The organism is Streptomyces sp. 3N207, from assembly GCF_052246355.1.
In the GTDB taxonomy this organism is placed as follows: Bacteria; Actinomycetota; Actinomycetes; order Streptomycetales; family Streptomycetaceae; genus Streptomyces.
Map to the genome: position 1 here is coordinate 170,262 of NZ_JBQQBV010000001.1, position 55,785 is coordinate 226,046.

51 protein-coding genes and 3 pseudogenes (1 of these 54 cut by a window edge) are annotated in these 55,785 nt (G+C 70.6%); 24 read left to right on the forward strand and 30 right to left on the reverse strand.

Annotated elements, in window-relative coordinates; all coding sequences use genetic code 11:
• Positions 1-99 precede the first annotated feature (99 nt).
• From ACTWP9_RS00760 to ACTWP9_RS00770, 3 genes are all read left to right on the forward strand, one after another.
• On the forward strand, positions 100-243 hold the full coding sequence (locus ACTWP9_RS00760) for a hypothetical protein (protein ID WP_443243943.1): 144 nt from the start codon (positions 100-102) through the stop codon (positions 241-243).
• A gap of 329 nt (positions 244-572) precedes the next feature.
• Positions 573-1,133 (forward strand): serine/arginine repetitive matrix protein 2, encoded by a 561-nt coding sequence (locus tag ACTWP9_RS00765; protein WP_443243944.1) that lies wholly within the window; start codon positions 573-575, stop codon positions 1,131-1,133.
• Positions 1,134-1,670: 537 nt separating this feature from the next.
• The gene (locus ACTWP9_RS00770) at positions 1,671-2,297 is read left to right on the forward strand and encodes a hypothetical protein (RefSeq protein ID WP_443244402.1); all 627 of its coding nucleotides are present in this window, start codon (positions 1,671-1,673) and stop codon (positions 2,295-2,297) included.
• 10 nt (positions 2,298-2,307) lie between these two features.
• Here ACTWP9_RS00770 and ACTWP9_RS00775 read toward each other — a convergent pair.
• Together ACTWP9_RS00775 and ACTWP9_RS00780 are read right to left on the reverse strand one after the other, a co-directional pair.
• Positions 2,308-2,424, reverse strand: a pseudogene (locus ACTWP9_RS00775) (IS5/IS1182 family transposase); the annotation flags it as partial.
• Positions 2,425-2,427: 3 nt separating this feature from the next.
• Positions 2,428-2,517 (reverse strand): annotated as a pseudogene (locus tag ACTWP9_RS00780) (IS5/IS1182 family transposase); the annotation flags it as partial.
• Between the two features lie 104 nt (positions 2,518-2,621).
• Here ACTWP9_RS00780 and ACTWP9_RS00785 point away from each other — a divergent pair.
• Complete coding sequence (locus tag ACTWP9_RS00785; protein ID WP_443243945.1) at positions 2,622-2,819, forward strand: hypothetical protein; 198 nt, start codon at positions 2,622-2,624, stop codon at positions 2,817-2,819.
• 70 nt (positions 2,820-2,889) lie between these two features.
• On the opposite strand, the gene ACTWP9_RS00790 is transcribed toward ACTWP9_RS00785, so the two are convergent.
• Positions 2,890-3,645 carry a DUF4190 domain-containing protein gene (locus ACTWP9_RS00790; RefSeq protein ID WP_443243946.1) on the reverse strand — a complete coding sequence of 252 codons (756 nt, stop codon included), beginning with the start codon at positions 3,643-3,645 and terminating at the stop codon, positions 2,890-2,892.
• A 349-nt stretch (positions 3,646-3,994) separates the two neighbouring features.
• On the opposite strand from ACTWP9_RS00790, the gene ACTWP9_RS00795 reads away from it, so the two are divergent.
• The 3 genes from ACTWP9_RS00795 to ACTWP9_RS00805 all read left to right on the forward strand — a co-directional run bounded on the left by ACTWP9_RS00795 (position 3,995) and on the right by ACTWP9_RS00805 (position 8,475).
• On the forward strand, positions 3,995-6,106 hold the full coding sequence (locus tag ACTWP9_RS00795) for an N-6 DNA methylase (RefSeq protein WP_443244367.1): 2,112 nt from the start codon (positions 3,995-3,997) through the stop codon (positions 6,104-6,106).
• A 177-nt stretch (positions 6,107-6,283) separates the two neighbouring features.
• Positions 6,284-6,880 carry a hypothetical protein gene (locus ACTWP9_RS00800; protein ID WP_443243947.1) on the forward strand — a complete coding sequence of 199 codons (597 nt, stop codon included), beginning with the start codon at positions 6,284-6,286 and terminating at the stop codon, positions 6,878-6,880.
• Positions 6,877-8,475 carry a protein kinase domain-containing protein gene (locus ACTWP9_RS00805; RefSeq protein ID WP_443243948.1) on the forward strand — a complete coding sequence of 533 codons (1,599 nt, stop codon included), beginning with the start codon at positions 6,877-6,879 and terminating at the stop codon, positions 8,473-8,475. The genes ACTWP9_RS00800 and ACTWP9_RS00805 overlap by 4 nt, the downstream gene beginning before the upstream one ends.
• A gap of 350 nt (positions 8,476-8,825) precedes the next feature.
• On the opposite strand, the gene ychF is transcribed toward ACTWP9_RS00805, so the two are convergent.
• A complete protein-coding gene (gene ychF, locus ACTWP9_RS00810; protein WP_443243949.1) occupies positions 8,826-9,914 on the reverse strand; it encodes a redox-regulated ATPase YchF in 1,089 nt (362 codons plus the stop codon).
• 226 nt (positions 9,915-10,140) lie between these two features.
• Between ychF and ACTWP9_RS00815 the strand changes: the two genes are divergently transcribed.
• Positions 10,141-10,962, forward strand: coding sequence for a DUF6542 domain-containing protein (locus ACTWP9_RS00815; RefSeq protein ID WP_443243950.1), 822 nt, complete (start codon positions 10,141-10,143; stop codon positions 10,960-10,962).
• Between the two features lie 39 nt (positions 10,963-11,001).
• Here the strand turns inward: ACTWP9_RS00815 and ACTWP9_RS00820 are convergent, their stop codons facing one another.
• A complete protein-coding gene (locus ACTWP9_RS00820) occupies positions 11,002-12,039 on the reverse strand; it encodes a 4-hydroxy-3-methylbut-2-enyl diphosphate reductase (protein WP_443243951.1) in 1,038 nt (345 codons plus the stop codon).
• 149 nt (positions 12,040-12,188) lie between these two features.
• On the opposite strand from ACTWP9_RS00820, the gene ACTWP9_RS00825 reads away from it, so the two are divergent.
• From ACTWP9_RS00825 to ACTWP9_RS00840, 4 genes are all read left to right on the forward strand, one after another.
• Complete coding sequence (locus tag ACTWP9_RS00825; protein ID WP_443243952.1) at positions 12,189-13,637, forward strand: APC family permease; 1,449 nt, start codon at positions 12,189-12,191, stop codon at positions 13,635-13,637.
• Between the two features lie 63 nt (positions 13,638-13,700).
• Complete coding sequence (gene xseA / locus ACTWP9_RS00830) at positions 13,701-14,915, forward strand: exodeoxyribonuclease VII large subunit (protein WP_443243953.1); 1,215 nt, start codon at positions 13,701-13,703, stop codon at positions 14,913-14,915.
• A gap of 10 nt (positions 14,916-14,925) precedes the next feature.
• Positions 14,926-15,261 (forward strand): exodeoxyribonuclease VII small subunit, encoded by a 336-nt coding sequence (locus tag ACTWP9_RS00835; protein WP_443243954.1) that lies wholly within the window; start codon positions 14,926-14,928, stop codon positions 15,259-15,261.
• A gap of 156 nt (positions 15,262-15,417) precedes the next feature.
• A complete protein-coding gene (locus ACTWP9_RS00840) occupies positions 15,418-16,011 on the forward strand; it encodes a malonic semialdehyde reductase (RefSeq protein WP_443243955.1) in 594 nt (197 codons plus the stop codon).
• A gap of 125 nt (positions 16,012-16,136) precedes the next feature.
• Here ACTWP9_RS00840 and ACTWP9_RS00845 read toward each other — a convergent pair whose 3' ends face one another.
• Entirely contained in the window at positions 16,137-16,736 is a 600-nt protein-coding gene (locus tag ACTWP9_RS00845) for a DUF4245 domain-containing protein (RefSeq protein ID WP_443243956.1), read from the reverse strand.
• Positions 16,737-16,958: 222 nt separating this feature from the next.
• Here ACTWP9_RS00845 and glpX point away from each other — a divergent pair, with 222 nt between their 5' ends.
• Entirely contained in the window at positions 16,959-17,993 is a 1,035-nt protein-coding gene (gene glpX / locus ACTWP9_RS00850) for a class II fructose-bisphosphatase (RefSeq protein WP_443243957.1), read from the forward strand.
• Positions 17,994-18,221: 228 nt separating this feature from the next.
• On the opposite strand, the gene ACTWP9_RS00855 is transcribed toward glpX, so the two are convergent.
• Complete coding sequence (locus tag ACTWP9_RS00855) at positions 18,222-18,587, reverse strand: WhiB family transcriptional regulator (RefSeq protein WP_443243958.1); 366 nt, start codon at positions 18,585-18,587, stop codon at positions 18,222-18,224.
• A 236-nt stretch (positions 18,588-18,823) separates the two neighbouring features.
• Entirely contained in the window at positions 18,824-19,609 is a 786-nt protein-coding gene (locus ACTWP9_RS00860; protein WP_443243959.1) for a DUF1707 SHOCT-like domain-containing protein, read from the reverse strand.
• Between the two features lie 147 nt (positions 19,610-19,756).
• Here ACTWP9_RS00860 and ACTWP9_RS00865 point away from each other — a divergent pair, with 147 nt between their 5' ends.
• Positions 19,757-21,457 (forward strand): fumarate hydratase, encoded by a 1,701-nt coding sequence (locus ACTWP9_RS00865; protein ID WP_443243960.1) that lies wholly within the window; start codon positions 19,757-19,759, stop codon positions 21,455-21,457.
• A gap of 94 nt (positions 21,458-21,551) precedes the next feature.
• Complete coding sequence (locus ACTWP9_RS00870; RefSeq protein ID WP_443243961.1) at positions 21,552-25,055, forward strand: NACHT domain-containing protein; 3,504 nt, start codon at positions 21,552-21,554, stop codon at positions 25,053-25,055.
• A gap of 23 nt (positions 25,056-25,078) precedes the next feature.
• Here the strand turns inward: ACTWP9_RS00870 and ACTWP9_RS00875 are convergent, their stop codons facing one another.
• Positions 25,079-25,447, reverse strand: coding sequence for a VOC family protein (locus ACTWP9_RS00875; protein WP_443243962.1), 369 nt, complete (start codon positions 25,445-25,447; stop codon positions 25,079-25,081).
• A 96-nt stretch (positions 25,448-25,543) separates the two neighbouring features.
• A complete protein-coding gene (locus ACTWP9_RS00880; RefSeq protein WP_443243963.1) occupies positions 25,544-26,740 on the reverse strand; it encodes an RNA-guided endonuclease InsQ/TnpB family protein in 1,197 nt (398 codons plus the stop codon).
• Between the two features lie 153 nt (positions 26,741-26,893).
• Between ACTWP9_RS00880 and ACTWP9_RS00885 the strand changes: the two genes are divergently transcribed.
• From ACTWP9_RS00885 to ACTWP9_RS00900, 4 genes are all read left to right on the forward strand, one after another.
• Positions 26,894-28,324 (forward strand): class II fumarate hydratase, encoded by a 1,431-nt coding sequence (locus ACTWP9_RS00885; RefSeq protein WP_443243964.1) that lies wholly within the window; start codon positions 26,894-26,896, stop codon positions 28,322-28,324.
• A gap of 88 nt (positions 28,325-28,412) precedes the next feature.
• Positions 28,413-29,105, forward strand: a complete 693-nt coding sequence (gene fomD, locus ACTWP9_RS00890; protein ID WP_443243965.1) for a cytidylyl-2-hydroxypropylphosphonate hydrolase — start codon at positions 28,413-28,415, stop codon at positions 29,103-29,105.
• A gap of 104 nt (positions 29,106-29,209) precedes the next feature.
• A complete protein-coding gene (locus ACTWP9_RS00895) occupies positions 29,210-29,920 on the forward strand; it encodes a class I SAM-dependent methyltransferase (RefSeq protein ID WP_443243966.1) in 711 nt (236 codons plus the stop codon).
• A 49-nt stretch (positions 29,921-29,969) separates the two neighbouring features.
• Positions 29,970-32,051, forward strand: coding sequence for a SpoIIE family protein phosphatase (locus ACTWP9_RS00900; protein WP_443243967.1), 2,082 nt, complete (start codon positions 29,970-29,972; stop codon positions 32,049-32,051).
• Between the two features lie 77 nt (positions 32,052-32,128).
• On the opposite strand, the gene ACTWP9_RS00905 is transcribed toward ACTWP9_RS00900, so the two are convergent.
• The 3 genes from ACTWP9_RS00905 to ACTWP9_RS00915 form a co-directional block, all read right to left on the reverse strand.
• The gene (locus ACTWP9_RS00905; protein WP_443243968.1) at positions 32,129-32,662 is read right to left on the reverse strand and encodes an alkyl hydroperoxide reductase; all 534 of its coding nucleotides are present in this window, start codon (positions 32,660-32,662) and stop codon (positions 32,129-32,131) included.
• Positions 32,663-32,667: 5 nt separating this feature from the next.
• Entirely contained in the window at positions 32,668-33,222 is a 555-nt protein-coding gene (locus tag ACTWP9_RS00910) for a peroxiredoxin (protein ID WP_443243969.1), read from the reverse strand.
• 211 nt (positions 33,223-33,433) lie between these two features.
• Positions 33,434-33,742, reverse strand: a complete 309-nt coding sequence (locus ACTWP9_RS00915) for a hypothetical protein (RefSeq protein ID WP_443243970.1) — start codon at positions 33,740-33,742, stop codon at positions 33,434-33,436.
• Between the two features lie 285 nt (positions 33,743-34,027).
• Between ACTWP9_RS00915 and ACTWP9_RS00920 the strand changes: the two genes are divergently transcribed.
• Entirely contained in the window at positions 34,028-35,002 is a 975-nt protein-coding gene (locus ACTWP9_RS00920; RefSeq protein WP_443243971.1) for a LysR substrate-binding domain-containing protein, read from the forward strand.
• Positions 35,003-35,101: 99 nt separating this feature from the next.
• Here ACTWP9_RS00920 and ACTWP9_RS00925 read toward each other — a convergent pair whose 3' ends face one another.
• The 8 genes from ACTWP9_RS00925 to ACTWP9_RS00960 all read right to left on the reverse strand — a co-directional run bounded on the left by ACTWP9_RS00925 (position 35,102) and on the right by ACTWP9_RS00960 (position 42,992).
• Positions 35,102-35,329: a hypothetical protein gene (locus tag ACTWP9_RS00925; RefSeq protein ID WP_443243972.1), complete on the reverse strand. Its 228-nt coding sequence runs from the start codon at positions 35,327-35,329 to the stop codon at positions 35,102-35,104.
• Positions 35,326-36,261 (reverse strand): SPFH domain-containing protein, encoded by a 936-nt coding sequence (locus ACTWP9_RS00930; RefSeq protein ID WP_443243973.1) that lies wholly within the window; start codon positions 36,259-36,261, stop codon positions 35,326-35,328. Before ACTWP9_RS00930 ends, ACTWP9_RS00925 begins: the two co-directional genes overlap by 4 nt.
• Before the next feature lie 116 nt (positions 36,262-36,377).
• The gene (locus tag ACTWP9_RS00935; protein WP_443243974.1) at positions 36,378-38,717 is read right to left on the reverse strand and encodes an FtsX-like permease family protein; all 2,340 of its coding nucleotides are present in this window, start codon (positions 38,715-38,717) and stop codon (positions 36,378-36,380) included.
• Positions 38,714-39,463, reverse strand: coding sequence for an ABC transporter ATP-binding protein (locus ACTWP9_RS00940; protein WP_443243975.1), 750 nt, complete (start codon positions 39,461-39,463; stop codon positions 38,714-38,716). Before ACTWP9_RS00940 ends, ACTWP9_RS00935 begins: the two co-directional genes overlap by 4 nt.
• Positions 39,460-39,984: a PadR family transcriptional regulator gene (locus ACTWP9_RS00945; RefSeq protein WP_443243976.1), complete on the reverse strand. Its 525-nt coding sequence runs from the start codon at positions 39,982-39,984 to the stop codon at positions 39,460-39,462. Before ACTWP9_RS00945 ends, ACTWP9_RS00940 begins: the two co-directional genes overlap by 4 nt.
• A gap of 198 nt (positions 39,985-40,182) precedes the next feature.
• Complete coding sequence (locus ACTWP9_RS00950; protein WP_443243977.1) at positions 40,183-40,659, reverse strand: hypothetical protein; 477 nt, start codon at positions 40,657-40,659, stop codon at positions 40,183-40,185.
• A gap of 64 nt (positions 40,660-40,723) precedes the next feature.
• Positions 40,724-42,499 carry an alpha/beta hydrolase gene (locus ACTWP9_RS00955; RefSeq protein WP_443243978.1) on the reverse strand — a complete coding sequence of 592 codons (1,776 nt, stop codon included), beginning with the start codon at positions 42,497-42,499 and terminating at the stop codon, positions 40,724-40,726.
• Positions 42,500-42,506: 7 nt separating this feature from the next.
• Positions 42,507-42,992, reverse strand: coding sequence for a hypothetical protein (locus ACTWP9_RS00960; RefSeq protein WP_443243979.1), 486 nt, complete (start codon positions 42,990-42,992; stop codon positions 42,507-42,509).
• Between the two features lie 285 nt (positions 42,993-43,277).
• On the opposite strand from ACTWP9_RS00960, the gene ACTWP9_RS00965 reads away from it, so the two are divergent.
• Positions 43,278-45,275 (forward strand): alpha/beta-hydrolase family protein, encoded by a 1,998-nt coding sequence (locus tag ACTWP9_RS00965; protein WP_443243980.1) that lies wholly within the window; start codon positions 43,278-43,280, stop codon positions 45,273-45,275.
• A gap of 19 nt (positions 45,276-45,294) precedes the next feature.
• On the opposite strand, the gene ACTWP9_RS00970 is transcribed toward ACTWP9_RS00965, so the two are convergent.
• The 4 genes from ACTWP9_RS00970 to ACTWP9_RS00985 all read right to left on the reverse strand — a co-directional run bounded on the left by ACTWP9_RS00970 (position 45,295) and on the right by ACTWP9_RS00985 (position 50,714).
• Complete coding sequence (locus ACTWP9_RS00970) at positions 45,295-46,710, reverse strand: AI-2E family transporter (RefSeq protein WP_443243981.1); 1,416 nt, start codon at positions 46,708-46,710, stop codon at positions 45,295-45,297.
• A 254-nt stretch (positions 46,711-46,964) separates the two neighbouring features.
• Positions 46,965-47,705 carry a transglycosylase SLT domain-containing protein gene (locus ACTWP9_RS00975; protein WP_443243982.1) on the reverse strand — a complete coding sequence of 247 codons (741 nt, stop codon included), beginning with the start codon at positions 47,703-47,705 and terminating at the stop codon, positions 46,965-46,967.
• 417 nt (positions 47,706-48,122) lie between these two features.
• Positions 48,123-49,448, reverse strand: coding sequence for a PhoH family protein (locus ACTWP9_RS00980; RefSeq protein WP_443243983.1), 1,326 nt, complete (start codon positions 49,446-49,448; stop codon positions 48,123-48,125).
• A gap of 504 nt (positions 49,449-49,952) precedes the next feature.
• Positions 49,953-50,714 carry an isoprenyl transferase gene (locus ACTWP9_RS00985; protein ID WP_443243984.1) on the reverse strand — a complete coding sequence of 254 codons (762 nt, stop codon included), beginning with the start codon at positions 50,712-50,714 and terminating at the stop codon, positions 49,953-49,955.
• 161 nt (positions 50,715-50,875) lie between these two features.
• Between ACTWP9_RS00985 and ACTWP9_RS00990 the strand changes: the two are divergent.
• Positions 50,876-51,030: pseudogene (locus ACTWP9_RS00990) on the forward strand (L-glyceraldehyde 3-phosphate reductase); the annotation flags it as partial.
• 249 nt (positions 51,031-51,279) lie between these two features.
• On the opposite strand, the gene ACTWP9_RS00995 reads toward ACTWP9_RS00990, so the two are convergent.
• Entirely contained in the window at positions 51,280-52,041 is a 762-nt protein-coding gene (locus tag ACTWP9_RS00995; RefSeq protein ID WP_443243985.1) for a prepilin peptidase, read from the reverse strand.
• Positions 52,042-52,239: 198 nt separating this feature from the next.
• Between ACTWP9_RS00995 and ACTWP9_RS01000 the strand changes: the two genes are divergently transcribed.
• On the forward strand, positions 52,240-52,461 hold the full coding sequence (locus tag ACTWP9_RS01000; protein WP_443243986.1) for a hypothetical protein: 222 nt from the start codon (positions 52,240-52,242) through the stop codon (positions 52,459-52,461).
• A 136-nt stretch (positions 52,462-52,597) separates the two neighbouring features.
• Complete coding sequence (locus ACTWP9_RS01005) at positions 52,598-53,551, forward strand: hypothetical protein (protein WP_443243987.1); 954 nt, start codon at positions 52,598-52,600, stop codon at positions 53,549-53,551.
• 82 nt (positions 53,552-53,633) lie between these two features.
• Here ACTWP9_RS01005 and ACTWP9_RS01010 read toward each other — a convergent pair whose 3' ends face one another.
• The 4 genes from ACTWP9_RS01010 to ACTWP9_RS01025 all read right to left on the reverse strand — a co-directional run.
• Entirely contained in the window at positions 53,634-54,209 is a 576-nt protein-coding gene (locus ACTWP9_RS01010) for a hypothetical protein (RefSeq protein WP_443243988.1), read from the reverse strand.
• Between the two features lie 72 nt (positions 54,210-54,281).
• Positions 54,282-55,034, reverse strand: coding sequence for an OmpA family protein (locus ACTWP9_RS01015; RefSeq protein WP_443243989.1), 753 nt, complete (start codon positions 55,032-55,034; stop codon positions 54,282-54,284).
• 3 nt (positions 55,035-55,037) lie between these two features.
• Positions 55,038-55,637, reverse strand: a complete 600-nt coding sequence (locus ACTWP9_RS01020; RefSeq protein WP_443243990.1) for a hypothetical protein — start codon at positions 55,635-55,637, stop codon at positions 55,038-55,040.
• Between the two features lie 32 nt (positions 55,638-55,669).
• On the reverse strand, positions 55,670-55,785 hold the end of the coding sequence (locus ACTWP9_RS01025; protein WP_443243991.1) for a hypothetical protein. The gene runs 520 nt beyond the window's last position; the window shows 116 of its 636 coding nt (coding positions 521-636); its start codon lies off the right edge, out of view — the gene reads right to left on this strand; it ends in the stop codon at positions 55,670-55,672.

Genomic DNA, 55,785 nt, shown 5'->3' on the forward strand with positions numbered 1-55,785 from the left:
GGCAGCACGACCGGCGGCAGAGCCAGTTGGGATCACGCCGTGACTACGCTTGGTCTCCGCCGGCGCTGGTGCGTCGCGTCGGTGCGTGTTGGGGGTTCGTTGCCCAGGAAGGGGGCCATCGCCGACTTCGTCGGCGATGGTTTCGCGAACTCCCGGCAGCGCGCCGACGACCGCTCGGACGTGATGTCGGTGGGGCGGTGCGGTGAGGATGTGGACGTTCGGGCCGGCGGCCACCCGCGCTGATCACGGCCGCCGGCAAACACGCCGGAGCCCAGCGCGCCCAGGGCATTGATGTCCCGGACGTGTTGGACCTGGACAAGACCAGTGGTCACCGGCAGCACGCCCCAATCCCCTGATCCAATGCCTGCCTTAGTCAGTACAGTTGTGGCTCGATTCCACTCCCGCCCTGGTGCGAGGGGCTGCGCTTCCGGCCTCGCCCGTAGCGTTACTGACCGTCGCCGGTACGATGCGGCACTGTGGCTATAGGGACCTCTGGAGGAACTCCATACGGCGGGCTGCCGCCTTTGCCGAAGATCCCGGCAAAGGATGTGAGGCCCCGGCGTGTCTGGTACGTGATCGCCGCGGTGCTGGCGCTTGTGCTGGCCGGCAGCGGTGTCACCGTCATCGTGGTGGCGGCGAAGGGGGCAGTGAACTCGGTCGACAGCGACCGAAGCTTCACCAGCGGCGGCTCTCAGAAGTTCCATTTCACCGAAGGGGAGGCCAAGGCGATCTACGTCTCCCAGTCCGGGAAGGGCCGGGTCAACTGCAGGATCCCGGGCCTGCGGTCCGGGTCGATAACCCAGCCGGACAGCACCTTTCGTATCACCGTCGGGTCCCGTACCTGGGAGCGGGTCTTTGAGGTGAGGCCCGGCAGCAGTGGCGACTACGCACTCACATGTACCTCAGAGAAGCAGGCGGATTTCGCAGTGGGCGACAAACCGCGGGTGGGTGCCACGGTGGGTGCCATTTTCGCGGCAATCGGTCTTTTCTTCGCCGCCGTGGCCGCAGGCGTGGCTATCACCGTCGTGACTGCCGTCCGTCGTGGCCGCCATCGTCGCCGACTCGCCACCGGGATGGGCTCTCCGCCGCAGTGGAGTTCGCCCCCTGGGCCACCGGCGGGCCCGCTGTTCTAGCGCTATATCCCAAGCGCTGGCCGCATACCGACCAGAGCCGTGTCCCTTTGGAGGGTAGAAGGAGCCGACACCGGCGGCAGCCCCCACCGACGCGCAAGATCGCTCGTGGATGCAGGTCTCCTTCCCCGCACTTCGCCGACCAGGTGCCGTGTTTTCCCGCTCAATCCGCCGGGTGAAGAGCCACCGAGCCCTCCGCAGGTCCCTCACCCCGGACGACCCGTCAGCCTGCCCACCTGACAACCCACGTAGAACAAGCCGAGGTTGACGGTGTGAGTGTCGGTTCCGCCGTGCGCCTCGCAGCCCGGTGGGCGATAGAGTCGTCTGTCCGAAAGGGGGCGAGTTGACCTTGGGCGACGGTTCTTCCCCGCTGATGGGCATGAGCGGCGTGGAGTGGAGCCAACATTGGGACTGCCAGGGTGAAGTCGACCGGGTTCCCTCGTTGCTGAGGCAGCTGTGGGACGGTACGGGCAGCATCTGTGCCCTGGAGAGTTGCGCGAGAGACTCGTTCCCGATCACTCGTCTCACACCTGTGTCGCCGTGCGCGACGCGACCCCTGTCTCCGTGCCGTTCTTGGTGAAGCTCGCTCAGGACAGGCGGACGCCGCAGCGCAGTGCCATCCTGAAGTTGCTGATGCGCATCGCAGGCGCGGTCGACGAGGGGCCCGTCGAAACTTGCTTCGGGATCTGGCCCGAGGCGTGGCTGACGGCGTGCGGACGCGCCCTGAGCAGGACCCGGGTGGAGGAGTGGTGCGCACTCCTCCAGGGAGGGATGCCGGACCAACGCCGAGACATGCTCCGGCTGTTGGCGATCGCCGGCCGGTTCGATGCCGGTGGGGTGGTGCTCTGGTTGTGGCAGTCGGTGCTCAACGCCTCCGACGCCGAGCACCTGGCGGAGCGGCTGATTGGTCTGGCCTACGCAACCCGCGAAGGTCCCTGGCCGTGGCCGGACTGCGACGTTGAAGACTGGGCCGTCGGGTTGAAGAGCTGGCTGGAGGAACGGCCCTACCCGTCCCCGGAGCAGACCGCCCGTGCGGTGGGCGTCGCGCTGCGGCACCTCCCCGACTGGATCGACGCCGACACCGTCGGGGCACTCTCCGGCCTCGTCCACGAACAGCTGCCGTCGAGGCGGGAAGCGGACCAGGCACAGGCCCCTGGAGGGCTCTGACACAGGTCGTTCCCAGCCCGGAGCCGTGCAGAACCGTCCGACGGGCAATGACCGGCTTGACGCCCTGGGCCCGGACCAGGCGCCGGTGCTTGTCGTGGTCGTAGCTGCGGTCGCCGAACAGACCTCGGGAGTTGCCGCCACTCGGCGTCACCGCGAGTGGGATGCCCTGCCCGTCGACGAGGATGCGGTGCTTGCTGCCCGGCCTGGCGCGGTCGACCGGATCAACCAGCGCACAACCAATTGGACGAGGGAGCGTTGCCAGCAGGGAAGGAGGGGTTCCAACCCCCGCCTGGCTGCCCGCGTACCGGGCATACCGCTGCACGTATGTCGGCACGGCAGATGGCGGTGAAGAAGAAGTACGGGCTATGGGTGACCCGCGCGGAGAAGGACGCGATGACGCGGATGCTCGATTCCTGCCCGGGGGAGCGGCTGCAGGGCGGCGGCAAATCCGACGGAGGCGCCGACCCAGTTCTCGGCGAAGTAGGTACGTGTACGCGACGTAGGTACGTGTACACGACGTAGGTACGTACACGGCTGTCGGCCCGGAACCGGGGGACGGTTTCGGGTCGACAGCCTTTTCACCGCTGGGAGGTCACAGGGGCAGTTGCCAGTTGGCCTCGTCGAGGATCACGTCCGGGGTGATCTTGATTTCGAGCTCCTTGGCGGTCGGCGGCGCGTCGAAGACCATCTCCGCGCTGTCCGACTCGCCAGGGGCAAGCCTCTTCTCCCAGTCGCGATTGAGCACGCCGTGCTTGTCGTCCGAGACCTCTTCGGCCTTCTTGCCGTCGGCCTCCGCATCGGTGGTCAGCAGGGGGTCCTTGAAGTCCTTGTCACCGGTGTTCTTGATCGTGACAGTGACCTTCCACGCCTTGTTGCCCGCGGTGTGACCGCTGACGACGGTGTTCGGGTCGACAGTGAACGGGGTCGGCTTGGAGACGGTCACCTCCAGGCCGTTGTTGTACTTCGCCGCCTCACCTGCGCCGAGGTCCGTGATGCTGTTGCTGGAGCCCGTCTGCTCATCGACGTCCTTCTTGACCTCGTTGACCACCCACAGGGTCACGACGGCGCCGATGATCGCCAGGATGAGCGACAGGATGCCCAGGACCGTGCCGGTGATCGCCACGCCCTTGTTGGTGGCCCTGCCCTTCTTGACACGGCTCAGGCCGGCGATGCCGAAGATCAGGGCGAGCAGGCCGAGGGGCCCGGCCAGCCAGAACAGGAACATCGGGATGCCGCTGAGGCATCCGATGATGCCCAGGACCAGGGCGGTGACGCCGAAGCCGTTGAGGGCCCGGACCGGTGCGCCGTGGACGGGGGGCGCCGGCTGGTACTGCATCTGATGAGACATGTGGGAGTGGCCCCTTCCGGGCGCTGAATCGAAGTTCCGCTGATGTGAAGGGGCAATCACAGCAGAGGTCGTGAACCGAGTCAACACGGTTCACAGTCCATGCAGGATTCACGCTGTGAAGTGACGCCGCGAAGTGCGATGGGTATGCTGCTGACACAGATCACGCATCGGGACAGGAGCCAGCCACGTGCCCGACAACGCAGCAACGGACAACGCGACGGACGACGGTGCCGCCGGTATCGGCGTGGCCGACGACGGCGCGGCAAGTGGCACCCCCTCCGTCGGCCACCCGGCGGACCGCCCGTCCGGTTCCCCCGCCGACCGGTCCGCCGAGGTCACCGCCGCCGGTATCGCACGGCTGGCCGGGGTCGGCCGTGCCGCCGTCAGCAACTGGCGCCGTCGGCACGCCGACTTCCCCAAGCCCATCGGCGGCACCGAGACCAGCCCCTCCTTCTCCCTCAGCGACATCGAGCGCTGGCTGCGCGAACAGGGCAAGCTCGCGGAGGTGCCGCTGAGCGAGCGGGTCTGGCAGCAGATCGTCGGCCATCCCTCCGGCGCCGTGGGTGCACTGCGGCAGGCCGGCGCCGTTCTGCTCCTGGTCCGCGACCGCCCCACGGCCTGGCGCCAGCTGCGCGGCGCTTCCGACGACACTCACCTCACCGGCGTCCTGCCCGGGATACTGGACTCCGTCCTGACCGCCCGGCTCGGCGACGGCCACCCCGTGCGGGACCTGACCCGCGAGGCGCTCGCCCCGTCCGCAGCGCTGGTGCGCGCCACCGCCGAGCTCTCCACCCTGATGGGCGCCCCCGAGGCGTACGCCTTCCTGCTGGGCCGCCACCTGGACGCCAACCCCCGCCAGTACACCCTCACCCCGCCGGGCCCGGCAGCGCTGATGGCTGAACTCGCTGCGGCGGACGCCCCGTTGGGCTCCGTACTCGACCCCGCCTGCGGCGCCGGCGCCCTGCTGACCGCCGCACAGGAACGGTCCGCCGCGTCAGCCGACGCCACCGGCCCGGACGCGGCCCCCCTCGCCCTCTACGCCCAGGAGGCCGACCCCGACCTCGCCGCGCTCACCGCGCTCCGCCTCGCACTGAGCCTCCCCGACGCCCGCGTTCGCGTACGGAGCGCCGACACCCTGCGCGCTGACGCCTTCCCGGAGTTGGCAGCCGACGCCGTCCTCGTCCACCCGCCGTTCAACGAACGCAACTGGGGCCACGACGAGCTGGCCTACGACCCCCGCTGGGAGTACGGCTTCCCGGCCCGCACCGAATCCGAACTGGCCTGGGTCCAGCACGCGCTGGCCCGGCTGCGCGCAGGCGGCACCGCCGTGCTGCTGATGCCGCCGGCCGCCGCCTCCCGCCGCTCCGGCCGCCGGATCCGCGCCGATCTGCTGCGCCGCGGCGTCCTGCGCGCCGTCATCGCGCTGCCCGCCGGCGCCGCCCCGCCCAACGCCGTCCCCCTCCACCTATGGGTGCTGCGCAAGCCCAACGGCAGCACACTGCCCGCGCCCCAGCTCCTCGTCGTGGACACCGCAGCGCCGACCGCCGTCGGCTCTTCCGGCTCCCCGGGTCGCGACAAACTCGACTGGCAGGCTGTGCACACCACCGCCGTCGAGGCATGGCGCGCCTTCGACAGAGAGGGGGACGTCGAGGAAATGCCCGGTGTGCGGCGCTCGTTGGCCGCCATCGACCTCCTCGACGACGATGTCGACCTCGCCCCCGCCCGCCATCTCCCCCCGCCCGCCGCGGCCGGCGGCTCCGCCGTACTGTCCCGGGTGCGCGACCGCCTGACCGACACCCTCGCCCTTACGACCCGGCTCGCCCCTCGCCCGACCTCCCAGGACACCGTCACCGCCGCCCCGGCCCGCTGGCCGCTGACCACCGTCGGCGAACTCGCCCGCTCCGGCGCCCTGGTGCTGCGCGCCGGTGGCCCTGGCACCGCGCTCCCTGGCGTCCCGTTCCCCGTCCTGACCGACTACGACGTCATCGCCGCCAGCAGCCCCACCGGCACCCTCCCGGAGACCGCACCCGCCACCCCCGCCGAGGAAGCGGTCCTCGTCCAGGAAGGCGATGTGGTCGTCCCCGTCCTCGGCGGCGGCGCCATCGCCCGCGTCATCGACGACACCACCGCCGGGGTCGCCCTGGGCCGTAACCTCACGCTGCTGCGCCCCGACCCCGCCGCGCTCGACCCGTGGTTCCTGGCCGGCTTCCTCCGCGGCACCGCCAACAACCGCCAGGCCAGCAGCTACGCCTCCACCGTCACCCGCCTGGACGTCCGCCGCCTCCAGCTCCCCCGCTTCCCTCTGGCCGAACAGCGCCGCTACGGCACCCGCTTCCGCGACCTGGCAGCCTTCGAGGAGGCCCTGCGCCTCGCCACCAGCCTCGGCGAACAGCTGGTGCAGGGGCTGTACGACGGGCTCACGGAAGGCTCGGTGGCCCCGGACAAGGGCCCGGCCGAGTAACCGAAGCGATAACACCGCCGCCGCCTCCGGGGTTGCAGGGCAAGGCAGTTCGCCCGACCTGTTCCGCACAACCCCGGCCGTGACGGCTCCGTCGTCTCGTATACGCTGCCGTCCCCTATGCGTCTATGCGTCACCGCGCCGCATCCGCGGCCCTGAGCCGATCCACCAGGAGCAGTAATGCACGCCCCAGCCCCGGCACCCCCGCAGTACCGCCCATCGGCGGCGGGCGTAGTCCTGCTGCGCGTGCTCTTCGTGGCCGTGACGGTGTGCAGCCTGGGCCTGCTGGCCTGGGCCGCGATGCTGCGGGCCGCGCTGGTGCAGCGGCGCCCGCTGGGCTGGTGGCTGTTCGGCGCCGATCTGGCCGTGCTGGTCACCGTCTGCGTACTGGTGCTGTCCTACCCCGAGACGGACTGGCGCACGAATCTCGCGGTGGGTGCGCTGCTGCTGCAGATGATGGCCGCCGTCGCTTACTACCTCGTCATCGACACCACCGCGGTACGGCCGGCCGCCGCCGGGCAGCCGCACGGGCCCGCCCATCCCGCCTACGGCCCGCCGACCGCCTACCCGGCCGGGCCGCCTCCCACCGCGCCGCCCTCGCCCGCGTACGGCACACCGCAGCACGCGAACTCCACCCGCCCGTACGTGAACTCGTATGCCGAGGCCCCTGCCCAGCACGACCCCCACCAGGCTCGCCCCCACCCCCAGCGCATCCACCAGGTCCGGGCCGAACTCGAAGAACTCAGCGACTACCTCCACCGGGAGGAAGGGCGGTGAACGGCCGCGTCATCGCCGGACGCTACGAACTCTCCGCCCTGCTCGGCCAGGGCGGCATGGGCGAGGTCTGGATCGGCTACGACCGCAACCTGGGCCGCCGGGTAGGCGTCAAGTTGCTGCGCCCGGACCGGGTGGCGGGAATCCCCGACGGCGAGCTGACGCGCCGCCGCTTCGTCCGCGAATGCCGGGTCACCGCCCGGGTCGACCACCCGGGACTGGTCACCGTCCACGACGCCGGGAGCGACGGTGAGGAACTCTTCCTGGTGTTGCAGTACGTCGAGGGCGCCGACCTGGCCGATCACCTGGCCGAACACGGTCCGTACCCGTGGCCGTGGGCGGTCAGCGCCGCCGCCCAGCTCTGCGCCGTGCTGGCCGCCGTACACGCCGTGCCGATCGTCCACCGCGACCTCAAGCCCCGCAATGTCATGGTCCGCCCCGACGGCACCCTGGTGGTCCTCGATCTCGGTATCGCCTCCGCCCTCGATACGGATACCACCCGCCTGACCCACACCGGGTCCCCCATCGGCAGCCCCGCCTATATGGCGCCCGAACAGGCCATGGGCGGCGCCGTGGGCCCCCACACCGACCTCTACGCTCTTGGGGTCGTGCTCCACGAACTCCTCGGCGGCCAGGTCCCGTTCGCCGCCTCCACGGCCCTCGGCGTCCTGCACCGCCATCTGTACGACGACCCGGTCCCGGTACGCCACCTGCGCCCCGACGTCCCCGAACCCCTCGAAGCGCTCATCCTCCGCCTCCTGCGCAAAGACCCCGCGGCCCGCCCCACCAACGCCCAGGAGGTCTACGAGGCGCTGGCCCCCCTCCTCCCCGCCTCCGACTCCGGCCCTCACTCCCCCAACCAGCCGCCCACCCCTCTGGCCCCCATGGACCCCACTCGCCCCTTCCGCCACCCTCACGCCCCCTGGCCGGTACGCGTCTCAGCCCTGTCCGCGCCGCCACCCACCTCGGTGCCCGCCCCACCGACGCCTGCACCGCACTCCGCGCCCGCGTCCCCGTCCCCACCTCCTTCCTCCTCCGTCACGAACGTCGCTGAGGCGGTCGACGAGGTCAAGAACCTCCTGGACCGGGGCTGTATCACCCAAGCCGTCGACATCCTCGGCGACATCCTCCCGGCCGCCGCCGCCCGCCACGGCCATCACTCCCCGGTGGTCCGCACCCTCCGCAAGCAGTACGCCGCCACCCTCATGGACGACGGCCGATATCGACAGGCCCTCCCCGAACTCCGCCAATTGGCCGAGGAGTTCGCCAACGAAGAGGGCCCAGCAGCCACCCGTCAGGCCCACCAGTTCCACTACGAGGCCGCCCAATGCCTGGAGCAGCTGGGCGAGCTGACCCAGGCCCTGGAGGAGTACCGCGCCCTCCTCCCGTACTTCGAGCGCTATCCCGACGACCCCGCCCGCCCCCTGGAAATCCGCCGCTCCATAGGCAACTTGCTCCTCGCCCAGGGCGACCGTCCCGCCGCCCAGGACTGCCTCTCCCGTCTCCTGTACGACGCGGAGCGACTGCACGGCCCGCACCACGCCTTCCCGGCGGAGGTGCGGCGGATGTTGCATTGGCTGGGGCAGGTTCAGGTATGAGGCTGATCCTTCGGAGTGGACACCCTGACAGAACTCGGCCTCGTCCTCCCGAAGCTGGACGGCGAGAGTTGCCCCGATATCGCGCGCTGGATCCTGCGTGATGTCTGCGAGCACTTCGGAATCGAGTCTCCTGCGGCTGCCGTGGACGCCGACACCCGAGGCGCACCCGGTGCCCGCGTCCACCCTTTGCGGATTCAACTATCCCGCTACATAGCGCTGACCTGCACAAACGCAAGCCCCACGCCCCCGAACCACCCGGTTAGATAATCCGGCGGAACTCCACCACATCCGCCCGCGAGAGGCCCTCTGACCTGTATCAAAGCAGGTAAAAGGGCCTCTGCTCGAACAACTCACACATTGAACCGGAACTCCACCACGTCCCCGTCGCGCATGACGTAGTCCTTGCCTTCCATGCGGGCCTTGCCGGCGGCGCGGGCTTCGGCCACGGAGCCGGTTTCCAGGAGGTCCTCGTAGGAGATGACCTCGGCCTTGATGAAGCCCTTCTGGAAGTCGGTGTGGATGACACCGGCGGCCTCGGGGGCGGTGGCGCCCTTTTTGATGGTCCAGGCGCGGGCTTCCTTGGGGCCTGCCGTGAGGTAGGTCTGGAGGCCGAGGGTGCGGAAGCCGACGTGGGCGAGGGTGGCGAGGCCGGGCTCTTCCTGGCCGACGGTATGGAGGAGTTCGAGGGCCTCGTCCTCGTCGAGCTCGGCGAGGTCGGCCTCCAGCTTGGCGTTGAGGAAGACCGCCTCCCCGGGGGCCACCAGCGCGCGCTGTTCGTCCTTGAAGGAGTCGTCGGTCAGCTCGTCCTCGTCGACGTTGAAGACGTAGATGAACGGCTTGGTGGTGAGCAGATGCAGCTCATGCAGCGGCTCGGCGCGCTCGGTGCCCTGTGCGATGCCCGCGGAGAAGAGGGTGCGGCCCTCCTCCAGGATGTCCTTCGCCTCCTGGACGGCCTTGACCTGCGGCTGCTTGTCCTTCTTGACCCGCGCTTCCTTCTCCAGCCGGGGCAGCACCTTCTCGATCGTCTGGAGGTCGGCCAGTATCAGCTCGGTGTTGATCGTCTCGATGTCGTCCCTGGGCGAGATCTTTCCGTCGACGTGTACGACGTTGTCGTCCTTGAACGCGCGGATGACCTGGCAGATGGCGTCGGACTCACGGATGTTCGCCAGGAACTTGTTGCCCAGGCCCTCGCCCTCGCTCGCGCCCCGCACGATGCCGGCGATGTCGACGAAGTCGACGGTGGCGGGGAGCACGCGCTGCGACTGGAAGAGCTCGGCGAGCTTGCCGAGCCGGGGATCGGGGACGCCCACGACACCGACGTTCGGCTCGATGGTGGCGAACGGGTAGTTGGCCGCCAGCACCTCGTTCTTGGTCAGGGCGTTGAAAAGGGTCGACTTGCCGACGTTCGGCAGGCCGACGATTCCGATCGTGAGCGACACGTTGCGACTACTTCCCGTTGCCCCTGGCGGGGGTTCTCCGTAGTGGGGTCTCTTGGCGGACAGCCGGCCCGGAGGCCGACCACCCAGTCTACGGCGCCCTCGGAAGCGCTCCTGGGGGCTGCCCGGCGGACAAAGGGGCGGGCAGGACTGTGCCGGATCGGTGGCGTTGGGGGATTCCGCGTGTTCATGACGGCGAGTGCGGCCCCGTACCACCTACCGTGGCCCGGTGGAGCAACGCAGCGCGCGCACGACCCAGCACGACCCGCACGAGCGGTACGGGACCCCTCCCCCGGGCGAGGGCACCGACGGTGACGGGGCCGCCGCCCGGCGCGGCCCGCGGCTCCCGCATCCGGCCGCGCCCGCACCCCCGACCGCACCCCCGGCCCGCAAAGCACAAGGCCAGGCACGAGGACAGGCACAAGGTCCGGCACAAGGCCAGGCGCAGGGTCCCGCACCAGGCCAGGCACAGGCCACGGCCAAGGCGCGGCCCTCCGCCGCCCCGGACGCCGCCCACCGCGGAAAAGCGGCCGAGCAGCCTCCGGGCCGACAGCGGGCGACCCGGCGCGGGACGGCCCGGAAGCCGCAGGGCGGGCAGGGAGCGGCTGCGGCGCGTACAGCCGACGGCCGCCGCCGGGGGGCGCGCGGCGGGCTGCCGACGCCCCGGCTGACGGGCCTGGGCGTCGGGGTGTTCGCCTCGCTGCTGATGGTGCTGCTCGGCGGCCTGGTGTCGCTGATGCCCGGCGGGGCGCCCGCGTTCTACGGCATCGGGTTCGTACTGGTCGCCATGGGCACCGCGGTGTGGGTGCGGCCCGCGGACCTGTTGGCCGCACCGATCGCTGCCCCGCTCGCCTACACCGCCGGGCTGTTCTTCGCCGGGGGCTCCGGTGACGGCTTCACCGGGGTACTCCAGAACGTCTTCACGGGCCTGGCGCTGCACGCTGTGTGGCTGTACGCGGGCACGCTGGCCGCCGTGGTGATCGTGCTCGTCCGGAAAGCGGCGCTCGGCCTGGAGCAGCGCCGCGCCCGACGACGCGCCGAGAGGGCCTGAGGCCCCCGGCCCTGGGGTCGGGGACAGCCCCGACGGGCGTCAGGCCCGCAGCCGCTCCGCCGCCTCGGCGCGCAGGTCGCGGCGCAGCTCCTTGGGGAGCGAGAACTGCATGTGCTCGTCGACCGGCTTGACGATCTCCACCTCGTCCCAGCCGCGCTGCGCCAGCCACTCCAGGACGCCGTCGACCAGGACCTCGGGGACGGAGGCTCCGGAGGACAGGCCGATCGTCTCGACGCCCTCCAGCCACGCCTCGTCGATCTCGTCCGCGTTGTCGACCAGATGGCCGTCCCTGGCGCCGTGTGTCAGGGCCGTCTCGACCAGGCGAACGGAGTTGGAGGAGTTCTTGGAGCCGACCACCAGCACCAGGTCGGCCTCGGCGGCGACCTGCTTGATGGCGGTCTGGCGGTTCTGCGTGGCGTAGCAGATGTCGTCGCTGGGCGGCGAGAGAAGGTTCGGGTAGCGGCCCTTGAGCGCGTCGACCGTCTCCATGGTCTCGTCCACCGAGAGGGTGGTCTGGGAGAGCCACACCACCTTTTCGGGGTCGCGGACCTCGACGTTCTCCACGTCCTTGGGGCCGTCGACCAGCGTGATGTGGTCGGGCGCCTCGCCGCTGGTGCCGATGACCTCTTCGTGGCCGTCGTGGCCGATCAGGAGGATGTCGTAGTCCTCCTGGGCGTACCGCACGGCCTCCTTGTGCACCTTGGTGACCAGGGGGCAGGTGGCGTCGATGGTGGCCAGCTTGCCGCGCTCGGCCTCCTTGTGGACGGTGGGTGCCACGCCGTGCGCGGAGAAGATGACGATCTCGCCCTCGGGCACCTCGTCCGTCTCCTCGACGAAGATGGCGCCCTTCTTCTCCAGGGTCTGGACCACGTACTTGTTGTGCACGATCTCGTGCCGTACGTAGATCGGAGCGCCGTACTGCTCCAGTGCCTTCTCCACGGCGATCACCGCACGGTCCACGCCCGCGCAGTAGCCCCGGGGGGCGGCGAGCAGGACGCGGCGGCGGCCCGGAGCGGGGGATTGCGGTGCGGTGGCTTCCGGTGCGTCGGCGGGCCTGCGGTCGGGCGAACCAGTCATGGCTCCATCGTAAGGGCCGTACTCGGATCGCTCCGGGGCCCACCGGGAGGCACCCCTCTGGGCGCCCGGAGTGCGGAGGCACTCGGGATGCACGGCCACGGGCGCGTGCCCCGCTGCCGGCGGTTACCTTCTGCGGCAAGCTGGCTTCCATGCCTGCAGCTCGCTCGCACACAGCCGAAATCCTGGGGGACAGGCCGGGCGGAGCCCTGCGGCGCAGTCTCACGCTGCGCGATCTGGTCGTCTACGGGCTGCTGTTCATCGCGCCCATGGCGCCGGTGGGTATCTACGGGGCGCTGGACGCGCGCAGCCATGGCGTGGTCCCACTGGTCTACGTGGTGGCGACAGTGGCCATGTCGTTCACGGCCTACTCCTACGCCCGGATGATCCATACGGTGCCGCAGGCGGGCTCCGTGTACGCGTACGCGCGCGTGGGCCTCGGGCACGGCGCCGGCTTCGTGGCCGGCTGGATGATGATGCTGGACTATCTGCTCATCCCGGCTGTCGCCTACCTCTTCTCCGGGATCGCCATGGCGCAGCTGGTGCCCGAGGTGGACCAGTGGGTCTGGACGGCGCTCGCGGTGGTGGTGACGACAGCGCTCAATCTCTCGGGCGTACGCCGTGCGGCAGTGGTCGGTTTTCTGGTGCTGGCCATGGAGATCCTGGTGCTGCTGGTGTTCGTCGTCGCCGCGCTCGTCGTACTGGCGCAGGACGGGCCCCAGCGCGACTGGCTCTCGCCGCTCACCGGGGACCGGGCCTTCTCGCTGACGGCGCTGCTGAGCGCGGTCTCCGTGGCAGTGCTGTCCTTCCTCGGTTTCGACGCCATCGCGAACTTCGCCGAGGAGGCGGTGGGCGGCAGGGGGAACAGCGCCACACTGGTCTCCCGTGCGCTGGTGTGGTGCCTGCTGGTCACGGGCGTGCTTTTCGTCGTCCAGACGTATCTGGCCGCGCTGCTGTCGGAGGACTCCTCACGTCAGCTGGCCGAGGACCCGGCCGCACAGGGCGCCGCCTTCTACACGGCGACCGAGGCGGCGATCGGCGGCTGGCTGGAGACGACGGTGGCGGTGAGCAAGGCGATCGGTGCTGCGTTCGCGGCGCTGGCCGGACAGGCGGCGGCCTCCCGGCTGCTGTACGCCATGGCCCGCGACCGGCGGCTGCCGCGTGCGCTGGGCAGTGTCGGCTCGCGTACCGGGGTGCCGGGGCGGGCGCTGCTGCTGAGCGCGGTGCTGACGCTGTGCGCCGCGGTGTGGGCAGCGCGGGCCGCCGACGGTCTGGACCGGCTGGTCTCCGTCGTGGACATCGGCGCACTGTTCGGCTTCGGCATGCTGCACCTGTCGGTCATGGGCTACTACGGGCTGGGACGGCGGGAGGGCAGCCGCCCGGCGGGAGAGGGCGAGGAAGCCGCGGGCGGGGCCGGACGGCACCGGATGAGCGTGCTGTGGGACTGGGCGGTGCCGCTGGTGGGCCTCGGGATCACTGTCGCGGTGATCGTCACCGCGAACCGCGAAGCCCACTGGGTGGGGCTGGTGTGGCTGGCGGTCGCGCTGGTGGTGCTGACAGTGCTGCGCCGCCGGGACAGGCGCGAGGCAGCAGCAGGCTGAGGGACTTCCCGGAAGGTGGCCGGGCGGGCCGGGGCTGTCAGTGGCAGGGCCTAGCATTCTCGCATGGCTCTCACCACGTCCGCCGACTCCCCGATCCCCGTCAGCGAGGTCTCCCGGCTGATCCGTGGCTGGATCGACCGGCTGGGCGCCGTCTGGGTCGAGGGGCAGATCATCCAGCTCTCGCCCCGGCCGGGTGCCGGAATGGTCTTCCTGACGCTTCGCGACCCCTCCCGCGAGGTCTCCCTCAGCGTCACCTGCTTCCGTCAGGTGTACGAGCAGGTCAAGGACGTCATCGGCGAGGGCACGCGGGTGGTCGTCCACGCGAAGCCGGAGTGGTACGAGAAGACGGGGCGGCTCTCGCTGCGTGCCGCCGAGATCCGCCCGGTGGGCGTCGGCGAGCTGCTGGCGCGGCTGGAGCGGCTGCGCAAGGCGCTGGCGGCCGAAGGGCTGTTCGCAGCGGAGCGCAAGAGGCCGCTGCCGTTCCTGCCGCAGCGGATAGGGCTGATCACCGGCCGGGCCTCGGACGCCGAGCGGGACGTGCTGCACACCGCGCGGGAGCGCTGGCCCGCCGTGCGCTTCGAGGTGCGCAACACGGCGGTGCAGGGGGCGTACGCCGTCTCGCAGATCATCGAGGCGCTCCAGGAGCTGGACGCCCGCGAGGACGTGGACGTGATCATCGTGACGCGGGGCGGCGGCGGCATGGAGGACCTGCTGCCGTTCTCGGACGAGCGCCTGGTGCGTGCCGTCGCCGCGGCACATACGCCGGTGGTCTCCGCGATCGGGCACGAGGCGGACTCGCCGCTGCTGGACCTGGTGGCCGACGTCCGCTCGCGTACGCCCACCCACGCCGCCAAGGACACCGTTCCGGACGTCGGCGAGGAGCACCAGCGGGTGCGGGCGCTGCGGGAGCGCGCCTGGCGAGTGATCAACGGGCTGCTGGAGCGCGAGGAGCGCGGCCTGGCGGAGGTGATGAGCCGGCCGGCGATGGCCGACCCGCACGTCATGGTGGAGGACCGCGAGGACGAGATCGCGGGGCTGCTCGACCGCTCCCGCCGCTGCCTCGACCACCGGCTGGCCCGCGCGGAGGACGCGCTGACACACACCCACGCCCGGGTCGTCGCGCTGTCACCGGCGGCGACATTGCAGCGGGGCTACGCCGTGCTCCAGCGGGCGGACGGCGCCGTCGTCCGGGACGCCGCCCAGGTCGCGGAGGGCGACCGGCTGCGGGCCCGGGTGGCCGGGGGAGAGTTCGGCGTCGCTGTCGGACCGCACGCATAGGCTGGCGGGTATGACGACGGAAACGGAAGGCCGGACAGCCCGAGGCGGCCCGGCAGCTGCCGCGACGGATGCCTCGGCGGACGGCGCGGCGGGCGCCTCCCAGGCGGAGCTGGCGACGGCGGACGCGCTCAGCTACGAGCAGGCGCGCGCTGAGCTGGTCGAGGTCGTGCAGCGTCTGGAGTCCGGTGGCTCGACGCTGGAGGAATCGCTGGCGCTGTGGGAGCGCGGCGAGGAGCTCGCGGGCATCTGCCGCGCCTGGCTGGAGGGCGCACGGGCCCGGCTGGACGCGGTGCTGGAGGCGGAGGAGGAAGAAGAGGCGGAGGAAGCCGCGGAGGAGGACGAGTAGCAGGGGCGAGCAGCGCGTGTCCGGCCCGGCCGGCGGTCCTGGGCCGGTGGTGGGGCGGTAGGGCGGCGGGACGACCCCTTCGTTAAACGTTGAACTAGTGCTGGTTACACTTGCCTGCGCCCCTGCATGTCGTACACAAAGGCAAGGCACCACCCCATGGCTCTAGCCCTCGACCCCGCGGCCCAGGACCTCCTCTTCCGCGAGGCCCACACCGCCAACACCTTCACGGACGAGCCGGTCGCCGAGGAGCAGCTCCAGGCGATATACGACCTGGTGAAGTACGGGCCCACGGCGTTCAACCAGTCGCCGCTGCGCCTCACCCTGCTGCGCTCCCCCGAGGCCCGCGAGCGGCTGCTGACGCACATGGCGGAGGGCAATGTGCCCAAGACCCGTACGGCCCCGCTGACGGCGGTCCTCTCCTACGATCTGGACTTCCACGAGCGGCTGCCGGAGCTCTTCCCGCGTGCCCCGCACATCAAGGATGCGGTCTTCTCCGAGGAGAGCTCACGCGAGACCGCGGGCGCCCTCAACGCCACGCTGCAGGCCGGGTACTTCCTCCTCGGCGTACGCGCCGCGGGACTGGCCGCGGGCCCGATGACCGGCTTCGACGCGCAGGGCATCAACAAGGAGTTCTTCGCCGACGGCCGCCGGCGCGTACTGCTGGTCGTCAACATCGGCAAGCCGGGCCCCGACGCGTTCGCCCCACGCTCGCCCCGTCTTCCCTACGGCGATGTGGTGACCGTCCTCTGAGGCGCTGACCGCCGCCCCCAGACCGCCCCCCGCGCGAATCCCCCCTCGCGCGGGGGGCTTCCCTTTGCGCGGGCCCCGCTGCTCGTTTCCGCGGGCCCGCGGGCCCGCGGTTCGGCCTGCTCCGGCTACTCGGCGGCCTTCGTGGAACCGCTCCTGCCCGGCGTCTCCGAGGTGGCCGGCTTCTCCGACTTGGCCTGGAGTGCTCCGGCCAGTTCGCCCAGCTGCCGGAAGGTCGCCGTGCCCGTGACCACGGTCACGGACTTGCCGTCGTCGGCGACGCGTACCAGTGCGTCGTACTTCGAACCCTGGTAGCGGGTCCACTCCTCGCCCGCGACGCGCTGCTTCTTCGCCGTCTTCTCGGCGCCCTGCGTGACGTCGTCGACGAAGCGGTTCGGCCGCCGCTGGTCGCTCTGCTCGACGGCGGCGTACTCGTTGTCCGGCGTCATGAAGCCCAGATGCCAGGCGGCGCCCTTCGGGCCGTCGGCGGTGTAGCGGACGGAGGTGGCACGCCACTCATTGGACAGCCCCTGCGGCGCGGCCACCGGGTACGGCGCCGCACGGCGCGCCGAGGCCAGCTCCACGCCGTAACCGACGGGCTTGACCGGGTCCTTCGTGTCGTCGTGCGGGACGAACAGGTAGATGACCCAGGCGGCGAGAAGGATCAATGCCAGCGAGATCACCATGTCGCGCACGGCCTGTGCTCCGCGCTTCTTGTTTGCTGCCACGCCCCCATCGTCCCTTATGCCGGTCGGCGGCTTGTGCGAGGGGCGGGGGCTCCATCGGCGATGCCTGTGCGCCGCCCGCCGTTCACTCCCGGTCTGCTCATCCGTGGGCGCCCCTGCTCACTCTGTGGCAGACGGGTAAAATCTTGCCCACCCTCGCCGAATCGGCACAGCTCACGTCGCCGCAGTGGCCGTAAGAGCCGCCGTACAGAAAGGTGTGTTCCGATGACCGAACACAACCACCTGCCCTCCCAGCTCGAAGTCAGCCCGGAGGCCCCGGACCGCAACCTGGCGCTGGAGCTGGTACGGGTCACCGAGGCGGGCGCGATGGCCTCGGGCCGCTGGGTCGGCAAGGGCGACAAGAACGGCGCGGACGGCGCGGCCGTCAAGGCGATGCGCACCCTCGTCTCCACGGTCTCCATGAACGGCGTGGTGGTGATCGGCGAGGGCGAGAAGGACGAGGCCCCGATGCTCTACAACGGGGAACGTGTCGGGGACGGTACGGGCGCCGAGTGCGATGTCGCCGTCGACCCGGTCGACGGTACGACGCTCACCGCCAAGGGCATGGGCAACGCGGTCTCCGTGCTGGCGGTGGCCGAGCGGGGCTCGATGTTCGACCCGAGCGCGGTCTTCTACATGGACAAGCTGGTGACGGGCCCCGAGGCGGCGGAGTTCGTGGACATCACGGCACCGCCCGCGGTGAACATCCGGCGGATCGCCAAGGCCAAGGGCTGCGGCGTCGAGGACGTCACCGTCGTCGTGCTCGACCGGCCGCGCCACGAGGGGCTGGTGAAGGAGATCCGGGAGGCCGGCGCGCGGATCAAGTTCATCTCGGACGGCGATGTCGCGGGTGCCGTGATGACGGTGCGCGAGGAGACCGGCGTCGACCTGCTGCTGGGCGTGGGCGGCACCCCGGAGGGCATCATCGCGGCCTGCGCGATCAAGTGTCTCGGCGGGACGATACAGGGCAAGTTGTGGCCCAAGGACGACGAGGAGCGGCAGCGCGCCCTCGACGCGGGCCACGACCTGGACCAGGTGCTGTTCACCGATGACCTGGTCAGCGGTGAGAACGTGTTCTTCGTCGCGACCGGCATCACCGACGGCGATCTGCTGCGGGGCGTCCACTACCGGGGCGAGCGTGCCTTCACGCAGTCGCTGGTGATGCGGTCGAAGTCGGGCACCATCCGCCAGATCGAGTCCGTCCACCGGCTCTCGAAGCTGCGCGCCTACAGCGCCATCGACTTCGACCGCGCCCGCTGAGGGCTGCGCCCGGCCTGCGCCGCTCCCATTGGTGGCCCCCATGAGTCGGTTGCTCCGCATGGGGGCTGCGCTTGCCCACCCTGCGCCCCTGGCGCAGACTGCCCAAGCTTCCGAGGAAGACGCGCGCCCTCAGGGGCGCGGGGAACTGCGCGAGCAACCGCAACGCAGCCGCAGCCTGCAAACGACAAGCAGGGGCACCCCCTACGCAGCACAGGGGGCGCCAGGCGGCTATGCGATGCGGGACACCTCCGTAGTCGGCTGACCCGCGGATGCAGTCTTACGGCGGCGCGTGAGCACCACGCGCCGCTCCGCGGCGGTGAGCCCGCCCCAGACGCCGTACGGCTCGGGCATCACCAGGGCGTGCTCGCGGCACTCGACCAGCACGGGGCAGCGGGCGCACACCCGCTTGGCGGCCTGCTCACGGGAGAGCCTGGCGGCCGTGGGCTCCTTGGAGGGGGCGAAGAAGAGGCCCGCCTCGTCACGGCGGCAAACGGCTTCCGCATGCCAGGGGCCCGCTTGATCATCTCGCTCAGGCGTTCGCTGTACGGGGATGGTGGCGGCGGCCTGTGGGGACTGATGCGGCGTTTGCAGCACGGTCTGCTCCTGACGCGACGACGGAGGTTTGTTTCCCCTTCACCCGTCTTGCAGCGCACGGCAGTTCACGGCTCCCCCACGGGCCCCCTGGAGGGCCGACTCGCAAACTCATGCCGTACGAAAGACGATGCCCGAGCCCTACCCGCTGTACGCGCCGGTATGCATTACGTGTCGTCCGATACGCGCCCAGGCGTGCGCTCCCGAGCGTTCACCGAATGCCGCGTGCGCCCGCCCTCTCACAGCTCCTTGCGGAACCGGTCGCGCAGGTTCTGGACGAGCCGGCCACGCTTCGGTTTGGCGTCCACACCACCGAAAACAGCGGCTCCCTCGACCAGGACGGTCGGTGCGTTCGGATCGGGGGAGTCGGTGACCTGGACGTCGAAACCGCCGAAGATCCCGGCGCCCTTCTGCTGCAGGGTGACGTTCTCCGGGACGCGGATCTCGATTCCTCCGAAGATCGCAGTGGCGTTGATCTGCACGTGCGGGTGCTCGAAAAGCGCCTCGGTCAGATCGATCTCGATGCCGCCGAAACAGGCGAACGCGTTGATCTTCCGCGGGACCCGCCAGCGCCCCTTGCGGCCGGTACCGCTGAAGATGGCGACCAGGTTCTCCTTGGGGCCGTAACCGGGCTGGGCCGGGCCCGAGGTGTGCGAGGCGGCGAAGTTCGCGAACGCGGTGCCGTAGGAACGCTGGCCGCCCGCACCCGGCTGCTCGCTGCCGTGCTCCGCGCCGGAGACGCCCGAGCGGCCCGCCGGGAGGTCGCGGACGAGGGGCTCCAACTCGCCCATCGTCTTGGCGGCGTAGACGGCTTCGATCCGCTCACCGTGCTCCTCCGCGTCCAGCCTGCCTTCGGCGAGGGCTTCGCGGAGGATGTCGGCGACCCGGTCCCGGTCCGCGTCCGAGGCACGGACACCGGCGTCCGCCGCGGGAGCAGGAGCAGGCGCCGATGCGGTCGCGGGCTCCGGAGACCGCTCGGCCGACGACTGCTTCTGGAGCGAAGTGCGCGCAGAGTCTTCAGTCACAAGAGCAGAGTACCCAAACGCGATAGATCGCGACTACCCCCGCAGCGGCCTCTTGCGGGCTGGTTCTACGCTGTGAGACGCGCTCCCATCGTCGAGAGCCGGGCTCCCATCGTCGAGAGCCGCAAGTGTGAGAGGAAGAGTCCCCGTATGTCTGCCAGCTCCCAACCGGCCAGCCCGGAGTTCTCCTACACGGATCTGCTCCCCACCGGTGAGGACCCCACGCCGTACCGCCTGATCACCAGCGAGGGCGTGAGCACCTTCGAGGTGGACGGGCGCACCTTCCTCAGGGTGGAGCCGGAGGCGCTGCGCAAACTGGCGGCCGAGGCCATCCACGACATCCAGCACTACCTGCGCCCCGAGCACCTGGCGCAGCTGCGCCGCATCCTGGACGACCCCGAGGCCAGCGCCAACGACCGCTTCGTCGCGCTGGACCTGCTCAAGAACGCCAACATCGCGGCGGCGGGCGTGCTGCCCATGTGCCAGGACACCGGTACGGCGATCGTGATGGGCAAGCGCGGCCAGCAGGTACTGACCGCGGGCGGCGACCAGGAGGCGCTCTCGCGCGGTATCCACGACGCCTACACCCAGCTCAACCTGCGCTATTCGCAGATGGCTCCGCTCACCATGTGGGAGGAGAAGAACACCGGCACCAACCTGCCCGCGCAGATCGAGCTGTACGCGACCGACGGCGACGCCTACAAGTTCCTGTTCATGGCCAAGGGCGGCGGCAGCGCCAACAAGTCCTTCCTGTATCAGGAGACCAAGGCGGTGCTGAACGAAGCCTCCATGATGAAGTTCCTGGAACAGAAGATCCGTTCGCTGGGTACGGCCGCCTGCCCGCCGTACCACCTGGCGATCGTCGTCGGCGGCACCAGCGCCGAGTACGCGCTCAAGACGGCCAAGTACGCCTCCGCGCACTACCTGGACGAGCTGCCGGAGTCCGGCTCGGCCTCCGGGCACGGCTTCCGGGACAAGGAGCTGGAGGAGAAGGTCTTCGAGCTGACGCAGCAGATCGGTATCGGCGCGCAGTTCGGCGGCAAGTACTTCTGCCACGACGTGCGCGTGGTGCGGCTGCCCCGGCACGGTGCCTCCTGCCCCGTCGCCATCGCGGTGTCCTGCTCGGCGGACCGCCAGGCCAAGGCGAAGATCACCGCCGAGGGTGTCTTCCTGGAGCAGCTGGAGACCGACCCGGCGCGCTTCCTGCCGGAGACGACGGAGTCCGAGCTGACCCAGGGCGCGGGCCCGGACCTTGACGCGGTGAAGATCGACCTGTCCCGCCCCATGGACGAGATCCTGGCCGAGCTGACCAAGCACCCGGTCAAGACCCGGCTGTCGCTGACCGGCACGCTGGTCGTGGCCCGCGACATCGCCCACGCGAAGATCAAGGAGCGGCTGGACGCGGGCGAGGAGATGCCGCAGTACCTCAAGGACCACCCCGTCTACTACGCGGGCCCGGCCAAGACCCCCGAGGGCTACGCCTCCGGCTCGTTCGGCCCCACCACGGCCGGGCGCATGGACGCCTACGTAGAGCAGTTCCAGGCGGCCGGCGGCTCGAAGGTGATGCTCGCCAAGGGCAACCGCAGCAAGCAGGTCACCGACGCGTGCGCCGCGCACGGCGGCTTCTACCTCGGCTCCATCGGCGGCCCGGCGGCCCGGCTCGCCCAGGACTGCATCAAGAAGGTGGAGGTCCTGGAGTACGAGGAGCTGGGCATGGAGGCGGTCTGGAAGATCGAGGTGGAGGACTTCCCCGCGTTCATCGTCGTCGACGACAAGGGCAACGACTTCTTCGCCGACCCCGCACCCGAGCAGCCGTTCGTCACCTCGATCCCGGTCCGCGCGGGGAGCTGACGCCGCCAGGACCACGGCAAGGGGCGCGCCCGCCCACTCCCCGTCGCGCGCGGCGGGGAGTACGATCCCCTCCGGCCGGGCCGAGGAACCGGGGGTGAGAGCGCTGACGGGCGGGAGCGAAGGGCGCGCCCCGGTCCAGAACACCATCACCGGCGGGCGGTTCGGGAACGTCGTACAGGCGGCCCGCATCGATGCCCTGCACATCCATGTGCACGACCCCGAGCGGGAGTTACCCCCCTCCCGGCGGCTCCTGTACGGGCTCGCCGCGCTGCTGGCGGGCGCAGCCGCGTACGTCGCGCAACGCTACGGCCCGCTTCCCGGACTGCTCGCGCTGGCTTCCGCCGCGCTCACCGGGACAGCAGCCCTGAGCCGTACGCTCGAACGCCGCCGCTTCACCCGGCCCCGCAAGCCCGTGCCGGCGCACCGGCTCGACTGGACCACAGGCCAGCTCGCCGAAGTGCTGACCCGGCAGTACGGGCGCGAGGACCAGCTCGCGCTCTCCCCCGTGAGCACCCCGACCCCGCTGCCCGTGCGCTGGGAGGCCGCCGACCCGGCGGTGTCCGAGCACGAGGCCAATGTGCTGGGCCTGCCGGCGGGCGCCACCGAATCCGGCGAACCGCTCGACGTGACGGGGGAATTCGGAGAGATCGGGGCCTTCTTCACCGCGCTGCCCCGGCAGCGGCTCGTGGTCCTCGGCGAGCCCGGCGCGGGCAAGACCGTGCTCGCGTACCGCCTGGCGCGCACCCTGTTGGAGCACCGCGGCCCGGTGTCCGGTGCGCCCGTCCCCGTCGTGCTGCCGCTCGCCTCCTGGGACCCGGCGGACGCGCGCGGCCTGTGGCACTGGGCCGCCGAGCGGCTCTCCGCCGAGCAGCCCGCGCTGCTGCCCACCCCCGAACTCGCACTCGACCTCATCGAGTCCGGCCGACTGCTGCCCGTCCTCGACGGCTTCGACGAGCTGCCGGAACCGGTACGGGCCGACGCGCTGAGCGAGCTGCGCCGCAGCCTCGCCGCGCCCGCACGCTGCGTGCTGACGAGCCGGGTCGCCGAGTACACCCGCGCGTTACGGGACGCGGGCGGCCTTCCGCTGCCCGGCGCCGCGGCCGTACGACTGTGCCCGCTGACCGCCCAGGACCTCGCCGCGTATCTGCCGCGCACCAGCGGCCGTACCGACACCACCTGGCAGCCCGTACTGCGGCGGCTCGCGGACCCGGCGGACACCGCGCGCGAGGTGCGGGTGCTGCGCGCGGTGCTCAGCACGCCGCTGATGGTGGCGCTCGCCCGCGTCGCGTACAGCGGGACCGACGCCGACCCGGCCGAACTTCTCGGCGCCGGGCGCTTCACCATCCGCCAGGCCGTCGAACGCCACCTGTACGACGCGTTCTTCACCGCCGCCTACGGGCGCCAAGCAGAAGATGCCACCCGCTGGGCCGGTTTCCTCGCGGCCCGGCTGCGGGAGGCCGGCCGGCAGGACCTTGCCTGGTGGCGGCTGGACGAGGCGGTGCCGGGCGCCGTACGGGCGCTTGCGCTGCTGCCGGGCCCGGCGGTGGCCGCGCTGACCGTCCACCTGGCGGGGATCGGCACACCGTGGTGGGACCGGTGGGTGGCGGCGCCGCTGTGGTTGGTGCTCGGCGCCGGGCTGTGGCTGGGCTTTGCCGGGGACGCCCTCCCCGGCGGGCACCCGCGCGGGCCGCAGCGGGTGCGGTGGCCACGGCGCGCCCGGCCGGGCGGGGCGGGAGCGCACGCACCGCTCCGGCGGTGGAGCTGGTGGGCCGGGGGAACGCTGTATCTGGTCGCTCTGGCCGCGGCCCTGTGGATACTCGGCACGATCAGAGGGGAGCTGCAGACAGACGCCGCCGCACTGGCCGTCGCGGGCCTCATCTGCCTGCCGCTCACCGCCCTCCTCGTCCGCCTGCGCACCCCCGCCGATCCCGAGACCGCCCCCGAACCCGCGCGTCTCCTCCGGCTGGACCGGCGCTCCGTGCTGGCGCTCGGCGCCGTCGGCTCGGGCATCGCCAAGAGCCTCGACGCGAACGCCGACTTCGCCAGGCCGCGCCCCTACGTGGGCTGGGTGCTCGTGGTGACGCTCGGCCTCTGGCAGCTCTCCGGCGGGCGGGACGTGGTCACCGCCCGGACGTGGGCCGTGGTCCTGGCGGGCGCCGCGGTGGCGTCCTACCTGCACGACTTCGCGCTCTCCGCGTGGGGCCGCTTCACACTCGCCCGGGTCTGGTGCACCTGTCACGGCCAACTGCCGTGGCGGCTCATGGACTTCCTCCGCGACGCACACCGCAGGGGCGTGCTGCGCCAGGCGGGCGGCGTGTACCGCTTCCGGCACATCGAGCTGCGCAACCGGCTCGCGGCACACGCACCATCACGCGCCCGCTCCCCCCGCGTGCCCAGGGCGCTGCGCACGCGCGTGCCCGCGAACGTGCGGAAACTCGGGTCAGCACTTGCAGGCGCCCTCGCCACCATCTGCGCCCCGCTGTTCCTGGCCGCGTCCGTCTACGGCACACCGAAGGCCGAGCCCGCCCCGTTTCCGCACGGCCCCCGACCGCCCGCCTGCTCCGTGCTGAGCGCGCACGACCGGGAGGCGCTGATGGACCGCCCGCTGGCGGTGCAGGACGGCCACACCAAGTGCGTCGCGGCGGAGCAGTCGCCGTTCCGCCCCGCCGTCGAGGTCCAGATCCGGCTGTCCGCCGATACGGCGACGGCGAGCGGCAGCGGCGTGGAGGCGGCACGCGACGACTTCCGGGAGAGGGCGGGCTTCGAGCGGCGGAACCCCCACTCATCCGTCCTGCGCGGCCCCGCCCTGGCCGACCAGCAACTGCGCGTGCTCGGCACGACCTTCCCCAGCGACGGGGTGCCGCGGATGCGGCAGGCCCGCTACTACGCCCGGGACGGCAACCTGCGCGCCTACGTCTTCTACGCCGAGGAGTACGCGTCAGCGCGGCGCGTCTCCGCCGTCGCCGAATCGCTGCTCCGCAAGGCTCTGGACCGGCCCAGCGCGCGGGACCTCGCCTCGATCCCGCGCACGCGCGTGCCCGAGCGCACCCGCTTGGCCGGTTACGCGCGCGAGGAACGGTCGCTGCACGGTGCGGTGTGGCAGGGCGACGAGCCCTCACGGATCCTGACCTTCGACTACGTGAGCGTCCCCCTCCGCGCTCCCCGCCAGCTGGAGTGCGACACCGAATACCGCGACGAGGACGACGCGGTCGAGTCGACGGAAGCCCTCGACCTGTCCGCCTACGTCTGCAAGCCCCCCGAAGACGGTCTCCCCGCACGCCCGGCCCCCCGCGTCCGCATCGACCTCGCCGAATTGGAGTGCGGCGGCCGGTGCCGGCAGCGGGAGACCCGCGTCTTCGAGCGGACCCGCCCGGGTGCGGAACCAGTGCGCTGGCTGCGGCCCGACGGAACGAAGGACGCGCGGTACGCGGTACGCAAAGGTGCCGAGTCGTACGAGATGCACCTGTTGCGCGAGTACCGGGTCGCCCCCTTCGACCGGCGCCGGCTATGGCTCCGCGTCCGCGTGGCCCCCGAGCACGCCACGCTGGCCCAGAAGATCGTCAACAGCGCGTACACCCAGGCCGGCGGCGGGCGGTGAGCCGAACGGCACGTTCCACGCCGTCAGAGGTCCTGCACGGCCGTCTCCAGCAGGCAGAACTCGTTGCCCTCCGGATCGGCCAGCACCGTCCAGGACACGTCCGCGGACTGGCCGACGTCCACCCGGACAGCACCCAGCTCCAGCAGCCGGCGCAGCTCCTGCTCCGTCGTACTGCCGTTGGCGCGCAGGTCCAGATGGAGGCGGTTCTTCAGCGTCTTGCGCTCCGGGACGGGCAGGACGTCGATGCCCGGCTGTGCCGGGTCGGGCGGGCCGATCTCGATGCCGCCCTCTTCCTCGTCTCTGACCTGCCACTCCAGCACCCGGCACCAGAAGTCCGCCACGGTCCGCGGATCCACGGCGTCAATGCTCAGCGCAGCGATACGGCTCGTCATGGCCGGACCATAGCCAGGAATGTCTCCGCCGTACGGGATGCTGAACCGCATGGAGGTGTTCGCACGTTGACGCTCCCCTCCCTGAAAGGAGGGTTCTCACGGCTCGCGCTGTGAGGCTTCCTGTTTCGTCGCCGACTGCCCGCCCGGAGTGCTCCGTTGAGGTCTTACACCAGCTCCGCAGGCTGTCACCGCCCGTCCGGCGGCCAGCAAATTCTTCGCTGCGTTCACGTCCCGGTCGTGGATCGTGCCGCAGCGGCACCTCCAGGTACGGACGTGCAGCGGCAGCCTATGTAGGAGGGCGCCACAGGCCGAGCACAACTTGGAGGAGGGGAACCAGCGGTCGACCGCGATCACCTCGCGCCCGTACCACTGCGCCTTGTACTCCAGCAGGCTCCGGAATTCAGACCACGCGGCATCGGATATGGCGCGGGCGAGTGTGCCGCTCTTCAGCATGTTCCGAACAGTCAAATCCTCGATCACGATCGTTTGGTTCTCACGAACGAGCCGAGTTGTGATCTTGTTTAGATGATCCTGGCGCCGGTCGGCGATGCGGGCATGGATGCGGGCTACCTTACGCCTGGCCTTGGCCCGGTTCGCCGAACCCTTTGCCTTGCGGAAGAGGGATCGCTGAGCTTTGACGAGCCTGGCCCTGTCGCGGCGCTCGGGCCGGGGGTTGGTGATCTTCTCACCCGTCGAGAGAGTCAGAAGGTTCTCCAGGCCGGCGTCGACCCCGACAGCTCTCCCGGAGGCAGGGAGCGGCTTGACGGACGGGTCCTCGCACAGCATCGAGACGAACCACCGTCCAGCCGCATCTCGCGAGACTGTCACTGTGGATGGCTTCGCCCCTTCAGGGAGGGGCCGGGACCACACGATGTCCAGAGGCTCGGACATCTTTGCCAGCGTGAGCTCCCCGTCCTGAAGGCGGAACGCGGAGGATGTGTACTCGGCACTAGCACGCGACTTCTTCCGCGATTTGAAGCGAGGGTATTGGGCCCGCCTGGCGTAGAAGTTGGTGAACGCCGCCTGCAGGTGCCGAAGGCACTGCTGGAGCGGCACGGAGGAGACCTCGTTGAGGAAGGCGAGTTCTTCGGTTTTCTTCCACGCCGTCAGCATGCTGGAGGTGGCGTTGTAGTTCACCCGCTCGGCCCGCAGCGTCCACGCCTCCGTACGCGCCGCAAGAGCCATGTTGTAGACCTTCCGCACGCAACCGAAGGTGCGCGACAGCTCCGCTGCCTGCGCATCTGTCGGATAGAAGCGGTACTTGAACGCCCGCTTCACATGCGTGGCCACCATTCCTCACAAGTTACCATGCCAGCTTGTGAGCCTATGCGGGCAGTCATTCGTGACCGACGAATCGTCCGGCCGCGATTCATCTCTCCTGCCTTGCTTCGCAGAGGCTTCGTTTTCTCTCCGGCTGAAGCCGGTGGTACCAACGAAGGAGCGCCGATGACCGACAGCCCCGACGGCCCCGGCACAACGGCCTACCGCATCGAGCGCGACTCGATGGGTGAGGTGCGGGTCCCCGCGCACGCCAAGTGGCGGGCGCAGACACAGCGGGCCGTGGAGAACTTCCCCATCAGCGGGCAGCGGCTGGAGCGGGCGCACATCGAGGCGCTGGCCCGGATCAAGGCGGCGGCAGCCGTGGTCAACGCCCGGCTCGGGGTGCTCGACCAGGAGCGGGCCGATGCCGTGCGGGCGGCGGCCGAGGAGGTCGCCGAGGGACGGTGGGACGACCACTTCCCGGTGGACGTCTTCCAGACCGGCTCGGGCACCTCGTCCAACATGAACATGAACGAGGTGCTGGCGACCCTGGCCACCGAACGGCTGACCGCCTCAGGTGCGGAAGCCTCTTCCGTACACCCGAACGACCACGTGAACGCCAGCCAGTCGTCCAACGACGTCTTCCCCTCCTCCATCCACATCGCCGCGACGGCCGCCGTGACCGCCGATCTGATCCCGGCACTGGAGCGGCTGACCTCCTCGCTGGAGGGCAAGGCGCGCGAGTTCGCCGATGTGGTGAAGTCGGGGCGTACGCATCTGATGGACGCCACGCCGGTGACACTCGGCCAGGAGTTCGGGGGCTACGCGACCCAGATGCGGTACGGCGTCGAACGGCTGGGGGCCACACTGCCCCGGCTGGCCGAACTGCCGCTGGGCGGTACGGCCGTGGGCACCGGCATCAACACCCCGCCCGGTTTCGCCGCCGCCGTCATCGAGGAGGTGGCCCGCTCCACGGGCCTCCCGCTGACCGAGGCCCGCGACCATTTCGAGGCGCAGGGCGCCCGGGACGCGCTGGTGGAGACCTCCGGGCAGCTGCGGACCGTCGCCGTGGGCCTCACCAAGATCTCCAACGACCTGCGCTGGATGGCCTCCGGGCCGCGCACGGGGCTTGCCGAGATCGCGCTTCCCGATCTCCAGCCGGGCTCCTCGATCATGCCGGGCAAGGTCAACCCCGTCGTGCCGGAGGCGGTGCTGATGGTCGCAGCGCAGGTCACGGGGAACGACGCGACGGTGGCGGCGGCCGGCGCCGCGGGCAACTTCGAGCTGAACGTGATGCTGCCCGTCATCGCCAAGAACCTGCTGGAGTCGGTACGGCTGCTGGCCAACGCGGCGCGGCTGCTGGCCGACCGCACCGTCGACGGCATCACCGCGAACGTGGAACGCGCGCGGGAGTTCGCGGAGTCCTCCCCCTCTGTCGTCACTCCGCTCAACAAGTACATCGGCTACGAGAACGCGGCCGCCGTCGCCAAGAAGGCCATGGCAGAGCAGCTCACCATCCGCGAGGCCGTACTGGCCTCCGGCTATATCGAGCGGGGAGAGCTGACTGTGCAGCAGCTGGACGAGGCGCTGGACGTGCTACGGATGACCCGCCCCTGACGCCCCGTAACCCTCCGTCGGCCCGTCGTGCGCCCCGCTGCGGCGCAGCTCACGGCGGGCCGGTGGGCAGGACACCTAAGATCTCGTCATGACAGCGGAACAAGCGGCGCCCCCGCAGCGCTGGCCCACAGGCGCCCAGATCCTGTGGCGCTACCGCGCCAACGGTGCCGAGCACCCCCACATCTGCCGACCCGTCACCGTCGTACGCGATACGGAGGAGCTGCTGGCGGTCTGGATGGCGCCCGGCACGCTGTGTGTCAGGCCCGAACTCGCCGACGGCACGCCTGTGCACCACGAGCCACTGGCCACCCGCTACACCAAGCCGCGCAGGGCCGCCTTCTGCCGCTGGTCCGGTGCGGGCGTGCTGAAGCTGGCACGGCCGCAGGAGCCGTGGTCGGTCTGGCTGTTCTGGGAGAACGGCTGGCGGTTCAAGAATTTCTACGTGAATCTGGAGGAGCCCCGGCTGCGCTGGCCGGGCGGGGTGGACTCCGAGGACCACTTCCTGGACCTCGCGGTGAGCCCGGACGGCCGCTGGGAGTGGCTTGACGAGGACGAGTTCGCCGCGGCCCAGCGCGCCGGACTGCTGGGGGAGGCGCAGGCCGGGCGGATCCGTGAGGCGGGGCAGCGGGCCGTCGAGGCGGTGCAGTCCTGGGGCGCTCCGTTCGCGGACGGCTGGGAGCGGTGGCGGCCCGATCCGGCGTGGCCGGTGCCGGAGCTGCCGGAGGACTGGGACAGACCGCCGTTCAACGCGTGTCTGCACCGACCTCCCGATGCCCCTTGATACGCCCCCATACTGCAAACGTAGGATCAACATCCGTAATCGTACGCTGCACAACTCCCCTCACCCCCCGGGGACTTGACCGGCAGCCAGGAAGGAGCCCAGCCGTGAGCAGCTCTGCGGGTTTTGGGGCTAGCGGGAGATCCGGGGCAGATTCCGGGGCATATGACGGATTTGACCGTACGACCATTGACAGATCGGGCCAGTCCGAGGCGTTCGACGCCATCGGGGACCGTTACGACGAGGCGTTCCCCCACAAAGAGGGCCAGATCGTCGGCGCGGCCTGGCTGGCGGAACAACTGCCGCCCGGCTCCCGGGTGCTGGACGTGGGTTGCGGCACCGGGCTGCCGACGGCCCGCCAGCTCACCGACGCCGGGCACAAGGTCGTCGGCATCGACCTGTCCTCCTCGATGCTGAAACTGTGCCGCGACAACGTCCCGGAGAGCGAGTGCCGCAAACTGGACGTGGCCGACCTGGAGTCGTCGGGTCTGGGCCCGTTCGACGGGGCAGTCGCCTTCTTCTCGCTGCTGATGCTGCCCAGGCCGGAGATCCCGTTCGCACTGCGGGCCCTGTACGGGCAGCTGCGCGGCGAAGGACCACTCGTTCTGGGGATGGTGGAGGCGGACGTGAACGATTTCTCCATCCCGTTCCTGGGCAACACGATCCGGGTATCCGGCTATCTGCGGGACGAATTGCGCGGGGTGGTCCAGGACGCGGGATTCGATGTCGTAGGAGAGGACGCACGCGCGTACGCTCCTGCGAGCACGGATGTACCTCCCGAGATTCAGCTCTTCTTGCAGTGCCGACGACGCCCATAGACCGCGAGCACCCAGCGCAGGGCGTGCGCCGACGCGCAGCCCCGGATGGATGGAAACCGAACGCGTGACGGAGCACGAGAAACCTGCGGCGAGCAGCACCACCGAACCGACGCACCCCACACCGTCGGCCAACGCCCGCCCCGGCGGTACCGAGGGACAGCCGGCCGCGCGCGGCCGCGACGGCACCCCACCGCGGCCGCGACCGCATCCCCCGCAGCCCGGCGAGCCCGCCGAGTCGCCCGCCGCCGGACCGGCCACCGTCGGCGACGCCGGCAGCGAGCTGTCCGAGCGGGAGCGCCGGGGCGGGGACCGGCTGCGGTTCGTCGGCGCGGCGACACGCCGCATCGCCCGCGGTGTCGACCTGGACGAGACGGTGCTGGGTCTGTGCCGCGCCAGTGTGCCCGCCTACTCGGACGCGATCCTCGTCTATCTGCGCGATCCGCTGCCGGTCGGCGACGAGCGGCCCACCGGCCCCTTCGTCCTGCGGCTGCGGCGCAGCGACCGGATCCCCGAGGACCCGCTGGCCGCCCAGGCGTTGCAGGCCGCACAGGCACAGGCGGCGGTGTCCGGCGCCCGGACGGCGGACGGCACCGGGCATCCGGCGGAGACCGTCGGGTTCCCGGGACACGTGGCCGCGGAGGCTGCCGGCCTCTCCCTGGGGATGGCCGCGGGCATGGCGGCCGGCTCGGCGGGCACGGCAGCGGCCCAGCTCGCCGAGGTGCGCCCGGGCGGCCCGCTGGCGGAGGTGCTGCGCGGGGTGCGGCCGGTCTTCGCGGACTCCCCCGCGGCCAGCGCCGCGCTGCCCGAACTCCTCGGCCCGGAACGCGAGGTGCCTGCCGGGCACCGCGCCATTCTCGCGCCGCTGCGCGGACGGCGCCGGGTGATCGGCGCCGCGGTCTTCCTGCGCCGCCCGGACCGGCCCGCCTTCGAGCCGGACGACCTGCTCATCGCGGCGCAACTGGCCACCCATACGGCACTCGGCGTGGACAAGGCGGTGCTCTACGGCCGCGAGGCGTACATCGCCGACGAGCTCCAGCGCACCATGCTGCCCGACGAACTCCCACAGCCCACCGGCGTAACGCTTGCCAGCCGCTATCTGCCGGCCGCCGAGACGGCACGGGTGGGCGGCGACTGGTACGACGCCATCCCGCTGCCCGGCTCACGGGTGGCGCTGGTCGTCGGCGACGTGATGGGCCACTCGATGACCTCCGCCGCGATCATGGGTCAGCTGCGGACGACGGCACAGACGCTGGCGGGGCTCGACCTGCCGCCCCAGGAGGTGCTGCACCACCTGGACGAGCAGGCCCAGCGGCTCGGCAGCGACCGCATGGCCACCTGCCTGTATGCCGTCTACGACCCGGTGGCGCACCGCATCGTCGTCGCCAACGCGGGCCATCCGCCACCGGTCATGCTGCACCGCAGCGGGCGGGCCGAGGTGCTGCGGATACCGGCCGGTGCGCCGATCGGGGTGGGCGGCGTCGACTTCGAGGCCGTCGAACTGGATGCACCCGCGGGCGCCACGCTGCTGCTGTACACCGACGGGCTGGTCGAGTCGCGGCAGCGTGACGTATGGACCGGCATCGAGCATCTGCGCGAGAAGCTGGCCGCCACCGCGCGGCTCACCCGGCCCGGCGCCTCGGCCCCGCTGGAGCCGCTGTGCGACGAGGTGCTGGACATTCTCGGACCCGGCGACCGGGACGACGACATCGCCCTGCTGGCCGCCCGGTTCGACGGGATCGCGCCCAGCGATGTGGCGTACTGGTTCCTGGACCCGCGCGCCCAGACCGCGCGGCAGGCCCGTCGGCTGGCCCGAAGAGCGTTGACCCGCTGGGGTCTGGACGAGCTGTCCGACGCGGTCGAACTGCTGGTGAGCGAGATCGTCACCAACGCCGTGCGGTACGCCGAACGCCCCATCACCTTGCGGCTGCTGCGCACCGACATGCTGCGCTGCGAGGTGGGCGACGACGTGCCACAGCTGCCCCGGTTGCGGCAAGCCCGCGCCACCGATGAGGGTGGGCGCGGGCTGTATCTGGTCAACCGCCTGGCCCGGCGGTGGGGAGCCACCCGGCTCTCCACGGGCAAGGTCGTCTGGTTCGAACTCCCGGTCCCGGAACCGGAACCGGAGTTGTGACCCTTGCTCTGCGCTTGGGCAGTCTGCGCCAGGGCGCAGACCTCCCAAGCGCAACTGCGTAGCCGCGAAGCGCAGCGTCAGGCGCTGAGCTGGGCCTCGGCGTCGAGGGTGGTGGCGACCGCCTGGACAACGGAGGCGATCTTGAACGCCTCCTGAATCGTCTCGCGGTCGACGCCCGCCTTGCGCAGCACCTGCTCGTGCGAGTCGAGGCACTGCCCGCAGCCGTTGATCGCGGAGACGGCGAGCGACCACAGCTCGAAGTCCGTCTTCTCGACACCGGGGTTGCCGATGACGTTCATCCGCAGCCCGGCACGCAGCGTGCCGTACTCCGGGTCCGACAGCAGGTGCCGGGTGCGGTAGAAGACGTTGTTCATCGCCATGACGGCGGCAGCCGACTTCGCGGCGGTGTACGCCTCGTCGCTCAGGTTCTCCTTGGCCTCGGGCTCCAGCGCGCGCAGCACGATCCCGGAGCGGGACGCGATCGCGCAGGCCAGAACCGTGCCCCAGAGCTGCTGCTTGGGCAGGTCCGAATTGCCTATGACGGAGCCGAGGTTCAGCTTGAGGTCCTTCGCGTAGTCCGGAAGGGCCGACTTCAGGTCATCGAGAGCCATGCTGCTCACTCACCAGCCAGCAGCTTGACCGGGTCGAGGGTCTCCTCGCCCTGGGTCCAGTTGCAGGGGCACAGCTCGTCGGTCTGCAGCGCGTCGAGGACCCGCAGGACCTCCTTGGGGTTACGGCCGACGGAGCCGGCGGTCACCATCGTGAACTGGATCTCGTTGTTCTGGTCCACGATGAAGACGGCACGCTGCGCGAAGCCGTCCTCGCCCTCGATGCCGAGCGCGCGCATCAGCTCGTGCTTGGAGTCGGCCATCATCGGGAAGGGCAGATCGGTCAGGTCCGGGTGGTCCTTGCGCCAGGCGTGGTGCACGAACTCCGAGTCACCGGAGAAACCGAGGATCTGCGCGTCGCGGTCGGCGAACTCCTCGTTCAGCTTGCCGAACGCGGAGATCTCCGTCGGACAGACGAAGGTGAAGTCCTTGGGCCAAGCAAAGACGACCTTCCACTTGCCCTCGTAGGTCTTGTGGTTGATCGCCTCGAACTCCTTGCCCTTCTCCAGAGAGACGCAGGCGGTCAGCTCGAACTCAGGGAACTTGTCACCGACAGTGAGCACGTACACACTCCTTGCACTTGCGGCCAGGATGCCCGTATTGCATGCATTCCTGGAGGTTGGTCACCACCACCTAACCACATGCGATATTGATCGCGGAAATAGCCCGCAGCGAGTCGTTTGATCGGCCGGAGTTATCAGCCGACGGCCCGAGGGCCGGACAGGCGCCGGGCCCGGACCGACAAACGGTCCGGGCCACCTGCGGGGTCGGCTCTTACTTCTCTCCCTGGTCCTGCTCGTCACCCTCGACTTCAGGGGTGACCGTGGTCTTGCCGAACCTGCCGAGCAGCTTCGTGACGATGTCACCTGCCTCGACGGACTTGTCCAGCTGCGACGTCCGCACGCCGATGGAGTCCTCTACGTTGGTGTAGCCGAGGTCCCCAGGACCGCTTTCGCGGAAGTTCTGGTAGTTGATGGACGCTCCGAGGTTGACGCCGCTGTCAGCCAGGACAGCCGGCGCGGAGAGACCACCGAGAGCGACAGTGAGACCAACCACGACCGCGGCGCGTGCGCATGTCTTCATTGTTGACTCCTCCTCGTACATGTCGAGTTCGTCCGGTTCTGTACGACAATGGAACTTATTGACACTTGAGAGATTCTTTACGCGTTATATGACGGGGATTCACCTATCAGGCGGCAGTGGTCGTTGACGTCCAACCCAGCCCGATGACGCCTGATTCCTCACCTGACCTGCGAAGAGCCACCGCCGGGCCGGATGACTCCGCGCCACACACGCGCCGCCGCCGCCTCGCGGAGCTTGATCGTGTCAATAGCTACAGTTGGTGGGGTTGATTGGAGTGAGTTATCAGTGACCGCCACCACTGTCCCCGTACAGCCGACGCGGGCAGCGCGTGCCCGCCGGCCCAGCCTGTCGCAGCTGCGCGCCTTCGCCGCCGTCGCCGAGCATCTGCACTTCCGGGAGGCCGCCGCGGCGCTCGGCATGAGCCAGCCCGCGCTGTCCGGCGCGGTCGCGGCTCTGGAGGAGACGCTGGGGGTGCAGCTGCTGGAGAGAACCACCCGAAAGGTGCTGCTCTCCCCAGCCGGTGAACGTATGGCCGCCCGTACAAGGGCCGTACTGCACGCCGTGGGCGAGCTGATGGAGGAGGCGGAGGCCGCGCAGGCGCCGTTCACCGGGGTGCTGCGGCTGGGGGTGATCCCTACGGTGGCGCCGTATCTGCTGCCCACCGTGCTCGGTCTCGTCCACCAGCGCTACCCGGCGCTGGATCTCCAGGTGCACGAGGAACAGACCGCCTCGCTGTTGGAGGGGCTGGGGCAGGGGCGGCTGGATCTGCTGCTGTGCGCGGTACCCCTCGGCGCTTCGTGGGTGCGTGAGGTGCCGCTGTTCGACGAGGACTTCGTGCTGGTCACCCCGGACGGTCACCCGGCCGCCGGGCGCTCGGACCTGCCGCGCTCCATGCTGCGCGAACTGGATCTGCTGCTGCTGGACGAGGGGCACTGCCTGCGCGACCAGGCGCTCGACATCTGCCGCGAGGCGGGCCGCACCGAATCTGCCAGCGTGACGACCAGCGCCGCGGGCCTCTCGACGCTGGTGCAACTGGTGGCCGGGGGCATGGGTGTGACGCTGCTGCCGCGTACGGCGGTGCGCGTGGAGGCGGGGCGCAACGAGTCCCTGCGTACGGCACACTTCGCCGATCCCGCGCCGGCGCGGCGGATCGCGCTGGCGATGCGGGAGGGCGCCGCGCGCGAGGAGGAGTTCCGTGCCTTCGGCGACGCGCTGCGGGCCGCGATGCGGTCGCTGCCCGTACGGCCCGTGCTGCCGTAGGAGTGGGCGACGCTGCCTCCCCCGAGGACTTCGTGCGGGTCCGTCTTGCAGGCCGGGTCACTCGGCACCGGGGCGGCGCGGCCGTGGCGCCGGCGGCCCTCAGTCCTCGCGGGGAGGGCGGCCTCTGCGCGGATGCGGGCGGGTCTCCTTGGGGAGGCGGCCCGCCTGCTTGAGGGCCTGCCGCAGCAGATAGTCGATCTGCGCGTTGGTGGACCGCAGTTCGTCGGCCGCCCAGCGGGCGAGCGCGTCGTGCATGGCAGGGTCGAGCCGCAGCAGCACCTGCTTGCGCTGCTGCGGCTTCCCCTTGCCCTCGCCGTCGGCCGTCACTGGTAGAGCGACCCCGTGTTCAGTACGGGCTGCGGGGAGCGGTCGCCGCACAGCACGACCAGCAGATTGCTGACCATACTGGCCCTGCGCTCCTCGTCCAGCTCCACGAAGTCCTGCGCGGTGATCCGGGCCAGCGCGTCCTCGACCATGCCGCAGGCGCCCTCCACGATCTGCTTGCGGGCCGCGACAACGGCGCCCGCCTGCTGCCGCTGGAGCATGGCGGAGGCGATCTCGGGCGCGTAGGCGAGGTGGGTGAAGCGGGACTCGACCACCGACACCCCGGCGGCGCGCACCCGGGCCGTCAGCTCGGCGGCCAGCTTCTCCGTGATCTCCTCGGCGTTGCCGCGCAGCGAGAGGCCCGCCTCGTCGTGTGCGTCGTACGGGTACTCGATAGCGATATGGCGGACTGCGGCCTCGGTCTGGGTGGAGACGAACTCCACATAGTCGTCGACCGAGAACGTGGCCTGGGCGGTGTCCCGCACCTGCCAGACGACGACCGCGGCGAGCTCGATCGGGTTGCCGTAGGCGTCGTTGACCTTGAGGACCGCCGTCTCGTGGTTGCGGACCCGGGTGGAGATCTTGGTGCGGCTGGTCAGCGGGTTGACCCAGCGCAGGCCGTCCGCACGGATGGTGCCGGTGTAGCGGCCGAAGAGCTGGACGACGCGGGCCTCCCCCGGCGCCACCATGTTCAGCCCCGCCATGCCGAAGACGGAGGCGATCACCAGCACGATGCCGAGGACGATCAGCACACCGCCGCCGGCTCCGCTGCCGTCCGAGGCGAGACCGCCGCCCACGATCACGGCGCCGACGCCGAGCAGGAAGCCGATCAGCCCCAGCAGCAGGGCGAGCCCGCCCGGAATGCTGTGCGCTGCGGTCTCCTTCACTTCCGGCGTGGGCATTTCAGGTGCGTCGGTCGGCTGGTCAAGGCTCATCGCGATCCCCCCGTTCGGTCGTACGGTCAGGCGGGCACCCGCTCGCGGGTGCCCGTCCCTATCAATGTGCTAGCACTTTAACGCCCGAGTGCGGATCCCGCCAGCGGGTGGCGCAGTTACTCCGTACGCAGCCCCTCCGGCCGCACCAGGCGCCACAGCGGCGGCAGGCTCAACAGCGTCACCACCGCGATCAGTCCGGCGCCCACTCCGGCGGTCGGCAGGAAGACCAGCCAGTCCTCGACGGGGCTGCCGATCAGCCGCAGCAGCGCCCAGCCCAGCCCCAGCCCGATGGCGGAGGCCAGCGCGAGCCCCAAGAACACGGGCACCGCTGCCTGCCACAACACCGAGGCCCCCAATGTCGAGCGCCGGGTGCCGAACGCCACCAGCACCGCCAACTGGCTTCTGCGCTCCCTCAGTTGCTCCAGCATGGAGACGAGCATGCTGGCGCCGATCAGCAGCAGCACGGCGGCCGAGGCCGCGAAGATGCCGCGCCGCACACTGTCGAAATGCCCGGAGATCTTCTTCGTGTCCTCCCCCGACACCGAGAGGGCCGGATCGACGTGGAACGCCGTGGTACGTACGTGTTCGAGCGCCTCGGGGTCGGCGGGATCGAGTTCCGCCCGGCCCATGTAGTCCGGTTCGTCCAGCCGGGACCACGGAATGGCGGAGGGAGTGGCCAGCACGCCCGTGGCTCTCCACCCACCGGCGAACTTCTTGCCTCGTACCACCTGGGCCGAGGCGGGGACGGTCCACGTCTCTCCTTGGGACTTCCCGGCCTCCACAGCGAAGTCGAGCGCGCCGCCGGGCTCGGGGGTCTTTTCGTACTCGTCAGTGCCGTCGCTCGGCACCAGGAACACCTGCCCGTCACGGCAGGACCTGAGCGAGGCCAACTTTCGCAGCATGGAGCAGCTGCCGACGACCACCGGGGTGCCCACCTCGCCCCCGGTGCCCTTGAGGTATGACTCCGACTCCAGGTAACCGATCGACGTCCGCACGCCGTTGGTCCGGTCCAGCTTCCGCGTGAGGGCCTGGACCTGGCCCGGGGTGCGGACCGGGCCCGAGAGGGAGACCCAGGACCCATCCGGGTCGTGCCGGGCCGAGGTGGTCGCCTCGGCAGTCATCCCGCCGAAGAGCATCTGGAGCGCGATGGCGCCGGCCACCGCAATGGTGACGCCGCTCACCGCACGCGTGGCCGTACCGCTGCTGAGCTGGAGCCGCCGGACAGCGAGCTGCCAGGAGACGGGACCGCCGCGCAGCCGCGTCACGATCCGCTCCACGAGCCAGGGCAGCAGGAGCGTCACCCCGCTCAGCAGCAGCACGATGCCCGCGACCAATTGGACCTCGTTGACGTGCGGCTCATCCCCCGTGACAGCTCCGGCCATCGGGACCAGCAGCAGCGCGCCCAGGGCGGGAGGGACCAGCCGCCACCACAAGCGGCGAGGGTGCGGCAGCGCCTGCCGCACCACCCCGAGCGGCTCGATGATCAGGCCCCGCATGCTCACCAGGCAGAAGGCGACGGATACGGCAGGCACCCCGAGCACGATCAGCGCACCGATGAGCGGGCTGGGTACGACGTCCTCGGGGAAGACGCTCAGCTGGAACAGCGAGACCTCGCCCAGAATGTTCCGTCCGAGTGCGAAGAACCCCGCTCCCAGCACCAGCCCGAGCGCCGCTCCCACCAGGGACTCCCCGGCGGCCATTCGCCGCGCCATCGCCCCGTCGGCCCCGATCAGCCGCAGCGCGGCCAGCCGCCGGTCCCGCTGCTCGCCTCCGAACCGGGTGGCCGTGGCCACGAAGACGGCGATCGGCATGACCAGAACCGCGCAGGCCACCACCACTATGAGCAGCAGGACGGGCCCCAGCGGCCCCTCGTCCGCGCCACCGCCGAAGTCCGCGTAGCGCAGCGCGCCTTGGTCGGCGGAGAGCTCGTCCGAGCCCTGGTAGAAGTAGAGCTCGTCGGGGGCCACCAGGCCGTCGTCCCCGATGGTGCCGACGATGCGGCCGTCGAGCCGGTTGCGCAGCTCCTTGCCCTCGGTCGAGCCCAGCAGCTTCTTCAGCTCCGGCGAGACGAGCAGCTCACCGGGACCGGGGAGCTGCACGACACCCGCCGGTCTGACCGGGTCGTCCCCCTCGGCCTGGATCACACTGCCGTGCACGTCCTGGCCGTGATAGCTGGTACCGGCGCTCTGGGACAGCACGGTGCGGTCGCTGCGCGGAGGGTTGTCCTCAGCCATCGCCGGGAGACCCTCGCCCCGGTTCGCCAGGCGGACCTCGTTCTGGTGGATCATGCTCGGGACGGACGCCGCCAGCAGCAGTACGGCCACCCCGAGGCCGACACCGACGGCGGTCAGCAGCGTACGCGTCCAGCCCTCCCGGCCACCCGAGGCGGCGAACCGGGCGCCCATCGCCAGGTCCCGGCCCCAGGCGACTCCCCGGCCTGCGCGCCGCCCGGTCACAGGACGCCTGCCGGTGCGCTCATGTCCCGCGCCCGGCCGTCGCGGACGACGATCTCGCGGTCCGAGTAGGCGGCCACCCGGGGCTCGTGGGTGACCAGCACCACCGCAGCCCGCGTGTCGCGCGCCGCTTCGGTCAGCAGCTGCATCACGCGCTCGCCGTTGAGGGAGTCGAGAGCGCCCGTCGGCTCGTCGGCGAAGATCACCCGAGGCGCGGCGGTCAATGCGCGGGCCACGGCGACCCGCTGACCCTGTCCGCCGGAGATCTGACCGGGCCGGTGGTGCTCTATGTCGTCGACCTCCAGCCGCGCCAGCCACTCGGCGGCACGCCCCTCCGCCTGCTTGCGGTTCGCACCCGCCAGACGCAGCGGCAGTGCCGCGTTCTCCAGACAGGTCAGCTCCGGCACCAACTGACCGAACTGGAAGACGAACCCGAAATCGCCGCGCCTCAGGGCGCTGCGTTCCGCGTCCGAGAGGGCGGACAACTCCCGGCCCGCATATGTGACCCGCCCCTCGTCGGGCGGCACGATTCCGGCCAGGCAGTGCAGCAGCGTGGACTTGCCGGAGCCCGAGGGGCCCATCACGGCGACGATCTCACCGGCGCTGACCGAGAAGTCCGCCCCGTCGAGCGCGGTCGTCCCGCCGTAGGTCTTGCGCAGCCCGGCGGCGGTCAGCAGAGGGCCGCCCGGTTCGGGGCCGGTCTGCCCGGCGGCAGCGGGCGATGCGGCCGGAGAAGGGGCGGAGGTCATGCGCACACCTCCGAGGCCAGCTTGTCGAGCCGGGCGGCAGCCGTCTCCAGCCACCGCAGATCCGCCTCCAGGTGGAAGAGGGCGTGGTCGCAGATGAGCTGGTCGGCGAGGTCGCCGTCGGCCTTGCGGCGCGTCAGTTCCCGCATCAGCCGCAGGTGTTCCGAGCGCTGGACGTCCAGCAACGCGACGCCGTCCCGCCCGGTCAGCAGGGTGAGCACCAGCTTGGTGTAGAGCGTGCTGTGCAGATAGGGCTCCGGCTTCTCGGGCGTGGTCAGCCAGGTCGCCACATCGGTGATTCCGGCGTCGGTGATCGCGTACCGCTTGCGCTCGGGTCCTGCCCCCGGCTCTATCCCCTCGACCTCGACGAGCCCGTTTTTCAGCAGCCTCGACATGGTCGAGTAGACCTGCCCGTAGTGCAGCGGCCTGTCCTGCCCGAACTTCTCGTCGAAGGTCCGTTTCAGGTCGTATCCGTGGCGGGGCCCGGTCTCCAGGAGGCCGAGCAAGGTGTGACTGATCGACATACCGAGGAACAGTACACGAGGTGTATACATCGCGTGTATAGCTGGCCGAAAAAAGCGGGAGCCGTCCGCCCGGCGTTCCGGGAAGGGGGTGCCCCTGCTCGACGCGCGCGGGCTGCGGGTGAGTCGTGGCCGGGCGCGCCCACGCGGCGGAGCCGCACATGAGCACAGCCCCGCGCCCCTTCGGGGCGCCGCCGGGCTCTAGTGGACCGTCTTGCCTTCCGGTACCTGGAAGCAGGCGGAGGCGAGGGAGAACATGATTCCGGATTCCTCGCCCTTGGCGGGGGTGTGGCCCTCGGGGACCAGTTCCAGGGTGATGCGTACGGTGAACTTCTTCTCGCGGGAGTCGGCCTGGAGGTAGGGGGTCTTGTAGGCGTCCGATTCCCTGCCCCGGCCGGTGATCTTCCAGCCGTTGCCGGGCAGGGCGTCCTTGAGCCGTTCCCACGCCTTGGTCAAGGACTTGTCGGAGCGGCCGTAGATCGACCAGGTGTGACGGACCTTGTAGTACCTGTCGTCGTCCATGTCCCCGCATACGTCGAGGATCGGGCCCGGCGGGGTGACCTTTCCCTTGAGCCGCATCAGGTCGTAGAGCTGGCTGGAGAGCTTGCCCGCGTCCTCCAGGGAGCGGCGGGTCTCCCGGACCTCGGGCGTGTAGCCGAGGTCGTCGGAGTCTGACATCGAGCATCCCGTCATCAGAATCAGTGCCGTGGCCGCCGCCACCAGCACGCGTGCGCCGAGGATCTCAGTCCTCAAGGTCGACCCGCCCGCCGCGGCCCGTGACCACGTACGCCTGGTTCCTGAGCCCCTCCGAGCCCTCCCACCAGTAGCCGCCGTGGTCGCCGTCGTGAGTCGTCATCCGGTTCGCCCCGAAATCCTTGTCGCTGGGAACGGCCGCGTCGCTGCCACCACCGTGCGTGAAACGGCCCAGTTCGGGAACGAGGTTGTCATTCCCGGCCTTCTCGTTCCACACATGGCCCCGTGGCGCGTCCAGATCGTCGGCGTGGCCCAGACCCACGCCGGGGCTGCCGGCGAAGATGATGTCGTCGGCGCCCAGGTCACCGGTCTTGGAGGCGAAGCCGACGAGGTTGCTGCCGTAGCTGTGCCCGATCACCGTGGTGTGGCTCGCGCCGGGCCCGCCCTGTGTGGTCTCCAGGCCGTCCAGGAAGCGGTTCAGGTCAGGGGCGCCGCGCTCGGCCGCGTCGTCGTTCGAGGCGTTGATCATGCCGGACGGCGAGTCGTAGCCGAACCAGTTGATCGTGGACACCGTGGGATTGCCCGGCTGGGCCGAGGTGGCCTGCCACAGGTTGTCCGAGGCGATCTGCGACTTGTTGATGCCGCCGAGCGTGGTGTTCATCCCCGGCACCATCACCGCGGTGTGGTCGGCCTTGTCCGGGTTTCCGTTGGCAATGATGGCGCGACCGTTGTTCTCCGGGTCGAAGCCCAGCAGATAGGCGGGCGGAAGGCCCTTCTGGCCGGGGTTGTCCTTGTTGGGCCCGTAGTTGTCGAAGCCGGCCGTCCCGGTGTCGTCGAAGCGCGTCTGGATCCGTTTCATCCCGTTGAGCGCGCTCTTCAGGTGCTCTTGGCGGTCGTGCCACTGCTGCCACTTCGCCTTGTCGTCGGAGTCAGGGATCGAACCCGCCTTGCCCGCCGTGATGTAGCGGACCTTCGGCTCGGGCGGGTAGTTGTCCAGCTCCAGCTGGTACTGGGCGCGTTTCTCGTTGAAGACCGCGCGGTTCGCCTCGTCGCGGGCCTCGGCCGGTATGCCGTCGAGCTTGCCGACACTGGCGGGGTACAGCGAGATGTAGTCGGCGCGCTGCTCCTCGTTCAGCGACTTCCACCAGGCCGCGTTCTGCTTCGGGGTGCGGTCCTTGGGCACCGGGTCCAAGTAGTCGTCGGCGGCCTTGCCGACGGCCGAGCGGTCCTTGCGTGAGTCCGCCCAGTCGTCCGCGGTCACCTTCAGGGTGGCGGTGGTGATCAGCCGGCGGAGCGTCTGCGCGTACTCGTGATCGACCCGCCCCGCCTCCCGCAGGGCGTCCCCGATGCGATCGGCGAAGCCATGCGCCTTGCTCTGCTCGGGGCTCAGCATCTCAGGGGTGAAGGGGACGGTGGTCTGGCCCGGCTGCACTTTTCCGCCGCCGGGCAGCAGGGGGCCCTGGTCCTTGATGGTGTAGTGGACCGAGCCGTCGCCGCCGACGGACATCCCCACCGCCTCGGCGTCCGCGACCGCCTCCGTCAGCTTCCGCTTGGCGGCGCGCAGTTCACCGGCGAGCCCGTTGAGCGCCGTACGCACCAGTCCGCACTGCACTTGCGCGTAGTGGAAGCTCTCGGCGAGCTTCTTCAGCCGCGTGGACGCCGCCGTCGCGCCCTGGCCCTTAAGACCCGCGCGCAGCTTGGGATTGACGGCGTCGTTGAGCCGGTCCTTGGCCTCCTCCGCGCAGCTGCTCGCCTTGTGCCAGCCGTCTGCGGCCTGCTCGAACTGCTCCGGGTCGAGGTCTTTGAGCTGCTGGTAGGTCAGCATGGCCGGGTCACCAGCTTCCGCCGGGCCCGCCGGGCGGCGGGGTGGGCTTGGCCTCGTACTTCCCGAACTGGTCCTTGATCTCCTCGTCCTTGCCGGACAGGGTCGTGCCCGCCTTCTCCAGCTTGCCCGAGACCTCGTCGCACTCGTCCCGTACCAGGGTGAGCCGCGCCAGCCAGGAGTCGAAGACCCGCACCTGCATGGCGGAGCTCTCCAGCCCGTCGACGCCGTCGTCGAAGCGACCGGCGCCCTTTTGTCCGGTACGCATCTCGCCCAGCGCGCGGGAGACGTTGCTCCGCAGGGACTCCAGGGAACTCGAGGCGGTGGTCCAGGGGTTCTTGGCGTTCTTCAGGTCCGGTTCGCCGCCGCCCTCACCCCCGCCGTTGCCGCCCCCACCGGCTTTTTCGTTCGCACTCGCCAGGTTCATCCTCGTGCCTGCGCCGTTGGCTTCGTCGAGCAGCCGCTGCCAGCTCTCGGACACCGCCCCGTTCGTCATGCCCCCGCCCCGTTTCCTCGGCTTGTCAGCCCTTTTGAGTCGGCAAATTTAGCAAAGGAAATCGGGCTCGCGCGGGGCTTCCGTCAAGCTTTCACGAACATGTATCCGAACCCGGACACATCGCTGCCCCGGAGTCGCTCACCGGTCTCCTTCGGGGCAGTTGACGTCGTTGTCGCGCGGGCCCGATGCAGCGAGCAACCCCCTCGCCACTGGCTGCGTCAGCCAACGGGGCCGTCGAAACGGACGGTCGGCATCGTGTGCGGACATCGAGCGGGAAAGTGGGCGATGGAACAGGCAGCGGACGACCGGCTCACAACAGAACCGCACGCGGAGCCGCTCGACGACATCGAGCCGCTCCCCGCAACCGCCCCGTCCCACCCCGCCGAGCCCTCCCGCCCCGCCGAGCTGCCCCGCCCCGCCGAACCGCCGCGCCGTATCCAGCCACCGGACCCCGCCCGGCCGCCGAGCAGCACGCTGCTGCTGCGCCGCGCACTCCGTTGGGCGCTCGGCCTCGTACGACGCTTCGTCCGGCAGCCGTACTGGGAGGCGCCCAACTCCGCCTACGTCGTACGCCGCTGGCCCGGACTGACGGCGATGTGCTGCGCGACGCTGTTCTTCTGGCTCTCGCTGACGCCCTCGCTGGTGCCCCGGCCCTGGCTGCTGCAGGGGGTGATCGGCGGGATAACGGCCGCCATCGGGTACGCGATAGGCGGGCTCGCCGAATGGCTGACCCAGCTCGTGCTCGGACGGCTGTGGCTCCTCCGAGGACCTCGTCCAGGGGGCGCCCCCAACCGCCGCCGTGTCCTCCGCCGACTGCCGGCACGGCCGGGACCGCATTGGCGGGCGTACGCCTGGCTGGCGTACTACGCGCTCAGCACCCTTCTCACCATTGCCGCGCTCTCCTGGAGCGCCGACGCACAGCGGGAACTGCGCCGGCTCCAGGAGATGCCGGAAACCCTCACCTGGCACTCGATGATGATCGCCCTGCTGGCCATGGCGATCTGTTCCGCGCTGGTGGCCATCGGCCGCGCCGTACGGCTCGGCACCCGCGCCCTGATCCGGCTGCTGGGCCGCTTCGTGCCGCGCCCGCTGGCCATCGGCGTAGGACTGCTGGTCAGCGCCACCGTCGTGGTCTTCGGCACTCGGGACGTCGTCTTCGACCGCGGCATCATCGATGTCGCCGCACGGCTGGCGGAGAAGACCGACCAGAGCACCAAGGACGGCATCCTCCGGCCCGCCTCACCGCTCGTCTCGGGCAGCTCCGCCTCGCTGGTGCGCTGGGACGAGCTGGGCTACGAGGGGCGGAACTTCACCGGCTCGTCCCTCACGCCCCGCCAGATCAGCACCGTCACCGGCAAGCGTGCCGTGCAGCCGATCCGGGTCTACATCGGCCAGGAGTCGGCGCCCACCTTCACCACCCGCGCCGAGCTGGCAGTACGGGAGCTGGAGCGTACCGGCGCGTTCGACCGGGACGTGCTGGCCGTCGCGGGCACGACAGGGCGGGGCTGGGTCAACTCCACGGACGCCGAACCGCTGGAGTACATCCACGGCGGGAACACCGCGATCGTCGCCGTGCAGTACTCCTACCTGCCCAGCTGGGCCTCGTTCATGGTGGACAAGGAGCAGGCGGGCCGCGCCACCCGGGCGCTGGTCGAGGCGGTACGTGCCCGCTGGCTTCGGACACCGGCCGCCGAGCGGCCGAAACTCGTCGTCTTCGGCGAGTCCCTCGGCGCCTACGGGATCGAAGCCTCCTTCGACGGCCCCGACGACATGCTGGCCAAGGTGGACGGCGCGCTGCTGGCCGGGGCGCCGAACTTCTCCCCCATCCGCCGGCAGCTGACCGCACACCGCGACCCGGGCAGCCCGGTCTGGCGGCCCGAGTACGACAGGGGGCGCCACTTCCGCTTCGCCCAGTGGCCGAAGAAGGACCTGGTCCGGCCGGGCCCGGCGTCCGCATGGCAGGCGCCGCGCGTCGTCTATCTCCAGAACGCCTCGGACGCCATCGTGTGGTGGTCACCGGATCTCGCCCTCGACCCGCCCCGCTGGCTGCGCGAGCCGCTGGGGCCGGACATCACCGACGAGGTCAACTGGTTCCCGCTGGTCACCTTCTGGCAGACGACGGTGGACATGGCCGTCTCCTACGGCGTCGGTGCCCCGCACGGCCACCGCTACGGCAACGGCTCCGTGGAGGGCTGGGCAGCCGTCGCTCCCGCCGAGGGCTGGACGAAGACCGACACGGAGCAGCTGAGACGGTTCATGGACCAGCGGGAGGCCCCCTACTGAGAGGGCGGAAGCAGCGGCCCTACGACTGGTTGCCGTTGCCTTCGGGGAGCTGCGGTTGGTCCGGGCCGGGCGCGGGGCCCTCTGCAGTGGCACCCGCCTGCTGCGGGGCGGCCTCCCGGAGTCTGCGGAGGGTCTGTTCCTGGGCGTAGCCGCGCAGGTAGCCGACGACCGTGTTGGTGACGGCGACCAGGGGCACCGAAACCACCGCGCCGGGGATGCCCGCGATCAGGCTGCCGCCCGTCACACCGAGGACGACGGCGAGCGGATGGACACGCACCAGGCGGCCGAGGATGAACGGCTGGAGGATGTGGCTCTCGATCTGCTGGACGGCCAGTACGACGGCCAGCGCGAGCAGCGCCGTGAAGATGCCGTCTGTCACCAGAGCGACGACGACGGCGAGCGCGCCGGAGATCACGGCACCGACGATCGGGATGAAGGCGAACAGGAAGATGAAGACGGCGAGCGGCACGGCCATCGGGACCTTGAGGACGTACAGCCCGACGCCGATGAAGACCGCGTCGATCAGCGCGACTATCACCGTGCCGCGTACATAGCCGGTCAGCGTTGCCCAGGCTCGCGGGCCCGCGCCCGCGACGCCCTCCCGCGCCGCCGAGGGGACGAACTTGAGCGTCCACTCCCAGATGCGGCGGCCGTCGTAGAGCAGGAAGAGGGTGCAGAACATCGTCAGCAGTGCGCCCGAGAGGAATTCGAGGATGACGGTGACGCCCTCGATGCCCGCCGAGGTCAGTTCCTTGCTGTTGTCGCCGATCCAGTCGCTCAGATTCTGGGCGATGTTGTTGATCTGGGCCTCGGAGACATGGAACGGACCGTTCAGCGCCCAGCTCTTCAGCTCCTGGATACCGTCCTGCACCTTGTCGGTGAGGGTGTCCAGGTTCTCCATCACCTGCCACACCACGAACCAGCCGACCAGGCCCATGATGACGAAGCCACCGATGAAGGTGATGGCGGTGGCCAGCCCGCGCCCCAGGCCGATCCGGCGCAGCCGCGCGACGGTGGGCTGGAGCAGCGCGGTGATCAGCAGACCGGCGGAGAAGGCGATGATCAGCAGGCTCACCGTGCTGACGACCTTCATCAGCACCCAGATGACGCCGGCGAGCACCAGCAGCCGCCAGCCGGCCTCGGCAGCGACCCGCATCCCCCACGGCACGGCGGCGGACGGCTCCGGTTTGGCCGCTATGGCGGGCGCGTACTGCGGGGGCGGCGGCACATAGCCGCTCTCGCTCCCGGCACCGCCCGCCTCCGCCTCGGCCTCGGCCTGCGCACGGCCCGCCTCGTTGTTGGAGAGTTCGGGATCGACGCCGTCGTCCCTGCGGCGGGCGGCATCGGAGCTGCGCTCCGCTTCGGCACGCCGCTCGGCGGCCTTCGCGGCCCAGCGGCCCGCAGCCGCTCTGAGCCTGTCCATGCCTCTCGTCATTCCGCTTCCTCCGCCCCCGGGCCAGTGGCTTCGCCGTGTGAGGGACGACGTTACCCGGGCCGATGGTTGCTTCCCGAACCGGGAAGCTCGCGGACGGGCTCCGTGCGGAGACATCGGATACCGCAGCGCACCGCGTTCGGGTGCCCGTGTCCGGACATAAGGGATGCCCCCTGGGCTGATCCTCACAGATCGCCACGAGGGGGCATCCCGTCCGGGCCCTTAGGGTCCGGCAAGTCGCGGTGGGCCGGTCCGGCTCAGTACCAGTTGTTGGCCTGCCAGAAGTCCCATGCGCCGCACGGGCTTCCGTACCGGTCGTTCATGTAGTTGAGGCCCCACTTTATCTGGGTGGCCGGGTTCGTCCGCCAGTCGGCACCGGCCGAGGCCATCTTGGAACCGGGCAGCGCCTGAACGAGTCCGTAGGCACCCGAGGAGGCGTTGGTCGCCTTGTAGTTCCAGCTTGATTCGTGATCGACGATATTGGAGAAGCACTGGTACTGACCGGAGCCGACGATCTGCTTCGCCATCGCCTGGACCTCGGCCGTGGTGTACGAGCCCTTCTGGGCGAAGTCACCGGCGTCCGCGCGGTCGGAGGAGCGGCTGGCCGTCTTGAGCTTCTCGCGCTCCTTGGCCTTCTCCGCCGCCGCCTTGGCAGCGGCATCCTTCTTCGCCTTCTCCGCCTTGGCCGCCGCGTCCTTGGCCGCCTGCTTACGGGCGGCTTCCTCGGCGGACTTCTTCGCCTCGGCGTCGGCTGCCGACGATGCGGCGTCCGCCTGCTGCGTGAGGGCGGCCGTCTGTGCATGGGTCTGAGACCCGGCTGGTATGTCCTCTAGGAGCGTCGCCCCGGCGGCGGTGGCCTCGGCGTCACCGGACGCCTGGCCCTGGTCGGCGCCTGCGGCAACACCGACGACGGCGCCGACGGTGGTGACCGCGGTGGCGGACGCCACGGCGAATCCCCGGACCGAAATCCGAGCAGTCACACGGTTTCCTTCCAACATGCCCGCTGGGGTGACCTCGCGGACGCAATCGTGCCCCTGACACTGGTCTCCCTCGTACTGGCCACGGGAGGCGCGGGCCCGGTGGGTCTCCCCGACTGGGGAGCCGCGTGGTGCTTCGGGCGGCATACGGCGCTACTGCTGTTCAGTTCTGTACTGCTTTGCGGTGTCGCACCGTTGGTGGTGCGGGTGTGCCGTATGCGGGGCCTGACAGGACCCACACCCTGCCGGAACGGGACGCGCCGAAGCAATTCTGCGCTGAGTGGGAAAGCTCACACGGCGTTTGGGGCACGGGAATCCCGGAAATAGGCGCGCGACCGGGCCCCGTGCGGCTAGGGTGCTGTGCCCTTTTCGCACGGGGCCCGGTCCGACGCAGTTGCTACGCAGCTCTGTTGAGCACTACGTGGGGGAATGTGCCGGTCAAACCCGGCCCTCCTCCAGCATTTCGGTCACCAGTGCGGCAATGGGAGAACGTTCCGAACGCGTCAGGGTGATGTGCGAGAAGAGCGGATGACCCTTCAACCGCTCGACCACGGCGACGACTCCGTCGTACCGCCCCACCCGGAGGTTGTCCCGCTGCGCCACATCGTGGGTGAGCACCACCCGCGAGTCGGTGCCGATCCGGGAGAGCACGGTCAGCAGCACGTTCCGCTCCAGCGACTGTGCCTCGTCGACGATGACGAACGCGTCGTGCAGCGAGCGCCCGCGGATGTGGGTGAGCGGCAGGACCTCCAGCATGCCCCGGGCCACGACCTCTTCGATGACCTCCCGGCTGGTGACCGCCGAGAGCGTGTCGAAGACGGCCTGCGCCCAGGGGCTCATCTTCTCCGCCTCGGTGCCCGGCAGATACCCCAGGTCCTGCCCCCCGACGGCGTACAGCGGCCGGAAGACCATCACCTTGCTGTGCTGCCTGCGCTCCAGCACCGCCTCCAGACCGGCGCACAGCGCCAGCGCGCTCTTGCCGGTGCCCGCCCGGCCGCCCATCGACATGATGCCGACCTCGGGGTCGAGCAGCAGATCCAGCGCGATCCGCTGCTCGGCGCTGCGGCCCTTGATGCCGAACGCCTCCCGGTCGCCGCGCACCAGCCGGATCCGGCCGTCCGGCGTCACCCGGCCGAGTGCCTTGCCCTTCTCCGACTGGAGCACCAGCCCGGTGTGCACGGGCAGTTCAGGAGCGTCGTACGGCATCGCCACGCTCTCCGCCGCGAACAGCTCGTCGACGTCCTCACCCGGAAGCGTCAGTTCGGCCATCCCCGTCCAGCCGGAGTCGGTGATCGCCAGCTCCGCGCGGTACTCCTCGGCCAGCAGCCCGACGGACGACGCCTTGATACGCAGCGGCAGGTCCTTGGAGACGACGGTGACGTCATACCCCTCCGCCTGGAGGTTCCGGGCCACGGCCAGGATGCGCGAGTCGTTGTCGCCCAGCCGGAAGCCGGCGGGAAGCACCCCCGGATCCGAGTGGTTCAGCTCGACCCGGAGCGTGCCGCCCGTGTCGCCGATCGGGATCGGTGCGTCGAGCCGGCCATGGCGAATGCGGTACTCGTCGAGCCTGCGGAGGGCCTGCCGGGCGAAATAGCCCAGCTCTGGGTGGTTGCGCTTGGCCTCCAACTCGGTGACGACGACCACGGGGAGCACGATCTCGTGCTCGTCGAACCGGTCCATGGCGGCCGGATCCGCCAGCAGCACGCTCGTGTCGATGACGTACGTGCGTCGGTCGGATTCGCTGCGCTTCTTGCTGATCACCACGGTGGGACGAACCCCCTCGGATGAGGTCGGGGAGCGACGGCGTCGCGGGGGAAGAGACCGGAGATGACCCGCACCACACGGGCCGGACTCCGGCCCTCCGCGTCCTGCACCCGACCCGCGCGCCTGACTGCTCCGCGCGGCCCGGAGGCATCCGTGGTGTCCAAAGGGCCTCCCGGCGACCGCGACCCGTGGGAGGGGCACGGTCGTGAGGGATATTCCCTCCCGAGTGGCGAGCCATGCAATGCCCAGTCCGCATGCCGGTACGCTGCGCTGCGCCCCATCGCCCGAACGAGAGGGCTGCACCCATCCGCGCTACGCGAACGAGAGGGCCGCGCCCGGTTGCGGCTGCGCCGCGCTGCGCTTGAGGGCTGCACCCCACTTGCACTGCGCTGCGCTTGGGCAGTCTGCTCCCCCAGCCTCCGGCCGGGAGGTGCCCCCAGGGCGCAGGGTGGGCGGCAAGCGCAGCACCGGCCACCGGGCCGCAGACGGCCGCAGGGGGAGGGGTCAGCCCCCGTAGCGGCGGTGCCGCGCAGCGTAGTCGCGGAGGGCCCGCAGGAAGTCGACCTTACGGAACCCGGGCCACAGCACTTCGCAGAAGTAGTACTCCGAATGTGCGCTCTGCCAGAGCATGAAGCCCGACAGCCGGGTCTCCCCGCTGGTGCGGATGATGAGGTCCGGATCGGGCTGCCCGCGGGTGTACAGGTGCTCCGAAATGTCCTCGACCGTGAGGCTCTCCGCACACTCGTCGAGGCTTATCCCGCGCGAGGCGCGCTCCGTCAGCAGCGAGCGGACGGCGTCGGTGATCTCCTGGCGTCCGCCGTAGCCGACGGCGACGTTCACCAATATCCCGTCGATGTCGCCCGCCTGCTGCTCGGCCTCCTTGAGCACCTTCTGGGTACTGGCGGGCAGCAGGTCGAGCTGGCCCACGTGGTGTACGCGCCAGCGCCCGTCTGCGGCAAGGTCACGCACGGTGTCCTCGATGATGCCGACCAGCGGGAGCAGCTCGCTCTCCGGGCGGTTCAGATTGTCCGTCGAGAGCAGCCAGAGGGTGACGACCTCGACATCCGTCTCGGCGCACCAGCCGAGCAGCTCCTCGATCTTCGAGGCGCCGGCCTTGTGTCCCTGCTCGGTCGTGCTGCCCGCGGCACGCGCCCAGCGCCGGTTGCCGTCCAGGATGACGCCGATGTGCTTGGGCACCTGGGCGTGGTCGAGACGGTCCTCCACCCGGCGCGCATAGAGCTTGTACACCAGGTCGCGCAACTTCATGGGAACGGCCAGCCTCTCCGTGCCGAGTCGGGATTCCCAGCACCTTACTGCCGTTCGCCCGAGCGTACGAACCGGGCCGGTCACGGGTGCAAGACGGGACCCTCGGTCCGTCCGACACGCTCTGCCGCGCCGATCCTGCGCCGCGCCTCGGACCTGGGCATCACCCGCCCCCAAGGACCTCCGGGCTGAATTTCGGCCGTATCTTCGCCAGGATTTCCGGCCATACCGCGATGAGCTGGTCATTTCCACCCGGGCTCCCCCCAAGGCGGGCTACCTGATGCACCCGGACACGTACGGAGAGTGGGGCTCACGCAGGTAAGGGGCGCAGCTCGCCGAGGGGGAGCCGCGCGAGATCGATGAGCCGGCGGTTTCGGAGCCGGCAGCAACATCCGGGGCCGCCGGAGGCAGCTTCTGAGCCGGCCACGGACGGCGGCGCCCTCCGGGCATAAAGCGGGCCGGTCCGTGGGGGGATACGGACCGGCCCGAGGGGGGGTTCCCACAATAGCCCCTCAGGGAGGATGTTCCGCACACCAACGACCGTGTCGTACAAGCGGATCCGGGAGATTCAGACCGCCAGCCCGCCCAGTGCGACACCCGCCATCGCCCCGAGCACCATGAAGGGGCCGAAGGCCATGGCGCTGTTGCGGCGGGCCCGCCCGGTCGCCATCAGCGTGAAGCCATAGCCGGCTGCTGACAGAAAGCCGAGGAAGGCTCCGGCGAACAGCACCCCCCACCCGTACCACCCAAGGGCTACCCCGACCGACAGCGCGAGCTTGACGTCACCGAAGGCGACGGCTCGCGGGCTGATCAGGAACAGCACGAAGAACGCCCCGGCCAGCGCCAGGCCGCCCAGCAGCGCCCGGAGCCAGCTGCCGCCCGCGCCGGGCAGCAGGGCGGCGAGCCCGAGCAGGGCCGCGGTGCCGCCCGCGAGGGGGAGGGTGAGCATGTCCGGCAGCCGCATCACCGCGAGGTCGACCGTCGCCAGCAGCAGGGCGAGGGGCACCACCAGCAGCCACACCGCCAGTTCGGGACGGAATCCGACGGCCGCCGTCAGTCCGGCGCAGACCAGCGCGCCGAGCACGGCGAGGGCACCCCGTCCGCGCCCGTACGCCCCGTGGCGCTCCTGGCTCCCGGCGCACGCATCACACGTGGCGGGACCCACTACGCCGCGCACTCCCCCGCCCAGCGCGTGTCCGCGCGGGCAGCTGCGGCGCCACGGCTCCCCGGGTTCCACCGAGAGGCGGTACACGGCGCGTGGCAGAAGGGAGCCCGCCGCGGCACCGTAAGCGGCGGCGGCCACGATCGCTATCCACTCCAACAGCGGCACACCGCGAGCTTACGTCGGGCTTACGGGACGGCTCCCTACTCCCCCGTACGGACGGGATCCGGCGCGATTCATCTCACACCCGGCCGGAGCATCTCGGAGCTGGACAGCGCCGACACCTGCGACGCAGCGCCAACCAGCCGTCTTGGGCGCCTCGTTATGCAACTGCCCCTGTCAGTGGCGGGCCGTACTGTAGTCCGTATGACATCGACTTCCACCGGGCCCGGAGAGCCCGGACGGTCCCGGGAGACCGGTGTGGGCCGCGTGCCCTCGCCGGAGCTCTCCGTCACCGCGGCCAACGACGCGATCAGAGAGTTCGTCGCGGGCCGCACCCTCTGGTCGAAGGAAGCTCTCGCCGAGCTGGACCGGCTGCGCGGGCAGTGGCAGCGCGCCGTTCGTGCCGAGATGGTCAAGGCGGCGTGAGGGCCGCCGCCTTGACCATCTCTTCCCTCTCCTCCCCCTCCCTTCTTTGATCCCCCGGCTGCCCCGGTTTCTCTCCGCTGTTCCGTCGCGCTCCTGAACGGGGTCTCGCCACCCGTCTGTTGATCCGCAAGCATGTATGCGTGAGCGGTACGCGCGGGGGGCGCGGACCCATGGGGAGACGGAGCATGCGGTGCGGATGCGGGGACTGTGGCGGCGGACGGAGCGCGAGCACACGGTGGCGGCCGAGCACGACGAGAGCCCGGATGTGAGCCCCGTGGACACCGCCGAGGCGCGCGCCCGGCGCGGTCGGCGGCGGCTGTTGGTCGCCGGGGCGCTGTTCGCGACGCTGATCCTGCCCAAGGTCGTCGGCACTCCCGGATACGCGGACGTGTCGGACGGCGCCGAGGCCGCCCGGCCCTCGCCCGGCATCGGCAGCGTCCCCGCCCACCCGACGCGCCGCCCCGGCGACGGCCCCTCCGCCTCACCGGTGCCCTCGCTCCCCGGCTCGGGCCCCAGCGGCGCGCTGCCGAGCCCGCCCGCCGGCACGCCCACGCCGGGCGGCTCGGGGCCCGTGACGGGCCCCGGCTCCGACTCCCTTGCGGGCGCGTTCCGTTCGGTGCGCGCCGGGCAGTGCCTGACCGTGCACGGCAACGGCTCGGGCTGGAGCCGCCCGGCGCCCACCAAGGCCACCCGGGTCGCCTGCGACGACGACCGTGCCTACACCCGGGTGACCTCCGTACGCCGTACAGGCCCCGGCGGCGAGACGGGGCGGGCGTGCCCCACCGGCAACGGGCGTGCCACCTGGGCGAACGGCGACACGACGCTGTGTGTCACCCGCCAGTTCCGCACCAGTCAGTGCCTGCTGGCCGAGTCGAGCGGCGGCGATATGCGCGCTGCGCTGATGTCGGCGCCCGCGTGCTCGACCGAGCCGCCCTCGGGGGCGGGTCGCTATGACCGGCTGCTGACGATCACCGGCGTGTACGACGAGCCGACCCCTTGCCGGGAGGGCGACTCGGGTGGGCACCCTCGCTATTGGGCGTGGAAGGTGGATGGGGGGCGCACCTTGTGCACGGCGGATGCGGCTCGGTGATTTGCGGCTTCCGGGGTGCCGCATTTTGGCGTCCGCCGGGTGCGGGGTGCGTTGTGGCTTGTCGCGCAGTTCCCCGCGCCCCTTACGGGGCGCGAGGGGGCGCGGTGGCTAGGGCCACCGCGATGGCACCGAGGAGGAGTGCGAAGGGGAGGGCTGCGCCTGCTAGGGCTAGGTAGGGGAGCGCGGAGAGTGTGGTGACGGCGCAGTAGCCGGCGCCGGTGAGGGAGAGGAAGCACTGGGTGCGGGGTGGCCCGTCCGGGTTGAGGCGTACGACGAGCGCGGCACAGACGGCTGCCCACAGCGCGGCGCGGGGCTCCCCGAAGCTGATGGCGTCCCGTACCGCTTCGGCCGCCCGGAACCACCACTGGCCGTCCAGGGTGTCCATGAGGTGCGGGAAGTCGGCGGCGTAGTCGGGCAGCCGGGCGCCCTCGGGCACCTTCGCGCCGAGGGCCGCGACGTCCTGGCGTACGAACTCGGTGATCAGCAGCAGCGCGGCGCCGAGCGCCTGTGCGAGACCCGCCGTCCGGCCGGCGGTCCAGTCCCGGAGGCGGGAGCCCTCACGGCGCGGGGTGCTGTCCGGGCCGCCGTTCGGGCCGTTGCCGTCCGCCGTCGTCGGCTCGCCGGATGCCGGCTCCGCTTCCGTCGCCGTACTGCCCATGCTTGCACCGCCCCCTCGACCCTCGCACCGGCCCAGCTCATGATCCGGCGGGGGAAGCCGGCCCGCAAGCGGTCAGTCCTTCTTCGGGAAGGACACCTCGACGCGGCGGTTCTTCGCGCGGCCCTGCTCGGTCCTGTTGTCGGCGACCGGGTAGTCCTCGCTGTAGCCCCGCACGTTGAAGCTGACCTCGGAGCCCAACTGCTGGGACAGCTCCGTCTGGACGGCCGTGGCGCGCTTCTTGGAGAGCGTCTTGCCGTGCTCGTAGGAGCCGAGGTCGTCGGTGAAGCCGAAGACGTTGACCTCGGTGCTCTGCTGCTTCTCGATCTCGTCCGCGATGGTCTTGATGCGCGCCTTCGCCCCGCTGTTGAGCTTGGAGCTGTTCTTGGTGAACAGCACCTCGGCCTGGAGCGTGAACTTCGTCTTGGCCGTGCTGTCCTCGCGGCGCTCCTCGCCGCCCAGGTCCTCGGTGACGAACTTGATGTCCAGCACCTTGGGCTCCGCCAGCTTCGCCCCGGCGGCCAGCCGCAGCCCGTCCGCCTTCGGCTCCACCTCCACCGGCGTCTCCGAGTCCCCGATGTTGTCCGGCGGCTCACTGAACCCCGGATCCCCCGGCCCCTTCTCCCCGGGCAGCGAGGGTGCGTGCCCGGTGGGGATGCCGGTGGGGTCGTCGGTGGGGTACTGGGTGGCGATGTCGGGGATGGAGGGGGTGGGCCCTGGGCGGGGGTCTTCTGCCCGCGCGGCCGACGCGGTGATACCGAGTACGAGCGCGGCGGAGAAGGACGAACAAGCCACGACCTTCGTCAAGTGCCGCTGGGTGACACCCATCCCTCACTCCCCTCCACTGATCGTCACACTGGCGGGGGGCATGTCCGCGATCTGGAAGTCGACCTTGTCGTTGCCCTTCGGGGGCGCGGGGAACTGCGCGAACCACGTCTTCGACTTCCCGGCCTGGATCGGCTGGCCGAACGAGGTGCACAGACACTTGCCCTCGGTGTCCCTGAGGACGAGATAGCGCTTCTTGCCCTTCTTGTCGACGAGTTTGGCACCGGCGACCGACAGCTTGTTACGCAGGGCGACTTCTGATTCGTTGCCCTCCCAGCCCGGCGCCACCCAGGCTTTGCCGCTCCCGTTGGTCACCTTTCCGGTGAGCGTCACGAAGCCGCCCGACTCGCGGCGGGCCGAGTTGACGGTGAGGGTGATCTCCTCGCCACCGCGGACCTCTGCCAGCGGCTCGCCGTCGGCCGATCCGTCGGACTGCCCGCCACTGCTGCCGCCCCCGATGCTGTTCGCCTTCTGGGAGGGCCGGGGCTCCTTCTCGTCGTCGCCACCGTCGCCCCCGCCGCAGCCTGCGGCCGTCAGGACCAGTCCGGTCGCGAGGACCACCGCGGTCACACCCCTGCGAGCCCGCAGGACATGCCGAAGATTCATGGAGTACTCGACTCTCGTTCGTCGTTCGCTCGTCATTCGACCAGCACCACCGAGAAGAGATCTGACGGTTTCAGGCCGTCGCCTTCGTCCTCGGGGTCGATCGTCAACTCTTCGCCGTCGCAGATGAGCTGGATCTCCTCGGCGGCTT

What these genes read in the sequence shown, in the direction of transcription:
- ACTWP9_RS00975 (WP_443243982.1), bottom strand. Translation starts at nt 47,705, where the DNA reads ATGTTGGAAGGAAACCGTGTGACTGCTCGGATTTCGGTCCGGGGATTC.
- ACTWP9_RS00930 (WP_443243973.1), bottom strand. Translation starts at nt 36,261, where the DNA reads ATGAGCCTTGACCAGCCGACCGACGCACCTGAAATGCCCACGCCGGAA.
- ACTWP9_RS00820 (WP_443243951.1), bottom strand. Translation starts at nt 12,039, where the DNA reads ATGACTGGTTCGCCCGACCGCAGGCCCGCCGACGCACCGGAAGCCACC.
- ACTWP9_RS00825 (WP_443243952.1), top strand. Translation starts at nt 12,189, where the DNA reads ATGCCTGCAGCTCGCTCGCACACAGCCGAAATCCTGGGGGACAGGCCG.
- ACTWP9_RS00915 (WP_443243970.1), bottom strand. Translation starts at nt 33,742, where the DNA reads ATGAAGACATGCGCACGCGCCGCGGTCGTGGTTGGTCTCACTGTCGCT.
- ACTWP9_RS00985 (WP_443243984.1), bottom strand. Translation starts at nt 50,714, where the DNA reads ATGAAGTTGCGCGACCTGGTGTACAAGCTCTATGCGCGCCGGGTGGAG.
- ACTWP9_RS00785 (WP_443243945.1), top strand. Translation starts at nt 2,622, where the DNA reads ATGTCGGCACGGCAGATGGCGGTGAAGAAGAAGTACGGGCTATGGGTG.
- ACTWP9_RS00865 (WP_443243960.1), top strand. Translation starts at nt 19,757, where the DNA reads ATGTCTGCCAGCTCCCAACCGGCCAGCCCGGAGTTCTCCTACACGGAT.
- ACTWP9_RS00900 (WP_443243967.1), top strand. Translation starts at nt 29,970, where the DNA reads ATGGAAACCGAACGCGTGACGGAGCACGAGAAACCTGCGGCGAGCAGC.
- ACTWP9_RS00950 (WP_443243977.1), bottom strand. Translation starts at nt 40,659, where the DNA reads ATGTCAGACTCCGACGACCTCGGCTACACGCCCGAGGTCCGGGAGACC.
- ACTWP9_RS00940 (WP_443243975.1), bottom strand. Translation starts at nt 39,463, where the DNA reads ATGACCTCCGCCCCTTCTCCGGCCGCATCGCCCGCTGCCGCCGGGCAG.
- ACTWP9_RS00945 (WP_443243976.1), bottom strand. Translation starts at nt 39,984, where the DNA reads ATGTCGATCAGTCACACCTTGCTCGGCCTCCTGGAGACCGGGCCCCGC.
- ACTWP9_RS00885 (WP_443243964.1), top strand. Translation starts at nt 26,894, where the DNA reads ATGACCGACAGCCCCGACGGCCCCGGCACAACGGCCTACCGCATCGAG.
- ACTWP9_RS00875 (WP_443243962.1), bottom strand. Translation starts at nt 25,447, where the DNA reads ATGACGAGCCGTATCGCTGCGCTGAGCATTGACGCCGTGGATCCGCGG.
- ACTWP9_RS00840 (WP_443243955.1), top strand. Translation starts at nt 15,418, where the DNA reads ATGGCTCTAGCCCTCGACCCCGCGGCCCAGGACCTCCTCTTCCGCGAG.
- ACTWP9_RS00955 (WP_443243978.1), bottom strand. Translation starts at nt 42,499, where the DNA reads ATGCTGACCTACCAGCAGCTCAAAGACCTCGACCCGGAGCAGTTCGAG.
- ACTWP9_RS00965 (WP_443243980.1), top strand. Translation starts at nt 43,278, where the DNA reads ATGGAACAGGCAGCGGACGACCGGCTCACAACAGAACCGCACGCGGAG.
- ACTWP9_RS01020 (WP_443243990.1), bottom strand. Translation starts at nt 55,637, where the DNA reads ATGAATCTTCGGCATGTCCTGCGGGCTCGCAGGGGTGTGACCGCGGTG.
- ACTWP9_RS00790 (WP_443243946.1), bottom strand. Translation starts at nt 3,645, where the DNA reads ATGTCTCATCAGATGCAGTACCAGCCGGCGCCCCCCGTCCACGGCGCA.
- xseA (WP_443243953.1), top strand. Translation starts at nt 13,701, where the DNA reads ATGGCTCTCACCACGTCCGCCGACTCCCCGATCCCCGTCAGCGAGGTC.
- ACTWP9_RS01005 (WP_443243987.1), top strand. Translation starts at nt 52,598, where the DNA reads ATGCGTGAGCGGTACGCGCGGGGGGCGCGGACCCATGGGGAGACGGAG.
- ACTWP9_RS00880 (WP_443243963.1), bottom strand. Translation starts at nt 26,740, where the DNA reads ATGGTGGCCACGCATGTGAAGCGGGCGTTCAAGTACCGCTTCTATCCG.
- ACTWP9_RS01010 (WP_443243988.1), bottom strand. Translation starts at nt 54,209, where the DNA reads ATGGGCAGTACGGCGACGGAAGCGGAGCCGGCATCCGGCGAGCCGACG.
- ACTWP9_RS00970 (WP_443243981.1), bottom strand. Translation starts at nt 46,710, where the DNA reads ATGACGAGAGGCATGGACAGGCTCAGAGCGGCTGCGGGCCGCTGGGCC.
- ACTWP9_RS00960 (WP_443243979.1), bottom strand. Translation starts at nt 42,992, where the DNA reads ATGACGAACGGGGCGGTGTCCGAGAGCTGGCAGCGGCTGCTCGACGAA.
- fomD (WP_443243965.1), top strand. Translation starts at nt 28,413, where the DNA reads ATGACAGCGGAACAAGCGGCGCCCCCGCAGCGCTGGCCCACAGGCGCC.
- ACTWP9_RS01015 (WP_443243989.1), bottom strand. Translation starts at nt 55,034, where the DNA reads ATGGGTGTCACCCAGCGGCACTTGACGAAGGTCGTGGCTTGTTCGTCC.
- ACTWP9_RS01000 (WP_443243986.1), top strand. Translation starts at nt 52,240, where the DNA reads ATGACATCGACTTCCACCGGGCCCGGAGAGCCCGGACGGTCCCGGGAG.
- ACTWP9_RS00835 (WP_443243954.1), top strand. Translation starts at nt 14,926, where the DNA reads ATGACGACGGAAACGGAAGGCCGGACAGCCCGAGGCGGCCCGGCAGCT.
- ACTWP9_RS00800 (WP_443243947.1), top strand. Translation starts at nt 6,284, where the DNA reads ATGCACGCCCCAGCCCCGGCACCCCCGCAGTACCGCCCATCGGCGGCG.
- ACTWP9_RS00905 (WP_443243968.1), bottom strand. Translation starts at nt 32,662, where the DNA reads ATGGCTCTCGATGACCTGAAGTCGGCCCTTCCGGACTACGCGAAGGAC.
- glpX (WP_443243957.1), top strand. Translation starts at nt 16,959, where the DNA reads ATGACCGAACACAACCACCTGCCCTCCCAGCTCGAAGTCAGCCCGGAG.